Raw genomic sequence first — 53678 nt, forward strand, 5'->3', positions numbered from 1 at the left:
CACTCGTTAAAACGCAGATAGTGCAGGAACTCGGCCCGACACATGCGACGGAACGCCGCACCCGATAGATCCCTCTGCTGGACTGTCAAGTAGCGCCATAAATTCAAGTAGGTGACGAAGTCAGACTTCGGATTCGCCAAGCGAGCATGAGCAGCATCGGCAGCCGCCTGATGTTCAGCGGGGCGTTCGCGGACATCCTGAATTGAAAGTGCTGCCACGATGACAAGGACTTCGGAAGCACAGCCGTTTGCGTCGGCTTCCAGAAGGATTCGTCCCAGCCTGGGGTCAATCGGCAACCGCGCCAAATCCCGACCAATTGCGGTCAAGCGGTGTCCAAAGGAACGCCTTGAACCTGCCCCACCAGCACTGTTTGAATCCGCGTCCTTTGCGCTCGAGGGCGAAGACATGTGCGTGGCCTCGTCATCTTCTACGAGAGCGCCAATCTCCACCAGAGTCGCGATGCCATCGCGAACCGCGCGATGCTCGGGCGGGTCGAGGAAGGGGAAATCGGCAATTGAACCGAGGCCCAACGCCGCCATCTGTAGGATGACCGACGCGAGCGAGGTGCGCAGGATTTCCGGTTCGGTGAAGCGAGGACGATTCTCGTAGTCGCGTTGCGAAAAGAGGCGGATTGCGATGCCGTCAGCGACGCGACCACAGCGTCCAGCCCTCTGATTAGCGCTGGCCTGCGACACCGCTTCGATCGGCAGTCGCTGCACCTTCGTCCGGTTGGAATAGCGAGAAATACGCGCAAAACCAGGGTCGATGACATAGCGAATGCCCGGGACAGTCAGCGAAGTTTCCGCAACATTGGTTGCCAGAACAACGCGACGCAGTCGGTGATCCTCGAACACGCGATGCTGCTCGGCTGCACTCAGGCGCGCGAACAGCGGAACGATTTCAATATCCGTCGGGCGAGCCTTCGCAGTCTCCCCCGCTTTTACCCCGCGCGGACCTAGATGGTCGAGTAATGCCTGTTCGGTATCGCGGATGTCGCGTTCGCCCGGCAGGAAAACAAGGATGTCCCCCTCGCCCTCACCAGCAAGTTCGTCAACGGCGTGACAGATCGCGGTCTCAACATCAGTGTCCTCGCCGAGCCCGTACCCAAGCGACGGCAGATCATCGTCAGGGTCTTCCAAGACCAGCTGTTCTGCGCCCAGGTGCAGATTATCGTCTTCGATCGACAAGGCGTCGCCCGGTTCCTGCTCAGTGCCCGGAGTGGACGACGAGTAGTGCGTTATCACGTCAGCGGTGAGGGGGCGATAGCGGACTTCGACGGGGAAGGTGCGACCCGAGACTTCAATAACAGGTGCCGGCTGCTTCAACGTCCCACGACCGGGCAGACCATCCCACACACCGAAGTGCTCAGCGAAACGCTTCGAGTCGATCGTCGCTGAGGTGATGATGACTTTCAGATCCGGGCGCGCCGGAAGCAGACGAGCCAGATAGCCCAAGATGAAGTCAATGTTCAGGCTACGTTCGTGGGCCTCGTCAATAATCAGTGTGTCGTAGCGACGAAGCAACGGATCGGACTGGATTTCCGCCAGCAGAATGCCGTCGGTCATCAGCTTGACTAGGGTGGTGGGCCCGACCTTGTCCGTGAAACGCACCTGATAGCCGACAACCTGGCCAGGTTCGCGTCCAACTTTTTGCCCGAGTTCTTCAGCGATGCGGTCAGCGACCGAACGCGCTGCGATACGCCTGGGTTGAGTGTGTCCGATCATTCCGGAGACGCCACGACCCAGTTGCATACAGATCTTCGGGAGCTGCGTGGTCTTACCCGAACCCGTTTCACCAGAAACGATAACAACCTGGTGGTCACGTATCGCCTGAGCGATTTCGTCGCGGCGAGCACTGACCGGCAGGTCAGGGAAAGTCACGACGGGGATTGCGGCTGCGCGCGCGGCCAGCTGTTCGGGAGTGAACGGCTTAAACGTGTGTGCGTGTTCGTATTGAGGACTGCGCCTACGACGAGGCTTGTGGTGTGGCTGGGTGGCAGAGTGCCCGTTGCGCTCGCGGGAACCTATGGGAGTACGAGGCTCCTGCCCGACGCGGCTTTTACGCTGCTGCCCCTTGCGCGGAGTGTCCTTTTTGGACGTGCCAGAATTTTGCGGGCGCGCTCCACCGCCACGGCGGCCGTGTTGAGACGACCCCGATTCATTGGAACGCACTGGTTTTTCTGGCACCCGCCTAGTCTAACGAGGCACGTTCACACGTGCGGAGCGAGAACAGTGCGCGTGTGGATAAGTGCCACGACCATAGCTACGTGTGGATAAGTAGCCTCGTATTCGCGCCCTACAGCAAGGACTGTCATGCCGTTCGGATCCATCCGTAGCGAAATGAGAGATCCGTCAATGGTGCTGATCATTGAACAGCCGGCGAGTTTTGCTCCCTTGCGGCACAGGTTTGTTCGAACCGTGTTCTGTTCGATTTGTTCTGCGATCTGAGCCGGCATGCCACACACGTTGAAGCAACCGTTGTGGAGCCCGTACATCAGCCTGTCGGAAATATAGGGGGGGGCAGTGAACGCATCATTCTTAGTCGATGCGCCATCGAAGACCCTGTCATTCTTCCCGCAAAGATGCGAGTGTGAAGCGTTGTGGGCAAGATTGAGTTATGCACGCACTTTTCGCTGGCCTGACGACGCTTGACGTTATCCATGCCCTCGACCACGAGCCAAATATTGCCACCAAAACAACCTCCACGGATCATGTGATGGCAGCGGGAGGCCCGGCAACGAATGCTGCGGTTACCCTTTCCGCCCTTGAGAAAGCCGCGGGGTGCGCGAGGGAGGCAGCCTCGTCGATCAGTCTGCTGAGCGCCATCGGTGAGGGGATGATTGCCAGCGTGATCAGCGCGGACCTCGCCAGCGCCGACGTGCATCTGCTGGACGCGACCAGCGTGGATTCCGCGCAGAAGACGCCCGCGATTTCCTCCATAGTTGAGCACCCGGGTGGCAGGATGGTCGCTTCCACCAATGCGCGGATCGACATCGACGTGCACGAGGTCACCCACCTGCTCGACTCTGTACTGGTCCAGGATGGAGCTCCGGACGTTGTCCTTATTGACGGCCACAATCCTGCGATTGCCGACTGCGTGTTGCGGGTGGGGACGCTGGGGGAGCCCGATCCTGATGAGGATCCTTTCGCGCACCTAGAAGCCAAGCCGTTGCACCAACGGATCCTTGATGGTGGGTCGTGGAAGCCGTGGCTCGCCCCGTTGCTGGGGTTCGTTGATATTGCGGTGGTGTCTGCTGACTTCTGTCCGCCGTTGCTGAATGAGCCGACCGGACCCGAGGTTGCCAGCTTCCTCGCCGGTTTCGGAATTACGCGGACGATCCGCACGCGAGGATGTGAATCGGTGCAGTGGTATTGGGATGGGCGAGAAGGTGAAACCGAGGTTGATCAGGTGGATGCCATCTCAACCCTGGGTGCGGGCGACGTTTTCCACGGTGCGTTCGCGTGGGCGGTGGGCAGATTGCACGTAGCTGATGTGCCAATGCCCAAGGACCCGAGTGACTTGATTCGTTTTGCGTCGCGTATCGCCGGGTTCTCGACGACGAAATTTGGTACACGTTCGTGGTGCGAGGCACCGGAAGTGGTGACCGCGGTCGAGGAGTTCCTCGGCTCGTTTGCCTCAGGTGTGGTCAAATCCTCGCGTTAGGTGTGGCTAAATCCTCGCGCTCTGATACATATTTCCATATGGAAACCGCAGTAGTTCGCCATTTGAGGCCGGTGTTGTTTGGGTGGGGCGATAAACTGTCGATGCCGGATTTTTCGGTGTTAACTCAACGGGGTCCAGACACGCCGACCTTGCTCCGTGCAGTCACGCTAGCGACGAACTACGGGCACCCACCGGGCCGCCCATTCGAGCGATGGAGCATCTAGGGCCTCGACCTTTTCACCCATGCCAAATGATGCATCAGAGACGATTTCGACGCGCGAGCCGTCGGGGAGCAGGTGGAACACATCCTGCGTGGCGGCAAGCAGACCGAACTCGGCGTCGACGCTGTCATGGATCACCAAGGTCGGCTGTTCCAAGCCGGCCAGAAGCTTGTCCGAATCGGTCAGCGACAAGTCGATCAGCGTCTGCTTCGAGATCGTGAACTGTCGGCGAATCGAGGGTGAGTCGTCAGCGATCGTGGTAGCGCCGATCTCTTCCAAGTCACGCAACTGGTCATCAGAGAAAATCTGTGTCCAATCGACCGACATGGGACCAAGCGATGGTGAGGACAAAACGTAGGCGAGCACATTGACCGGCCGAGCTGCTAGCGCCACCGTCGCGCCGAATGAATGCGCATGAATGAGTTGGCGAGCAAACCCCTGGTCGGCAAGCCAACCGGACGCTGCACGCAGGTCCTCAACCTCAGCGTCCAGGGTAATAATTTCGTCGCCGGACTCACCGTGACCCGAATAATCGAACTCGAGCGTGGCGTAGCCTGCCGCGCGGTAGAGACGAGCAAGACGATCGAAATGCTCAGCCGAGTGACGATCAGCAAGGAACGAATGCGAGAAGAGAACCGCTGCGTCACCAGTGTCAACGGGGTTAATGAACGTCCCCGCCAGCGAAACGCCACGAGGGGTCATGATTCGGATCTCACTCACGCACTCCAACGTAGTGGGAATGGAGCAATCAAGCGACCCCAATCCCGCTAGGTGTACGTTTGTGAACTTCTCAATTGTGATCGTTGATTGGATTGTTCTGCCTGTAGGGTTGAAGTAATCAGATCGCGTCGGTTTTTCGCCGAGCGTCACGACAAACAGGAGTTTTCATGGGAACCAGGTTTGGATTGCTTCTTGGTCTTGGAGCCGGCTACGTGCTGGGCACGAAAGCTGGTCGCGAACAGTACGAGAAGATCCGCAGTGGCGCATCGAAACTCCGCCGATTCCCGGTCGTCGCAAAGCCCCTCGATGCAGCGGGCGAAAAGGTGTCGGACATTGTCCGCGAGCAGGGGGAGCGCGTCACCGACACGGTTGCTGACGTTGTGAAAGAGCGACTCTTCGGTGCTCCGGCAACTCAAACTCAGCCGGCTCCTGTCGTCGACGATGACATCGAAATTCACGTCGTCGGTCGCGAAAATGGCTGATTCTTATTCGTTCTCCCCTTCTTGAACGAATAGTGAAAGAACGTTACGGAGTCATTGAATGACTAACGCGTATCCCACCCCGCAGCCTCCGAAGAACGTTTCGAAAGCACAGATCAAGCGCTGGCGTCGCCACCTTGCTGACGAACGCATGGAAGCGCGCACCTATCGCTCCCTTGCAGAACGCCGTACCGGCTCTGAACGCGAGGTTCTTCTCAAGCTTGCCGAAGCTGAACGCAGACACGAGGAATACTGGCTGTCCCTGCTAGGAGATAAAGCGCTTCCAGCGCCTCGTCCGCGCCTTCGCACTCGCCTTGGCGCGTGGCTTGCGCACATGTTCGGCACCATTTTTATTCTGGCTATGGCCCAGCGTGCCGAACAACGCACCACTTACGACGCCGACGATGATGCGACGGCTCAAATGGCCGCTGACGAGCACATTCACGGCGAAGTGATCCGTGGGCTCACTGCTCGCTCCCGTGAAACTCTGGCCGGAACTTTCCGCGCCGCAGTCTTCGGAGCAAACGACGGCTTGGTTTCGAACCTTGCCCTGGTGTTGGGTGTGGCCGCAACCGGAATGGAACCGCACCTCGTCCTCGCGACCGGCCTTGCTGGTCTGCTGGCCGGCGCGCTCTCCATGGCAGCCGGTGAATGGGTCTCCGTCACCAGCCAACGTGAACTGCTCGATGCATCGATCCCCGATCCCGAAGCACACCAAGCTGTCCCGGACCTCGACGTTGACGCGAACGAACTGGAACTCGTGTTCCGTGCTCGTGGCGAAAGTCCCGAAGAAGCGCGTGCTCACGCCATAAAGGTATTCACCCAGGTCGCCCGCCCCGCCGGCTCAGAGTCCGGTGTCATCGCGGTGCGTGCCGCACTCGAAGGCGGGCTACCAGCTCACGCTGGCGCCACCGAACAGGTTGGTACGCCGTGGCAGGCAGCGGCCTCGTCCTTCTTCTTCTTCGCGATCGGCGCTTTCTTCCCCCTGATTCCCTACCTCTTCGCTCTCTCCGGTCTGACAGCAATCGCCATTGCCGCCGCGATCGTCGGTGTCACCCTGCTCTGCACCGGCGGAGTCGTCGGTATCCTCTCTGGTCAATCGCCCGCCCCTCGCGCGATTCGCCAGCTGGCAATCGGCTACGGTGCTGCGATTATCACCTACCTGCTGGGCCTAGCATTCGGCACCGCGGTCGCCTAGTACGCGCAATAGACGATGCCCCGCAGGAAACCAGACACCTTCCACAGCGGACCCCCAACCAACAGATCCGTATCCGTCCGCGTCTCACAATGCGCCTCAGCATGCGTCGTCTGGTGAACACGCGCGCCACGGAAAGCCAAGATAGTCCACAATGTCCGTGTGCTTGAAACCCTCAACCATGCGTTACCGGACCTGTTTCGCGCCATCGACCTGATTGGCGTGTTGCTGAATGGCATCATCGGTGGTCGACTGGCACGCATGAAGCGCTTTGATGCCGTCGGTTTTGCGGTCCTCGCGATCATGTCGGCGCTCGCGGGTGGCATGCTCCGCGACGTTCTGCTCCAGGTGGGGCCTCCGGTTGCTTTAACTGACCCCTTTTATTTGGGGACGGCACTGCTGGGTGCAGCGATCGCGATGCTCTGGAAGCTGGACTCGCGTCCGTGGCGTGCTGCCCTGCTGGTCGCCGATGGAACTGTGCTTGGATGTTGGGCAGCAACCGGCGCGTTGAAGACTCTCGACGCGGGGTTTGACGTTCTTCCCGCGATCATGCTGGGCATCATCACCGCAGTTGGTGGCGGTGCAATCCGTGATATTTCAGCCGGAAACGTCCCCCAAGTTTTTGGCGGGAACAACCTGTACGCGACGCCGGCGTTCGCGTCCGCTGTGATTACGGTGATTTTCTGGAAGTACGATCTGCCGATCATCGGAATGCTCGCCGCAACGATTGTCGGCATGGGCTTCACTGTTTTATCCCACTGGCGTCAGTGGCAGCTTCCCCAAGCGGGGGACTGGACGCTGACGGTCACGTCGTCACAGTTGCGACGCCTGATGTCACCGGCAGCAAAGAAAGCTCTAGCAACGGCAGTTCTTGAGGAACAGGCTCAAAAGGCGAATAAAACTCACGAACAGTCGACGGGATCTTCAGATTCTTCAGGGAGCACTCCCAGCTCTGATTCAACGAAAGGCGCATGAAAACCATGAGCTTACCGGCAACGACCGCCCCTAACGCGGGTGGCGAAGCAACGATGCCCGTATCGGGGCCTCGTAAGACATTCAAAACGCGCCACCTGTCGATGATGGCGTTGGGCAGCGCGATCGGCGCCGGTTTTTTCCTCGGCACCGGCGTCGCGGTCTCGGAAGCGGGCCCGGCCGTCCTGGTGTCTTACGTTCTTGCGGCATTGATTGCCGTGTCGGTGATGTTCGCGCTGTCGGAGTTGGCAAGCTCCCTGCCGTCGACCGGTTCCTTCTCCACCTATGCCGAGGTCGGTATCGGCCGCTGGGCAGGTTTCACGTCCGGCTGGTTGTACTGGGCGATGCTGGTGATGGTGCTGGGTCTCGAAATTACGGGTGCGGCAGCGATTTTCGTCAGCTGGTTCCCATCGGTTCCGCAGTGGGTTGTGGCTCTGGCAATCGTTGTTGTGCTGGGTGGCGTGAATCTGATGGCCGCGCGCGACTTCGGTGAAGTTGAAGCGTGGCTTGCCGGCATCAAAGTCCTGGCAATCATTGTCTTCCTGCTGATCGGTATCGGTTTGGTGACGGGAATCGTTCCCGGTCGCACCGAGCCAATCGGTCAGACGATTCTGGGACATGGCGGTTTTGCGCCGACGGGTCTGGCGGGTATCGCGGTCGCGCTTCTTGCGATTATCACGTCGTTCGGCGGTATTGAGATCGTGACGATCGCTGCCGGCGAAGCCGAGAACGCGAAGGCCGCAATCTCCGCCGCAATTCGTTCGGTGATCAGCCGAATCCTGATCTTCTACGTCGGTTCGGTTATCCTGTTGATCTGCTTGTTGCGCTGGGATTCGAAAGAAATGTCGACCAGCCCGTTTGCCGCGGTGTTGAACATGGCAGGTATTCCCGCGGTCGGTGTGATCATGGAAGCGGTCGTTTTCGTCGCCCTCGTGTCCGCCTTCTCCGCGAATCTCTACGCCTCGAGCCGCATCGCCTACTCGCTGTCCGCGCGTGGCATGGGCATGAAGTGGCTGCTTGGCCGCGGTGTGTCTTCGTCGAAGATGAACGAGGCCGGCCACGCTTCATCGACCACCTCGGCTACCCTTGTGGCCGATGAGGAAGCGGAGTCGCTTCAGGACCGCGTAGCCACCGAAGGGGCGAGCGGTGACATCGCTGAAGGACGCACTCCTCGTCGAGCTGTCTCGGTCTCTATCTTCTTCGCCCTGGTGTCGGTGGCGTTGAACTGGTTGCTCCCCGCATCGCTCCTTGGAATTCTGCTGAACTCTGTCGGCATGGTTCTGCTACTGATCTGGGTTTTCATCTTGGTCGCTCAAATTCGCCTACACCCCAAGCTTGAAGCTGAAGGATCAATTGCCCTGCGTTCACCGGGCTGGCCCTGGCTACCTCGCCTCGTTATCGCGTCGCTGGTGTTGGTTGCCGGCCTGATGGCATGGAACCCCGAGGCCCGCCAGCAGCTGATCGCAATGAGCGTCCTGACGTTGATCATCATCGCGATCTACTTCATTCGTGAAGCTATGGCACAGCGTTCTGCGAAGTAGTCGATACACGCTGGTCATAGAGATTGAGGCTCCTCCACTGAAAAGTGGTGGAGCCTCAATATGCCGAGGGGGCCTCGTACCTCGCAACAATCCGATTACTCGATGGTGGACGTGGCACCCAGATATTCGACCCAACGCTCGAAATGGTCGAGCACGTCGTGAGCCACCTGATCTGCCGTCCAGTCCATGATGTCGTAGCCTTGACCGCCACCGTGCGGGCGAACTTCAAGACGGACAGTCGTGTCATTCTCATCCGAGAGTGTGGCACCAAACGTAGGAACCGGCATGACAACCATGCGCACCACGTATCTAAAGGACTCAGCGTCGATCGTTGCTCCCGAAATCGGGACATCAAGCAGGCGCGCAATCAGCTGTTCCATGACCTCAGGCGTCGCACTCACAACAAGAGAAGCTCGACCGAGGAAGCGACGATCGTCGTCGGGATCGTGAGCTTCGGAGCCTTCGATCACGATTTCAGAAACAAGCCCTTCTTCCTGCAGGCGCGTGCCAACCGCTTCAAGGGCAGGCACAACACGGTTGTCGAGTGCTCGCTTGGCGCGCGTCGGGCTGACGGCATCGAACGTGCGACTCAAGCGGTCCTGCCATGACAGTCGGACGCGACCGGCTGCCGTGCCACTCATCGAAATCAGGCCGGATGTGATGGTGCGGGTGCGCGCAGTTGCCTTCGAGGCCTCCGAACGCAACGCCTTCCAGAGGGCGGCTGCGATCAGGATAAGAACGAAGGAGAATGGCAAAGCCATGACGATCGTTGCTTGCTGAAGGATTGAAATACCACCCGCCAAAAGCATGGTGATCGTCAGAGCGCCGGTCAACGTCGCCCAGAAGACTCGAAGCCAGGCGACGCCATCCTGACGGTCAGGCAGGTTCCGCATCGACAGGTTCGCCATGACCAGTGCGCCGGAGTCGGAGCTGGTCACATAGAAAAGAACGCCGACGAACAGAGCAATCGCAATCAGGATTTTGCCAAGCGGGAGCGCGTCCAACAGGGCGTAGAGACCACCTTCGGGGGTGGCGTACGCGATCTTCGTGAACGCTACGTTACCCGAACGAATCAGGTCGATGGCGCTGTTGCCGAAGATGGACACCCACACCAGAACGTAGGTGAAGGGCAGGGTCAGCGTGCCGATAACGAACTGACGGATCGTGCGACCGCGCGAAATGCGGGCCAAGAACATGCCAACGAATGCGGCCCACGTGATCCACCATGCCCAGAAGAACAGGGTCCACGCGTTCATCCACTCATCGGGGCGCTGGTAGGGGAATGTCTCCAAAGTGAGGACGGGGAACTGCGTGACAAAGTCACCCACATTCGCGACCAGCGCATCCAGAAGGAGCGTCGTGTTTCCGGTGATCAACACCCAGAGGGCAAGGAACATCGCCAGGAAGACATTGATCGACGAGAGCATTCGAACGCCCCTGTCGACTCCGCTGACAGCGGAGACTGTCGCCATGATGACAGAAAGGGAAACGAGGCCGATCTGTGCAACAAGGCCCTGCGGGATCCCGAAGATGATCGTCAGGCCAACGTTCAGCTGGACAACACCAATACCAAGGCTGGCTGCGATGCCGAACACGCCACCAACAAGGGCGAACATGTCGATGATGTCACCGAAAATACCGTCGACCTTATCTCCTAGAAGCGGGCGGAGAGTGGATCGAACGGTCAGACGATCGTGCTTGCGGTACGCGAAGTAGCCAAGGGCAATGCCAACAAGACCATAGAGAGCCCAGCCGGAAATGCCGTAGTGGAACAGTGTCCACGTCACGGCCTGTCGAGCAGCTTCAATCGTTTCACCTTCGCCTGTTGGGGGAGCAATGTACTGTCCAACCGGTTCGGCGATCGCGTAGAACATGATTGACGTGCCGATACCCGCGGCGAACAGCATCGCTGCCCACGAGAACGTTGAAAAGTCTGGCGTCGAGTTATCCGGGCCCAACTTGATGTTGCCGAAACGGGTGAGGGCAAGAACGATGACAAAAACGATCGCCGCAGTGATCAAGAGAATGTAGAACCAGCCGAACCACTCACTGGTCCACGTCACCGTCGCGTCAAAAAGAGACTGCACCGTGTCGGGGGCAAAAATCGACGCCAAAGAAACAGCAAGAATGACCACGGCCGAAATGCCGAATACCGTGACATTCAGCGAAGGCTCCACTCCCTGAACGTCTCCGGTCAGATCCGAGGTTTCAAGCGGCACAATTGGCGCTGCGTCACATGAGGATGATTCTGTTTTCGCTGATATGTCAGGCGAACTCATAGAGTGCTTTCGGTCGACAATGGGACACGCGCGCCCGTAAAATGCACGTAAAAAAGGCGCGCGCTTTTGTTCAGCGTTCCAACGATTCCCTATGCCTGCAACTTTTTTGGCTGAAATCCCTCATTTATATGCGCAGTTCTCCCGCTAGATCATGGGCGTCAGAACCTGTTCATGTTAAATGACCCACACTTTTAGTTGTGATGGGGTGATACGGGGCAAACCTTGGCCATTCATCATTCCTGAGCGAGAATATCCGCGATTCCCTTTGCCAACTCGAAACCAGAATCGTCACGAAGATCCGTGTCAGGTTCTGCGGGGTCAGGTCGCTGAGCGGTTTCTTCTTCAAGCGTGACGTCGTCAAAGTCCATGAATGCAAGATCGTATCCGTCTGGCACATCGCAGGACTCGGTCCACTTCTTCAAACCATCCAACGTCGGTGCATCCGCGAAGGACCCCATTGTTTCCGTTGATCGAGCAGATGCAAGCAGAGCCATCGACACGGCCCCCTCGGGGGAAAGTCCCTGCATTCGCGCCCACACAAGAGCCGCGGAGAACGCGTGTCCCGCCGACGTCGTATCAATCGTCTTCGCCGGGGCTGCTGGAAGCGAGAACTCTTCGCCTTCAATAATGGCTGTTGCGCCCTGCGCTCCCTGCGTCACGATGACACCCGGAACATGCCATGCCAATTGGCGAGCCGCCTGACGCGCATTTTCTTTATGCGTGTAATTCATTGCTTCGCGCTCGTTCAGCGTGAAGACATCAACGTTATCCAAAGCATCAAGGTCGGAGCTCTTCCACTGACCAGTTGAATCCCAACGGCACTCCGAGAGAACCCACGTTGGAGGAATCGGTGCTGCGGGCGGAGCTTCAAGCATGGTGATTGGGGGAACCGGATTCGAGCGCCACTTTTCCACGGTCTCACTGTTAGCTCCAAGCACATGGAGCTCTGCCACAAGCGCGTGAGGAGCTTGGCGAAGGGTCGAAAGCGATGGAACCGTCAGATCTCCAGATGTTGTGAGCGCACGATCCCCGTCAAAACCAAGAGAAACCGTGATCGCCTGATGAGGCACACGAAGCGCATGACTCAAATCAACCCGGCTTGTTGTGAGCATCGAACGAACAATGGCCCCGGCCTCGTCGATACCGATTGAGCACAAGAACTGAGTGTTCAGACCAAGGCGAGCAAGGGCAACAGCGCGATTCGCTGAGCCGCCGGGGGAGAAGGAAGATGCCGGCGCGATCTGTTCTTCACCAAGGCGAGGTTCGTGCTCCAAAGGGCCCATGACCAGCGCTAAAACAAGAGGACCGGCAACGCAGACGCGTGGCGCAGTATTTAAAGGTGACGTCATAATGAGTGGTCCTTGCATGCGTGTAGAGACGATGGTCAATGCGATGTAATCCTAGTCCGAAGCGGTATTTTCGGCCCTGAATAGAGCCTTAAGTAATGTCTATATAGATAAGTCTTTACCAAAACGTGACCATTTGTGACCAAATAGCAATGTCCACTTTATGGTCTGGGAAAGACTTTCAAGGCGTGGCGGGTTAGGCTCGCAACCGTAACCCGCGACTGGACGTTACGGGTCTAACCCATCAATTTGGAGGAGTCTTTCATGAACCTCAAGAGGACATGGCTGGCAGTTCCGGCCGTTTTTGCCCTCGGTCTCGCAGCCTGCTCTGGCGGTGGCGACGCTAATTCAAGCGCTTCCGGCTCAAATGCTTCCGGCGTAGCTGCGGGCTCGTCGACCGGCATCATTTCGACCAACGGCTCCGAGCCGCAGAACCCGCTGATCCCGGCAAACACCAACGAAACCGGTGGCGGCAAGATCCTCGATGCCATCTTCGCAGGCCTCGTTTACTACGATGCATCCGGCGCAACCCATATGGACATGGCCGAATCCATCGAGCCGAACGAAGATTCGACCGTGTGGACCGTCAAGCTGAAGGAAGGACAGAAGTTCTCCGACGGCTCCGAGGTCAAAGCGCACAACTTCGTTGACGCATGGAAGAAGGGTGCATCCGAAGCGATGCTCTCCTCCTACTTCTACGAGCCGATCGCTGGCTCCGATGATGAAGGTGCCGGCGACCTGACCGGCCTCGAAGTCGTTGACGACTACACCTTCACCATCACCCTTAAGGCCCCGGCAGCTGACTTCTCGCAGCGCCTCGGCTACACCGCATACTTCCCGCTTCCGGACTCGACCCTGGAAGACATGGAAACCGGTGGCGAGCAGCCCATTGGTAACGGCCCCTACATGGTCGCCGAAGGCGGCTGGGAGCACAACGCTCAGATCCACCTGATCCCGAATCCTGAGTACAAGGGTGACAACGTTGCCAAGAACGGTGGCGTGGACGTTATCTTCTACTCCTCGCTCGACGCCGCATACCAGGATCTGCTCTCCGGCAACCTTGACGTCCTCGACGCACTTCCGGACTCGGCATTCGCCACCTACGAAGCAGACCTCTCCGGTCGCGCCGTGAATCAGCCGGCAGCAATCTTCCAGTCCTTCGCAATTCCGTTCGCCCTGGAACACTTCTCCGGTGAAGAAGGCAACCTGCGTCGCCAGGCAATCTCCTACGCGATCGACCGCGACACCATCACCGACACCATCTTCTCGGGTACCCGTACCCCGACCAAGGACTTCACCTCCCCGGTCGTCGATGGCTACAACGACTCGGTCCCCGGCTCTGAGGTCCTGACCTACAACGCTGACAAGGCCAAGGAACTCTGGGCAAAGGCAGACGCCATTTCCCCGTGGTCCGGCACCTTCTCGATCGCTTACAACTCTGATGGTGGCCACCAGGCATGGGTTGACGCAGTCACCAACTCCATCAAGAACACGCTCGGAATCGACGCCGTTGGCGCCCCGTACCCGGACTTCAAGTCCCTGCGTACTGAGGTCACCAACCACACCATCACCTCCGCCTTCCGTACCGGCTGGCAGGCTGACTACCCGGGCAAGTACAACTTCCTTGCACCGCTCTACGGCACCGGCGCCGGCTCGAACGACACCGAGTACTCCTCGGCCGACTTCGACGCCCTCCTGAAGAAGGCCTCCTCCGCGACCTCCACCGAGGAATCCAACAAGATCCTCGACCAGGCGCAGGAGATCCTCTTCAAGGACCTCCCGGTCATCCCGCTGTGGTACGCCAACGTCGTGGGTGGCTGGTCCGAGAACGTCGACAAGGTCGTGTTCAACTGGAAGTCCGTGCCGATCTACAACGAGATCACCAAGGCTGAGTGAGTCTGGCCAGGCGCTAGTCATCACTGACTACGCCTAGAGGACGTGCCAATGGTGGCGGGTGGGAGCTTTCCTACCTGCCACCATTGCGTTTGCAAGGCCTCGTCACCGCGCTCTCTTACCGTGAGTTTGGGCGGGGCCTGGTGAATCATTGATAATAATTCTGTTCTTTTTCTTACTGTCCATTTAGTGGGTGACGAGTTAATCAAACTCCCGTTTGCCGAGTTTTTACCCTATGATGGCGTAAGTGCGTCTTTGCCACAGGTGGGCTGTGCCCGCTTGCTTGCTAGTTTTCATAAGCAAGGCGGCGAAGACTCTAGTTCCTAACCACATCTCAAAGGACTGTCCATGTTGCGTTACATCGGACGTCGACTCCTTCAGACCATCCCGGTTTTCTTCGGAGCCACGTTCCTGATCTTCGCGATGGTGTACCTCATGCCTGGTGACCCCGTCGCAGCCCTTGGCGGCGACCGAGGGCTTTCTGAAGCTGCGTACGCTGAAATTGCTGCGAAGTACAACCTCGATAAGCCGTTCTGGATGCAGTACCTGCTTTACCTCAAGGGCGTGTTCACGCTTGATTTCGGTACGACATTCTCCGGACAGCCGGTAACTGCAGTGATGGCGCGTGCCTTCCCGATTACGGTGAAGCTTGCACTGTACGCCATGGCGATTGAAGCAATCCTCGGTATTCTTGCCGGCGTCGTTGCCGGTGTTCGCCGCGGTGGCATCTTCGACTCCACCATTCTTGTCTTCTCGCTTCTGCTGATTTCCGTCCCGACCTTCGTCCTCGGCTTCGTCCTGCAGTTCGTCCTCGGTGTGAAACTAGGAGTATTCCCGACTACAGTCGGCGCGCACGTCAGCCTTCAGTCGTTGACCATGCCGGCAATCGTGCTTGGTGGCGTCTCGCTGGCATACGTGATTCGCCTGACTCGCCAGTCTGTTTCTGAGAACGTGTCTGCTGACTACGTCCGCACCGCTCGCGCGAAGGGCCTGAAGGGTGGCACGGTTATGACCCGCCACATCCTGCGCAACTCGCTGATCCCGGTTGCAACGTTCCTTGGTGGCGACCTTGGCGCCCTCATGGGGGGCGCGATCATCACGGAAGGCATCTTCAATATCTCCGGTGTTGGTGGCACGCTCTGGCAGGCCATCGTCAAGGGCGAACCCGCCACCGTCGTTTCCGTGACTACCGTTCTGGTGCTCGTGTACATCTTCGCCAACCTTGTTGTTGACTTGCTGTACGCCGTGCTCGACCCGAGGATCCGCTATGAGTGATTACATTCCCTCCGCAAACATCGAACGCACCCGAACCGGTCAACGCCACTTCGTTTCCGATATCGACGAAACCGGTCTTGGTGCAGTTGACGCCGTTGCCGACGATCGCGCGCCTTCATCGCTCTGGGGCGAGGCATGGAAGTCCCTACGCAAGCGCCCGCTCTTCTGGGTGGCTCTGACCATCATCGTGATCGCGATCGCGATCGCAGCATTCCCGAACGTGTTCACCAGCCAGGACCCGCGTTTCTGCGAGCTTTCGAACTCGCTGAAGGGTCCGTCGGACGGCCACCCCTTCGGTTTCAACCGTCAGGGTTGTGACATCTACGCTCGCATCGTCTTCGGTGCCCGCGCATCCGTTTCCGTTGGTGTTCTGACGACCATCTTCGTCGTCATCATCGGTGGGGTGATCGGCGCGATTGCCGGCTACTTCGGTGGCTGGTTCGATGCTCTGCTCTCGCGTATTACCGATATCTTTTTCGCAATCCCGTTGCTCCTGGCAGCAATCGTCTTCATGCAGATGTTCAAGGAAAACCGAAACATCTGGATGGTTATCTTGGTTCTGTCCCTTTTCGGCTGGACTCAGATCGCGCGTATTACTCGTGGTGCCGTGATGTCGGCGAAGAACGAAGAGTTTGTCACCGCTGCCCGCGCCACCGGCGCATCAAAGGCTCGCATTCTCATGAGCCACATCATCCCGAACTCGATGGCTCCGATCATTGTGTACGCGACGGTTGCTCTGGGTACGTTCATCGTTTCCGAAGCGTCCCTGTCCTTCATGGGTATCGGTCTTCCGTCAACGGTCGTTTCGTGGGGCGCCGATATTTCGGCCGCACAGGCGTCGTTGCGTACGAACCCAATGGTTCTTTTCTACCCGGCTTTGGCTCTCGCGATGACCGTCCTCAGCTTCATCATGATGGGTGATGCGGTCCGTGACGCCCTCGACCCGAAGGCACGCAAGTGAGCGAAGAGAATATGACTACTCCGAACGAGGACGCCATCGAAGAGGCTATCAACACGATGGTGCTCGGCGAAGGCAAGGCTGATGCTTCTCAGACCGTTAGCGAATCGGCTGCTCCCGAAGAGGTTCACCCTGAGGACGCCAACCCGCTTCTGAAGATCACTGACCTTGAGGTCACCTTCACCACGTCGACCGGTATCGTTCCGGCTGTTCGTGGCGCAAACCTGACCATCTACCCCGGCCAGACGGTCGCTATCGTGGGCGAGTCCGGTTCCGGTAAGTCGACGACTGCTGCTGCGGTCATCGGCCTGCTCCCGGGCACCGGTAAGGTCACCGGCGGTTCCATCGAATTCGACGGTGAAGAGATCACGAACCTCACCACGAAGGAATGGGTTCGTTTGCGAGGCTCCGGTATCGGCCTGGTTCCCCAGGATCCGATGTCGAACCTGAACCCTGTTCTGCGCGTTGGTACGCAGGTCAAGGAAGCTCTTGTCGCCAATAACGTTGTTCCGAAGTCCCAGACTGGTGAGCGCGTGGCTCAGCTTCTTGAAGAGGCCGGCTTGCCGGACGCAGAGCGTCGCGCCAAGCAGTACCCGCACGAGTTCTCCGGCGGTATGCGTCAGCGCGTGCTGATCGCTATTGGAATGGCGGCTCGTCCGAAGTTGCTGATCGCTGACGAACCGACGTCCGCTCTGGACGTGACCGTTCAGCGTCGCATCCTCGATCACCTTGGTTCGCTGACCCGCGAACTGGGCACCGCTGTTCTGTTCATTACGCACGACCTTGGCCTTGCTGCTGAGCGTGCCGAACAGCTGGTGGTTATGCACCGTGGTCGCATCGTTGAATCCGGCCCCGCGTTGGAGATCCTGCAACACCCGCAGCACCCGTACACGAAGCGTCTTGTTTCGGCTGCTCCGTCGCTGGCGTCGGCTCGTATTGAGTCCGCTCACGCTCACGGTATTTCTGTGACGGAGGAAGAGCTGACGGGCGCAGGTAAGGGCGCAACGTCGACCGAGGAAATCGTTCGCGTTGAGCACCTGACCCGTGAGTTCGATATCCGTGGATCGAAGGGTGAGGCTAAGAAGCTGATCGCCGTTGATGACGTGACCTTCGGTTTGCGTCGCGGTACGACCCTGGCGGTTGTGGGCGAGTCCGGTTCCGGTAAGTCGACCGCAGCGAACATGGTGCTGCACCTGCTGTCGCCGACGTCCGGCAAGGTTTTCTTCGACGGCAAGGACACGTCCGAGATGAGCGACAAGGAGCTCTTTGCTCTGCGTCGTCGCCTGCAGGCAGTATTCCAGAACCCGTACGGTTCGCTGGATCCGATGTTCTCGATCTTCCGTATCATCGAAGAACCGCTCCGCGTCCACGGCTACGGCACGATGGCGTACGCCGAGCAGGAGTTTGCTCGTGCGATGGCGACCGGTCGTGAGCCTGAAAAGTGGATCTCGGCTCTGATGGAAGCAAAGAACGCTGGACGTTCTTTGACTGCCGCGGAGAAGAAGGAATTCAATCCGAAGCATCTGCGTATCGAGCGCGTGTCTGAGCTTCTGGACATGGTTGCTCTGCCACGTTCCGCGATGCGCCGTTACCCGAACGAGCTGTCCGGTGGTCAGCGTCAGCGTGTGGCCGTGGCTCGCGCGCTTGCCCTGAACCCCGAGGTCATCGTTCTTGACGAGGCAGTTTCGGCTCTGGACGTTCTGGTTCAGAACCAGATCCTGTACTTGCTGAATGATCTTCAGGCTCAGCTAGGTCTGTCCTACCTGTTCATCACCCACGACTTGGCGGTTGTTCGTCAGATCGCTGACGACGTGGTCGTTATGGAAAAGGGCAAGCTGGTGGAGCAGAATTCGACGGACGCGCTGTTCAATAATCCGGTGCAGGATTACACGCGCGAGCTGATCGAGGCGGTTCCTGGACGTCAGATTCAGTTGAACCTCTGAGGCTCGCCGATCGTGCGCCTGGGTGCGCACGAACCCAGTGAATAGTTGACGAGGCCGGGCGGGGCGACAAGGGTTGCTCCGCCCGCCTTGTTATATCGACGACCCTGATCGCGGTAGCTATGAGGCCTTACAGCCTGCTAGAACGCTTGCCATCTTTGATTGCTCAGCAGAGGTAATGGTGAGCCCCCACGTGTATTTCACGTTGATCTGCTTCGTGACGTAGGCACACCGGAAGTCAGCGTTTGGGGGTAGCCACTTGTCGGCGGATGCTGCACCCTTGTCTTTATTCGTTTGACCGTCGACGGCTAACAAATTGTTCTGGTCATTCCCGAAGCGTTGACGCTGGGTGTCGTCCCACTGCCACGCGCCCGACCTCCATGCGTTTCCTAACGCGACAACGTGGTCAATCTGTACGAGAGCGGATGTCTCTTGTCCGCGCTGGAAGTTGATCGTGGAACCTGTATACGGGTCGTCCAAGGTTCCCGTCAGGACAATGCAGTCACGTGTCTTCGGCTTATACGTCACGTTCGTGAGATCGCGCGCGAGCACGTCGTTCCGAGTATCGCACCCGTTATGGTCCTCGTCCGCCCAGGCGTGCCCGAACTGGTCGCGATCGTAGTCGGGTGCGTCATCATGATCGAGAACGGTGAGTGCTTTCAGTTGCCTCGCAGCTTCGCTGGGAGGCAGATCGTCGACGGAAACTGAGTGGGGGACGAGGAAGCCAACATCGTTCCACAGGCGGCCGAGCATAAAACGGAACGAGGGAAAAACACAATACGACCCGATACAGATGATGATCAACGCGACCGCGATGTCACCGATGCGGAGGGCTCTTCCATGAACCCTGCCACGACCGCGTGACGAAGTACGTCGTTTTCCCACGTGCTGCGCTCCTTTCTGCGGGCTGATCTCAGTCGCATTGGCGAGGCGAGGTGCAAGTCCAGCAAGCATCGTCGGCGACTAAAGAAGAGTATGTGGTCCTTACTAGTGTGACGCACGCTGAGGACAAAGGGAGGTTATCCACAAGCAGGCGTCTACGGTGAAGACGACTTGAAGATTTCTTCGAGCCGGCAATTCCGGTGTCATCCATAAGGAGGTACGTGCAACCGTTGATCAGCGCACGATCATGCGTTAATAAGTGTGATCCCTACCATGTAGAAACCAAATTGCACAACGCGCTCAAGGCCGAAATTTTGCTTTAAATCAGCCCTTTGCGCTCCAACCATGAGCGAGCAATGGTAGCCGCCGGCGCGCCATCTTCGGTCGATTGACGGTTCATCTCCACCAGATCCGCGCTCTCAAGGGTCGCGGACACGCGATTGATCACGGTAGTCGCGGCCTCGTCGATTCGCGGGGAGACGATCGGCACCACGTGGGAGGCCAGGAATAACCCCTTCGGGTCCTCCAAGACTGTCAGATCTGAACCCGCCAGCGACGGGTCAGCCGAATAGATGTCGACCAGTTGCACGTCGCCGTCACGCAGAGCCTTCAGCGTGAGCGCGCCACCCGAGTCCTCGATCGGCGTGAACGTCGCGGTCACGCCGTACATGGACTTCAGTCCAGCCGGACCGTAGGGGCGCGTTGCCAACTCCGAATTGCCGCCGATCTTTACCGATCCCACGGATGCGAGGTCGCCGATCGTCGTCAGCGAGTGTTCGTTCGCGAACTCGGTCGTCACCACGTACGAATCCTGGTCGGCAGCAGGCGTGGCGTTCAGCACGCGCAGTCCGTCCGGCAGAGTGGCGCTCAGAGCCTCGTACACCTCGTCTGCGCTGGTCTGCGTCGCATCGGCATCCAAGTACTGCAACAGTGAACCCGTGTATTCGGGGAACACGTCGATCGCGCCCGCCTGAATTTCTGGCATGTAGACCTCACGCTGGCCGATGCGCAGTTCACGAGTGACCGCGAATCCGGCCTCCTCGAGGGCGATGGCGTAGGTTTCGGCGATGATTTCGTTCGAGTAATAGTCCTGCGATCCGACGATGATCGTCTCGCGCCCGTTCGATTGTGAGCTCGGGTCGAAGGTTGCTGCGGTCGCACACGCGCTGGTCGTCAGAGCAGTGGCGCCGAGCATTGCGGTGACAGCTTTGCGCTTGCGTTTTACCGCCGAGCGAGTCGCGGCGCGCGCATTGCTTTCGTTCTTCGTTGTGCGTCGTCCAAAGAATCGACGAGGCCGCTCAGCGTTCCCAGTGCCTTCGCCATTCAGGCGCGGGTTGCGTGATGCTCGCACCCACAGGGCGTCCAGAATCAATGCGAGGGCGACAACCAGGATCGCGCCACCAATCATCTGCCCGTAATCGCGGGTTTTCAGACCTGTGTAGAGGAAACGACCCAGCCCAGCGTCCGCGGTGTACGCCGCGAGCGTTGCGGTGGCGACAACCTGCAGGGTCGTCGAGCGCAAGCCACCAATAATCAAGGGAAGCGCGGCGGGCAGTTCAACTTCGCGTACGACTTGCATTTCGGTCAGGCCGATAGCTCGAGCAGCGTCCACCGTTGTCGGAGAGGCTGACCTGATACCGGAATACGTTGCTGACAGCATCGGAGGAACCGCCAAAATCAGAAGCGCTAAGAATGGTGCTGACAAGCCAATACCCAGCCACAAGCCGATTAAAGTCAGAACACCCAGCGTCGGGATCGCTCGCGCCACCCCGAACGTCGCGCTCATTAGCGTGACAAAACGGCCGGTGTGCCCGATGTAAATACCAATTGGCAGCGCAATCAGGCCGGCAATGGTGACAACGCCGACAGTCACGCCAAGATGTTGAACAATACGAATGAGGATCCCCGTGGACCCCGTCCAATGGCCACCAGCAAACAGCCATGTCAATGCATCCATGAGCAAGCTCATGCGGCCACCTCCGCCTTCAAACATGGGTTAGAAACAGGGGAGCGATGAGGCGCGGATCCCGGCCTCGTCCATGGGGTGAGCAGGGCGCCCACGGCGATGGTCAGCGCATCCAAAACAAGCGCGACCAGAACGGTTGCAACCAAGCCGGCGCATACCTCGGACACCAGACCTCGCTGGAATCCGTCGGTGAACAGCGTGCCCAGCGAGCGAATCCCGATGAACGCACCTACGGTCACCAGCGACACCGTCGACACAACGACCACGCGTACGCCCGCGATGATGACGGGCAAGGCTAGTGGGAGTTCGACTCCGATGAACTTACGCCATGAGCTCATGCCAGCGGCGTCCGCAGACTCGAGAACCGAAGCTGGCAGAGAGGTAAACGCATTCGCGACCTGACGGATCAGCACCGCGATCCCGTAGAGCGCAAGAACGATGATGATGTTCAGCTTGCTCCGGAGCGCAATTCCTACGATCACGGGGATCACAACAAGCATTGGCAGTGAGGGAATCGCATACAGCAACGACAGTGCGGTCAATAGTGGGCTACCCCAGCGCTTCGAACGCGTCGAAGCCCAACCGACCGGGATTGAAATGATGACCGCGGCCAGAATTGCTGGTATCGCGATGCGTAGGTGCGCGACAGTAAGCTCCCAGAGTAGTAAGTAGTTTTGCGACAGCCAACTCATCGGAGTTCGCCTTCCGGCAACAGGCCGAGCGGACGGCCATCCGGGTCAGAAACGAGTGTGCCTGCGGGCGTGGACTTCATACTCAGACGGCGCTGGCCGGACGACCCGACGAAGGACGCGACAAAGTCGTTCGCGGGGTTCGTCACGAGGTTCTCGGACGTGCCCACCTGCGCTAGGACGCCACCGGTCTGCAGAACAGCGATCTGGTCGCCGAGCATGAACGCCTCATCTAAGTCGTGCGTAACGAACAGGATGGTCGTGCCCACGCGGTCACGCAGGTCGCGGAGCTCCCGTTGCAGGTCGGCGCGAACCAGCGGGTCCAGTGCGCCGAAAGGTTCGTCCATCAGCAGAATGTCCGCTTCGTTTGCGAGCGCGCGAGCAACACCCACGCGCTGACGCTGGCCACCTGACAGCTGCGCCGGATAGCGTTTCGCGAGGCCTCGATCCAAACCAACCAGGTCCATCAGCTCTAGCGCGCGTTTCGCCGATTCTCTACGCGAGGCACCCTCAAGACGCGGAACCGTCGCAATGTTGTCAACAATGCTGCGATGTGGGAAAAGTCCAGCATCCTGGAGCACGTATCCGATCGAGCGACGCAACTTCACCGGGTCAACATCCGCAACATCCTGCCCGCGCACAACCACGCGCCCAGATGTGGGGGAGAGCATCCGATTCACCATCCGCATCAGCGTCGTCTTGCCCGACCCAGACGTGCCCAGCAGGACCGTCGTCGTATGAGGCTCAACGTGCAGAGAAACGTCATCCAACGCCGTCGTCCCGTTCGGGAACACGTGCGAGATGTGGTCGAAAGTAATCACCGAGATGTCTCCTTTCGACGAAGACATGGAAGAGGAGGTGCGCAGGACATTACTGACCCTGGACACCATTCAAGGGTCTACCGGTATGAACGCCAAGGCTTCCTAAGATATTCAACCAATGTCAGCGAGTTTTAGTGACCTTGCGCATCTTCACTGTGGGAATTGCATGAAAATAGCCGGTGAGTGCCCCGCAGGGGGCAGTCACCGGCTATTCGCTCTGTAACTGGCCTCGTCAATTGGTGCTTACTGGACGTGCACCGAGGCCGTAGTCGGACTGAGCCGACTTCGCGTCAATCACGCTTCAGTTGAAGGTGCCTTCCGACGCTTCGCGTAGGGTTCGGACTCGAGTTCCGTGCCAGCGGGAACCGATGCGGGCGAAACCTGTTCGAGGTTCGTACCACGGGCCTTCGAGATCCAGCGCATGAGGTGGTAGATGACAATCGCTGCAACGGAGCCGAGCGCAATACCGGAGAAGGTCATCTTGCCAGCAATCAGCGTGTAGTCGGCGATGGCGACAACCATGGCGACCGCAGCGGTGTTCAGGTTAACCGGATCGGAGAAATCAACGCGGTTCTGAACCCAGATACGAACACCGAGCATGCCGATCATGCCGTAGAGGATCGTTGCCGCTCCACCGAGGACACCGGCTGGGATCGTTGCGATGATCTGGCCGAACTTCGGCAGCATCGACAGGGCGAGAGCGGTGAAAGCTGCGACCACGTAAGCGGCGGTCGAGTAGACGCGGGTTGCGGCCATAACGCCAATGTTCTCGGCGTAAGTCGTCGTACCGGAGCCACCACCGAAGCCTGCGATCATCGTGGACAGGCCGTCGGCGAAGAGTGCGCGACCGGTGACATCATCCAGGTTCTCGCCGGTCATTGCGGACACGGACTTCACGTGACCGATGTTCTCAGCCATGAGGACCAGGACAACCGGGACGAACAGGCCTATCAGCGACAGGTCGAAGGCCGGGGCGCGGAACGCCGGGGCGCCAACCCAGTCGGCGTTTGCGATGGCGGAGAAGTCGACCTCGTCACGGATGCAGGCGGTTGCGTAGCCAATCAGAACACCGATGAGGATCGCGAGGCGACCGATGATGCCCTTGAATAGGACCGTGATCAGCAGGATCGAAACGATCGTGACGGTTGCGGTCAGCGGGGCGGTCTTCACGTTGTTCCATGCGCTAGGCGCAAGGTTGAAGCCGATCAGGGAGACGATTGCGCCGGTCACCACCGGGGGCATCAGCTTGTCGATCCAAGCAGCACCCGCGAAATGAACGATCAGGCCGATGATGAAGAGCGAGCCACCGGCCATGATGATGCCACCCTGTGCCAGGGAAGCAAGATGGTCGTCGATGGTCTGGCCACCGCCGGCAACGTAGCCGGTCACCGCGCCGATCGGTGCGATCAGCGCGAAGGACGAGCCGAGGTATGAGGGAAGGCGTCCGGCTGTGATGAGCAGGAACAGCAGGGTTCCGAAGCCGGTGAAGAAGAGAGTTGTTGACGGGTCGAAGCCGGTCAGCAGTGGAACGAGGAAGGTTGCGCCGAACATTGCAACAACATGCTGAATGCCGATGCCGATTGTTCGAGGCCACGTGAGTCGCTCGCTGGGGGAGACAACCTCGCCGGGGGCAATGGAAGTGCCGTCACCGTGCAGGGTCCAGCGGAAGAAGCCACGGGAATTATCGCTCATGGAAGAGCTCTCCGATCTGATCAGTTGATGGGCAGGGCCGTTTCACCGGTCAGAACACCAGATTAGCCCGCAGTGATATTGCGCCGGTAGTTTGGCGTCCGTTCTGTGACCGGATAGGCGCGAAAATACAATTTGGTGCACAGTTAGGACTGCGTATTTTCATCTGCGGTGTGGTGACGAGGCTCCTTGCGGATCGGCAGTCTTCATTCTGAGAATTGTTAGACCATTTCCAAGTCTTTACCTATCCTTGACGTATGAAACCTCTCTTGCTGGTGTCGACACGTCCCGAAGACGTTGAAGTTGAAGCGGAATACCGTTCGTTTCAGCGAACGACCGGCCTAGCAGAAACCGAGCTTGAACAGGTCAGACTCGACATGCTCGGTCTTCCTGACATTGATGTTGAGGCCTATTCCGGCATCATCGTTGGCGGATCTCCCTATGGGACGACAACGTCCGACGTCCACAAGTCGGCGACGCAGAAGCGCGCTGAAGCTGAACTGTTCCACCTTCTTCACGATGTGACGACCGCTCACGTTCCCTGTTTTACAACCGGGTATGGAACGGAAGTTGCGGCTGTTCTGATGGGTGGCCAGGTGACGACCAGGTGGGCTGAGCCCGCGCAGATCACCGAGATTTATATGGTTGCCGAGCATGCGGATGATCCGATCTTGGAAGGGGTTTCCCGCACGTTCTACACCTATGTGAACCACACAGAAGCCGTTGAAGAGCTCCCCGAAGATGCGGTCTTGTTGGCGAAATCGCTGACCTGTCCCGCTGAAGTCATGCGGTTTTCAGACAACTTCTACGCGACGCAGTTCAACCCGGAAATCGATTCTGATGCGATTCGTGCTGCCCTTGAACGCTATGAAGATGCGGGTTATCCGGGCACCGATGATGTGGAATCGCTGATGCTTGCCGGGCGCCTAGGGGCGTGTGACCATCAGGCGGGCAAGCTGGTCCGCAATTTCGTTCGCCTTTTTGGTGCGTGACCTATCCCATGAGGGTGTTCGATGTGCTGAGTTAGCATTTTTAGACCGTTTCAGCCTAAGATAAGCAAGCGCACTGATGTGCGTGCTGGAGGATTCGCCTAGTGGCCTATGGCGCACGCTTGGAAAGCGTGTTGGGTGCAAGCCCTCGGGGGTTCGAATCCCCCATCCTCCGCGGTTGTCCCGTCATCCTTTGGGTGGCGGGACTTTTGTTTTTCCGAATCGCCTTTGTGTGGTGGCATGTGTAAACTGGGGAGCGATCCTCCGTGTGACGGTATCATCTGAACCTCCCCAGGGCCGGAAGGCAGCAAGGATAAGGGTGCGCTGCCGGGTGCGCGGAGGGTCCTTTTATTTTCCGCTTATATTCCGCACAGGCGCGGAATGGGAACGAAAATATGACGAACACTCCTTCGCGGCCTCGCTCGTGTGATCCTGTTCGGCACATCTGACTCAGATCGCGCCGATTTCATGTTGAGAGGGTGCCTCGTGCCCCGTTTTCCGTACGCGAAAAGCGTGCGACGGTGGTACGAGGCTCCTTCTTTATGTGGTTTCGGTCATTTACGGGGAGACTAAAATAGGAATAAATGGCTTGAATGAGCCCGCAATGGACTATTGATGTGATGCAAGCCCCATCTGCGAGTTTGTCATTGCGGGGTCTCGCGCGTAAAGTTGTTTTCAGCCAAACGGCGATGCGCTCGTAGCTCAATGGATAGAGCATCTGACTACGGATCAGAAGGTTGGGGGTTCGAGTCCCTTCGAGCGCGCAGCGGCCCCCCTCGGTGCGATCCACCGGCGGGGGTTCTGCATTTCTAGTGACAATCCGCTCAGTTCCAACGATTTTACGTTGAGCTGATCGGATTTTCTATTTCTACTGAATGCGCTTTTTGTGGCTAATGCCCAAATGTCGGGCTCATGCCCAAGTGTGTCTTTTTGGGCGTGTCGGGGTGGTTTTAGTGGCCTGCTCAGTCTTTGCGGATGTGTAGGGATCCGTCTTGGTATTTGCTCCGATGAGTGTGCCGTGTCAGATATTGACGGTGACAATCCAGCGGTCAGCGTCGAGGAAAGCGGTTGTTTTGACCGCTGTCATTCGCAGGCCGTTGTCAGCGCGCATGCGTTCCATAGTGTCTGCGACCTGTTCGTGATTGAAAGTGGCGATCGGCTTACCCAGGCAGTTCACTTCCAAGTAGCCATCGGAGAACCCGCCGTGCAGGATGAGCATGCAGTGGAACTCTGCAGGAGCATCCGCGCTGGTTGGAGCCCACTTTTCTTTGCGCGCACGACGTGCAATCGTGACGTCAAGGTCGTGCGACGGCTCTAACTGCGTCCAGTTGTCCGACTTAGCAACGATGAGCGTCGGTTCTTTGTATCCGAAAAGCTTCTGGAAGAAATCCATGGGTTAAGTGTGACACGAGGCCACCTACTTCTGCTGGTCATGCTCCTGTTCAGAAAGTGGAGGATGGAGGTGAAACCCGGTTGGCTCAGAATGCGGGGAGCCCGGTGGGCGGGGTGACAATCCACGGGTCAAGGGGGAGTGCTCGCAGGGAGTCGATGGGGAGAGCGTCTGCAATGTCGATGGCGGTTTGCGCTCCGTCGACCCCCAGGGAACGACCAATCCATTCGACGGCATCCTCCGTGGTCCACCCAAGTTCATGCAGGTCAGCGAGGGTGACGGCTCCGTCGCGCTTCGCGAGGCGAGAGCCCGTCTTGTTCAGTGCCAGTGGCACGTGCACGTAAGTCGGGACCGCGATTCCGAGCAGTGTTGCCAACGCCGCTTGAGCGGGCGCTTGAGACAACAGATCGTCGCCTCGTACAACTTGGTCGACATGCTGGAAGCCATCATCGACCACCGCGGCCAAGTTGTACGCGGGCACGCCGTCAGCACGGCGCAGCACGAAGTGATCGACGGGGCCGGTGAAAGAACCGTGGAGTTCGTCGAATACGGTCCACTCGCTTGCTGGAGCGCGAAGGCGAAGCGCGGGAGTACGCCCGATTTCGGTGAGCTGTCGGCGTCGAACCTCGCGCTCAGTGTCAGTCAGGTTGAGGCATGTGCCGGGGTAGTGTCCCGGCGGAACATGGGGAGCGGACGCGGCTTCTTTAATGTCCTTGCGGGAGCAGTAGCACTCGAACGCATATCCCTGCTCGAGCAGGTAATCGAGCGCCTGCGTGTGGGCGGCTGAACGCGTCGTCTGCACCAGTATTGTGCCATCCCAGTTCAGTCCGATCGCTTTCAGGTCGCCGATCTGGCGGTCGGCGCTGCCCGAACGCACGCGGTCTATATCTTCCATGCGCAGGACAAACGAGCGCCCGCTATTACGCGCCCAGGCCCAAGCGAGGATCGCGGTCCGCAGATTCCCGACGTGAAAATCCCCGGTAGGAGAGGGCGCAAAACGTCCCACGCCTTGCTGAATGAGGGAACCGCTGGTCATGGGTTTAGTGTACAAACTGCGCCGACAGGGCAGGCTGATCGTTCCTGCCCGAGTCTCGTGAACTTGTGTAGGCTGGACGCGATGAATGATCCTGCAAAGCCCGTCCAGCGCATCTGGCCGTACGTTGCCGTTGGTGGCGCGTTGGGCGCGCTTGTTCGCGCTGGCGTGGACTATCTGACAGTGTTCTTCCCCGATTCTGCGGTCATTTCGCACGCGATTCCCATCATGTGGTCGACGGTTTTTGTGAATCTTCTCGGTGCGTTTGTGCTTGGTGTGGTCGTGTCGCTTTTTACTGATCCCTCACGCGAGCGTGTGCGCCTGCTGGTTGCCACCGGCTTCCTGGGAGCGTTCACAACCTACGGCACATTGATCGCTACAACTGCGAATGGGATGATCGCGTCCGGATCTATTGTTGGGGCGATTGTTCCGGCGCTCGCGTCGCTGACGTTGCTTTTCCTTGGCGTCGTGTGCGCGGGGTGCGGTTGTGCGTTGGGCCACTTCGTAAAGTTCGGCATGTTCGAGGTCGTTGAGGTGAGTGACGAGGCCGGGTCCAGCGTTTCATCTCCGTCTTCTGATGCGGCCGGGATGGTCGACCGTGACACCTTCGCTGAGGAGGAACAATGATCGTTCTCTTCAGCGTGCTCGGCACAGCCCTCGGCGGAGCACTCGGTGCCCTCTCGCGCTGGAAACTCGATCTGGCTGTAAAAACCAGGTGGGTTGGCAAGCGCGCGTTGGCTGGAAAGCCCCTCCGCCCTTACGTCGGCATCGTGGTCGTCAATACGGTCGGTTGTTTCCTGCTTGGCTTCCTGACCGGGATCCTCCCGCTACTCGCGGTCCTTGTCGCCGGTGGGTCTACGGTCGACTATCCGGGCGTCACCGGAACCATGCGTTTTGTCCTATCAACGGGTTTCCTTGGTGGCTTCACCACGTTCTCAACCGCGGTCCTGGATGCGTGGACCGAGGTGTGGGCTCGTCGGGTCCGCGCCGGAATGAGTCTGATTGTTGTCGGCTGGGTGAGTGGCCTCGTCTCCTATCTGCTGGGACTTGGATTAACGGCACTCGTCTCCTATCTGCTGGGGATTGGATGAGCTGTATCTGTCGACTAAGGCGCAATTCGCGATCTGGATCACTGTTCGCGCGCTGACGGTTACCGAAACGTGATCGCGTAAAACTGCAGGTCAGGCTCACTTTCATTTCACATCGTGGCGTTATGTAACAGAAAATTTGGGTGGCGCGGACTTGCCTCCTATGCTGACAACATCAACGCAGCGCGAAAACGCGCCGAAAACCCGGCGCGCACGATCTGAATCGAAGGAGGGCGCCATGATTGACCTTGCCGGAGTGCGAAAGGTTTACTCCGTCAAAGGTGGCAACGAGGTTGTCGCGCTCGACAATGTCACCCTCCACGTTGAACGTGGATCCATCCACGGAATCGTTGGTCAGTCTGGTGCGGGCAAGTCAACGCTCATCCGATGCCTGACCGCGCTTGAACACCCCAGCGACGGCAATATCGTCGTCGACGGGCTCGACTTGGCGCAGTTGCGTGGAAAAGCCCTGCGAGAAGCTCGTCGCAAGATCGGCATGGTCTTCCAGGCCGCGAACCTGCTGGACTCGCGCACAGCGGCGCAGAACATCGGCTACCCCCTGAAACTTGCGGGCGTACCGAAGGATCAGATCAAAGCGCGCGTTGAAGAACTACTTGCCCTTGTCGGTCTTTCGGGACGAGGCGACTCATATCCGTCTCAGCTTTCCGGTGGTCAGCGTCAGCGCGTCGGCGTTGCTCGAGCGCTCGCGGACAATCCCAGTGTTTTGCTGTGTGACGAGCCCACCTCCGCGCTCGACACCGAATCGACGCGCCAGATTCTGGAACTCATCCGCAAGGTTCGCGACTTAGAAGGCGTGACCGTTCTGGTCATCACCCACGAAATGGCTGTCGTCCGCGAAATCTGCGACTCCGTTACTTTGCTCGGTCACGGTCGCGTCATCCAGACGGGCACTGTCGAAGAGGTCGTTGCCGACCCGTCCAGCCCACTCTCGCGTGAACTCGTTCCCGCACCGTCCGTTGACGATGCTGACCTGCGCGAAGGCACCACGCTTCTCGACGTTATCTTCACATCGCACCCCGGCGTACCCACCGGTGCGACCGTTCTGAACCTCGCCGCCTCAATGGGCGCCGACGTGACAGCCGGAACCTTCGAATCTATTGGAATGACTCAGGTTGGTCGCCTGGCACTCTCCGTGCCCAGCTACCACTCGAAGCAAATTCTTTCTGAACTGCGTGAACATGACATCTACGCCGAGGTGAGGTCCGCATGACACCCGTTCTTCCCTCCCTCTACACGTCGCTTGCAGGCCTGTTGCCCGCAGGGTTGCTACCTGCTGGGCTCCTGTCCGCTGGTGTGAACGACCCGAAGTGGCTGGATAACCCGGCGCTGACGAAGCAGTTCCTGCCGGCAATCGGTGAAACCCTGGCGATGATGGGCTTTTCCACGCTGTTCACGGTCCTGCTCGGTATCCCGCTTGGTCTGTTGCTTGTTCAGACTGCCAAGAATGGCCTGACTCCGAATAAGACCATCTACCAGACCGCGTCGACGATCGTGAACGTCATCCGCTCGCTGCCGTTCATCATCGGCATCGTCGTCCTACTGCCCGTTACCCGCATCATTGTGGGAACAACGCTCGGCTGGCAGGCAACCGTCGTCCCACTCGTGCTCCTATCGGTGCCGTACTTCGCGCGCCTCGTCGAATCGAACATTCTTGCGATCGACTCCGGCAAAATCGAAGCTGCTCAGATGATGGGCGCAACGAACCGCCAGATCCGCTGGGGTGTTCAGGTTCGCGAAGCTGCACCCGCGCTGGTGCAGTCCACGACCACGCTTGCTATTACCCTGATCGGCTACTCCGCAATGGCGGGCGCCGTCGGCGGTGGTGGTCTTGGACAGATGGCCATTAACTACGGCTACAACCGTTGGCAGGACGACGTCATGATCGCCACGGTTATTGCGATCATCGTGATCGTCCAGCTGGTTCAGATGATTGGTGACATGATCAGCCGACTGGTGGATCACCGCTGAGTCGACCACCAGTCGGGCAACCGGCAGGCCAGCACTGTTCAATCAATCGTTTCACATCGACTGACCATTCAGTGGTCTATTTCGTTACACAGTCTTCATACCCGGACGTCTGTGCTCCCCTTGAGGTTGAGCGAGTACGTTTCTGGGTAACAACACAGAAAGAGGAATTCTCATGCGTTCCATCCGTAATCTTGCCGCTACTGGTGTAGCAACCGTCCTTGCCCTTGGCCTCGCAGCTTGTGGCTCCACCGGTTCCGATTCGTCCGCTTCCGGCTCTGAAGCGTCCGGTTCTGGCGACACCGTCACCCTGAAGGTTGGTGCCACCCCGGCCCCGCACGCAAAGATCCTGCAGTACATCCAGGACAACCTGGCAGCTGACGCGGGCCTGAACCTCGACATCGTCGAGTACACCGACTACGTCCTGCCGAACTCCGCCCTGAATGACGGCGAGCTCGACGCGAACTTCTACCAGACCGTCCCCTACCTGGAGATCGCTGAAAAAGAAAACGGCTACGACTTCACCGCCGGTGAAGGTATTCACCTTGAGCCTCTCGCAATCTACTCGTCGAAGATCAAGTCGCTGGATGAACTTCCGGCAGGCGCAAAGATCGGCATCATCGATGACGTCACCAACCAGTCTCGTGCGCTGACGTTGCTCTCCCAGCAGGGCCTCGTCGAACTGCCGACCGACGGTTCTGAAGCCAACGTGAACAACGTGAAGATCCTCGGCGACTTCACCTTCCAGGAGGTTCAAGGCGCCCAGCTGGTTCGCTCCCTGCAGGACGTTGACATCGCCGTTATCAACGGCAACTACGCCCAGGAAGGTGGCCTGTCGCAGGCTAACGACGCCCTGGTCGTCGAGTCCCCCAAGAACAACCCGGCAGTGAACGTCCTCGTTTGGAAGAGTGACACTAACAAGGCCGAAGCGATCGCGAAGCTCGAAGAGTTGCTCCACTCCGATGGGGTCAAGTCCTACATTGAACAGACTTGGGCCGACGGCTCCGTCATCCCCGCGTTCTGATCGGTACTGCTGACCAGCTCTGCTGACCGGCTGCCGGTGTTGATTGGCGAGCTTGGCAGCTGACCAGCCAACTTACTTTAAGAGAGGGCCACCCCGAAAGTCGGGGTGGCCCTCAGCTCAAGTGTTGGTCGCTACTGAAGCTAGCCTCGCTTGTCTGCGTGAATGCTTGTTCAAGTCGCGGTCAGCGTAATCAGTGCGATCAGTGAGTTTCCAGCGCGAACTCGGCGTCCGGTTCCTTGGTGAAGCGGTTGCGCAGGTCGCGACGGAAGACTTCAATGACCCACATCCAGACGATGTGGCCGAAGATCTCGGAGAAGTGCTCCTGCCACGGCTGATCCCACGGTGCCGGGACGATGCCCATGAGTGGCATGAGGATGACGTGGAAGCCGATCCACACGAGGATGCCGAAGACGGCACCCTGCCAGAGCTTGACCTGCGGGAAGCGCTCAGCGAGCACGCAGTAAACGATGGCGACGACGATCGAGAAGGAGAAGTGGATGATGAAGGACATCCACGGCAGGCCTTCATTGCCGTTGAAGGTGTAGGTGGCGTGCGTGAGGTCGGGGTTCATGCCGAACAATTCAAGCAGGGACTGCGGCGGGTTGGTGGCGTTGCGTTCCGGCGTACGCGGGGGCAGTGGTACCTCCCAACCGAATTTGATGATGGCGGAGATGATGCCACCAATGAGGCCAACGAGTGCTGCAACGCCGTACTTGCGACGCTTCGGATTAGTCTGTGTGATATTCATGCTGTCAGCATATGTCAATCCGTTGACAGCGTGACATTATGTAAGCGATTAAACGCCTCACATCACATGTCAATCTCTGGCGCTGAGTGAACAACCAGGGGAATTCGTCCTCGTTGCTGATGTGCTGGAGCCAGAGAGACGAAGAAACAAAAGTAGGGAGCCACCCCGATTGGAATAGCTCCCTACTTCAGATATGCACGGCGTTCACCATGTCAGTGAACGTGCATGCAACAATGTCAGTCAGCGATGCCGTAGAGACGGTCGCCAGCATCACCGAGACCCGGGACGATGTAGGACTTCTCGTTGAGGTGGTCGTCAACAGCCGCGACAACAACCTTGACGTCTGCGCGGTCACCCACTGCCTTTTCAAGTTCGGCGATGCCTTCCGGAGCTGCGAGAATGCAGACGCAGGTGACATCCTTGGCGCCACGTTCAAACAGGTAGTTTGTTGCTGCGACCATGGTGTGACCGGTGGCGAGCATCGGGTCGAGGATGAAGCACTGGCGACCGGACAGGTCGTCGGGCAAGCGGTTGGCGTAAGTTTCGATTTCGAGGGTGTCGTCGTCGCGACGCATGCCGAGGAAGCCGACCTCTGCGGTCGGGACCAGGCGGGTCATGCCTTCGAGCATGCCCAGGCCTGCGCGCAGGACAGGGACGACGAGCGGGCGCGGTTCGGAGATCTGCAGGCCAACGGTCGGGGCGACGGGCGTGTTGATCGCGGTTTCGGAAACGGCGACGTTGCGCGTGGCCTCGTAGGCGAGCAGTGTGACGAGCTCGTCGACGAGCTGGCGGAAGGTTGCGGACGGCGTTTCGCGGTCGCGCAGAACGGTGAGTTTATGGCTAACAAGCGGGTGGTCCGCGACATGAAGATGCATAGTTTAAGGCTACCGCGCGCGGGCGGGCAGTGGGTAGCGCGCCGGCGTTTTCGTGATTATTCCGCCTCGGTGCCACTGGTGTTTGATGGGGGACGAGGCCCGGATCCGTAATGTGAGGGTGATTCCTTGATTGTGTCGGACACTATTGGGGCGATGTCTCAGGTGGAGAGATAGGTGGATTATTGAGTGAAAGGCGCGTGAAAAAGCCGTTTTTCCTGAGAGTTTCCTGCACGGTTGGATAGTGCGATTCAATTTGTATATGCCTGCCGGTAGGCTGTAGGCGTGACACCAATGGATCGTTATCGTGACGCGATGAGTCGCGCTTTGTTCTACGCCAACCAGGCCCGTGAATCGGGCGATGTGCCGGTTGGTGCCGTTGTCATTGATTCGCTGGGGCGGATTGTTGGTAAGGGTTGGAATACTCGCGAGGCCGCGCATGATCCGTGCGGTCACGCAGAGATCAATGCGCTTCGCGAGGCTGGCCAGACCTTGAAGCGTTGGAATCTTGTGGGCTGCACGCTGGTTGTCACGCTTGAGCCGTGCACGATGTGCGCGGGGGCGGCGTTGGCGTCACGCGTTGATCGCGTGGTGTTTGGCGCGTGGGATCCGAAGGCTGGCGCGGCGGGTTCGTTGCGTGATGTGTTGCGTGATTCTCGAATGAATCACAGCCTTGAGGTCATTCCGGGTGTTTTAGGGGTCGAAGCCACGATCCAGCTGAAGGCGTTCTTCCAAGACAAGCGCGAAACTACGGCTGAGCCGACGGGACGCGGTGCTCTAGCAAATGAGCCAGTTGCTGTCCCTCCCTTAGAGGCAATTGCGTCGTGGAATCACCCGGGTTCGCTCGAGTCTTCGGACTCCGTTTCAGACAGTGACAGGGAAGCGAAGAAGTCTGAAGAGCCTACACAAGAGTCTGCTACGACGTTGCTTCCGCAGATGGAGCGAGCTTCGCAACCAGTGTCTAATCGGGCGAAACCCGAAAATTTGGGCCTCGTTGCTTCGAAGGCGGATGCGGTGCCAGCTGGGGAAATGACGCCCTTTGTATCTGCGCCCACTCGCGCAAAACATGCGGGCACCCCGGCAGATGTGCGCATAGTGGCGGGTATTCCGTTGCGTAGTCACGCGTATAAGCGGGCGAAGCACTGATCGGTGCGCGGTTGGCAGAATGCCTGCGTAACGACGCGGGGACAACGTGTGGAACGTATCGCATGGGCGGACCTCGTGTGGAGTTTGCCGGCGACTTCTGTTTATACTTATGCGCATTGGTAGCGTGTCCGAGCGGCCGAAGGTGCAGCACTCGAAATGCTGTGTGGTGTAACAGCCACCCAGGGTTCAAATCCCTGCGCTACCGCCAGAGTGTCCCGCAGTCGTTGACTGCGGGACACATTTTTATGCCGAGCGTCGGTGCCTCGTGGGGTATTCGGCAGTGACTGAGAAGCCTGCACCTTGTGGCGTATTCGGCAATGACTCAGAAGCCGGCGCCTCGTACCGCATTCATCACGGAGCGGACGTGTTCGCGCGTGTCGATGATGGGTGCAATGAAAGCGTTCCATGCGCGGATTGACGTGAGGGTGACAGCCGTCGAAATAATCGACGTGATGATCGCGGATGCGAGCGTCGCAATGCCGGTCAAGACCGCAGTGATGATCACGATCAGGCTGACGGCGCTGGCGACCCATTCCCACCAGCGGGTGATACCTCGTGTCGTGCTGTTGTTCATGTGGTGCACCGTTGTCGTGAATGAGACGCAGAATGCGACCGCTGAGACGACGAAGGGGATGGAGCCGGTGGATGCGGAAGCGAAGATTCCGCTGAGCAACCATGAGAGCCAAGTGATGAACACGAATGCGGTTGCTCGCCCGTTTTCTGCGCGTTTACGCAGGTAACTCCAGGTGGCATATGTGATTGCGATGGCGACGAGCGTTGAAACAAGTCCCGTCGCAATGAGTGCTGACCTGGTTGTCAGCATCGTGTTCAACGGTGCTGTAATTCCTGCGATTCCTGGGATCAAGGAAGTGAACGCCAGCATCATGTTCAGGATGAGTGCGACGAGGAGAGTGATCCCCAGAACCTGCAGGCTGGGCAGTTGTGTTTCGCTCAGGCGTGCGGTGGGGATTGAGTCGCCAGAGTATTCTTGACCAGCGTTTCCTGAGGTGTACGAGGCCGTGCCCGCTTGGGTGGTCGTCGGCTGGGGTGCGGTCTGCTCGTTGGTTCCCGGCGTTGAACGCTGGGTGAAGTGAACGCGGTCGCGCGAATCCGGCGTGGAGTTGGAGGCCGAAGATGCTGATCCTGCGGAGGGGCGCCCAGTGGGGGTGGGGTTCTCGAAGATGAGTTCGACTTCGCGAGGTTCGGGGCTACCGGTGGTGCTCATGAGTCTATTCCATCGCACTCGTCTGAATGTTTCCTGAATCGTGGCTGAGCAAGAGCTCGTGTGCGCTGTAGGCGAACAAACGGCGCAAGCTGGCCGAGTAGGGCTGTTATTCGATTGCGGTATCGTCCACAAGACCGACGAGGAAACCGTCTTCGTCAATCACGGATCCGCCGACGGCGGTGACGATGATTTCTGCGACCTTCTCAATGTCACGCGATGAGCGCATGCGCTCCAAACGCGCTGCTCGTGACACTCCAGTCGGTGTCTCGAGCATTCCTGCCGGCAACCACTTCAGGTGATATTCGATGATGACGCCCGTTGTCCACGACTCCCAACGCAGAACCTGGGGAGGACGAGGAACCGGTTCTACTTCGATCATGAGATCCGACCGGTTCGCGATCGGGGTGACAAGCGCGTACCCGGCAACAACTTCGGGGGTGGCACCGACTTCTTTCGCTGCCCTTTCGGCCAGTTCGCGTGCTTTCGCGATCTTTGTCGCGATATCTGTGCGGATCGTTCCAGGTTCCGCAGCGATCGCAGCATTTTTTTGAACCACCTGTTGCGCGGACTGCGATGCGGGAGTGGCAATCTGACGTGAATCTGTGAGCTGTGGGAAATGAGGCTTGAGCAGGTTCAACAGGTCCTCAGGATCCAGCCAGCGTGGAGTGTATACGGTCAACGAAACCGCTGAATCAGGATCCGGGGCGATCATCTTCCCCGAATCGGCGACGCGAACAGCGCCACCCAGGCGTCGAGCCATCCGCTTCAGTGCGGTCAAGATCCGGTACTCTAGGCCGACGGGAACTCCATCGGGGAAAACGCTTGCCCACTCGTCGAGGACGGCAAGCTGAGGATCCACGGGATTTCTGCGCGACTTTGGGCATTCCAACACCCACACGTTTGTGAGTGAAGCGGGGGTCTTGAGCGTCTTACGTAGAGTTGCGTCAATGCTCCATGGTCCCACCAGTCGTGCCTCGCCAACAAGGTGTAGCTGACCGGCTCCTTCCCAGCGAGCTTCATCCCAAATTGACAGGGCGAGTGCCTCAATTTCTAAGGGATCTACTTCATCCGCCAATAACAGTAGATGGTGTTCAGAGGCTGCGGCCTCGTCGATTGAACGCGCGGGAGCGGAAGTCGAAATTGTTGCCGAAATAGGAGCAACCTGCGACGTCTGCGAAACGCCTTCGGTGCCAACGGAGAAGGTCTGCGAAAACTCGGACAGAGAGGTGATGGCATTCAACGACGTTGAGGTGAGCGACGTTGAATCACCAACATAATCTTCGGTCAACGAGGAGCGTGAACGCGAAGACGCCTCTGCCATGCGATCGCGCAAAGAGCGACGCGCCAGCGCACCGGGAACACTATTCGTCCCAGTGCCCTCGTTGTTATCCGAAACCTCGTCTGACACGTTCGTTCAACGCTCGATCCGAGTGCGGTTGAAACGCAGGTGCGTGCGCGACGGAGTCGGGCCACGCTGACCCTGGTAGTGCGAACCCAAACCGGACGAACCGTAGGGGTGCTCCGCCGGAGATGACAGATTGAAGAAGCACAGCTGGCCGATCTTCATGCCCGGGTAGAGCAGGATCGGCATGGTCGCCGTGTTCGAAAGCTCCAGCGTGACGTGGCCGGAAAACCCGGGGTCAATGAAGCCAGCGGTCGAGTGCGTCAGCAGACCCAAGCGACCAAGCGACGACTTACCTTCAAGACGCGCTGCAATGTCATCACCCAAAGTGACCAGCTCGTAGGTTGCGCCCAGTACGAACTCGCCCGGGTGCAGAACGAACGGTCGATCCGGTCCCACATCAACCTGATGCGTCAGATCCGTCTGATCAGCGGACGGATCAATCACGGCGTAACGGTGGTTGTCGAAAAGACGGAACAACCTATCCAAACGCACGTCAATACTTGCTGGCTGAATCAGATCCCGATCAAGCGGGTCCAGCTGAATACGCCCAGAATCAAGGCCGGCATTAATATCGCGATCGCTCAATAGCATGGCTCAATTGTTTCACATTCACGGCGACCGTTTAGGCTGATGGTCATGTCCTCTTCCTCTTCTGGCGCTGTTCGTGGCGAAACTACGCCCGCAAGCTCGGCTACTCGGCAGGCCAAACGCAACGAGGTGCTCACCGGTCTCGTGAATTGGATGAAGGAAAACAAGCGCGAACTCCCTATGCGCGCCGAGGATGTGACGCCGTGGGGAACTCTGGTTGGCGAAGTGATGAGCCAGCAAACACCCATGCCTCGTGTCCAACCGATTTGGAGCCGGTGGATGCAGCTGTGGCCGACGCCCGCTGCGCTCGCGGTTGCTCCTGCGTCGCGGGTTCTGGTCGAGTGGGGGAGGCTCGGCTATCCGTCGCGCGCACTGCGCCTTCGCGAGTGCGCGATCGCCATTAGTGAGCGTCCAGGTGGCCAGGTTCCCGCAGACTTTGAGTCGTTGTGTAGCTTGCCGGGCATCGGCCCGTACACGGCATCTGCGTTGATGTCGTTCCAGTTTCATGAGCGTCGCGCGGTGCTCGATACGAATATTCGACGCGTGATTGCGCGGATTTTCAGCGGAATCGAGCGACCTGCATCTTCGTCCCCGACTCGCGTCGAGAGGGACCTCGCCGATTCCCTGCTACCGTCGTCGGGCGTTGAGTGTGCGACGTGGAACCTTGCGCTGATGGAGTTCGGGGCGATTGCGTGCACATCGAAGAATCCTGGGTGTGATACGTGTCCGCTTGCCAGTGAATGCGCATGGTTCGTTGCCGGGCGTCCAATGGTCGAGGTCAAGAGAAAGTCTCAGGCCTGGGCGGGCACGGACCGGCAGGCGCGCGGGCGAGTGGTGCAACTGTTGCGCGACCTGCACGTTTCCGGGGACTCATCAGCTTCTTCCGCCAGTTCCGATTCTCCCGTTGCTTCCGGTGATTCGTCAGCTACCGGCAATGTACCTTCCCCAATCGACGAGGCCGCCCCGACAGTTTCGTACTCTGCGGCGTTAGAAGTGGCGACGTTGCCGGGTAGCGACCCTGACCAGGCTCCCCGTGTGATTGAAGGCTTGCTTGCCGATGGCCTGCTGGTGCGCGTCGGCGAGGATCGCCTGGCTCTTCCGCGCTGATTGTCCCCGCTTGCACACTGCCACGGAGGCAGGTTGTCCCCAGGGGCGAGTTGTGCTCGCTACTGACGGCCCACCGGCTTCGTCGGTGGGCTGGACTAAGAGCAATTGTCTGAGCTTCCGGGGATTATCTGCGCAGTGGTAGCAACTGGTCGGAGGCTAGCCAAGCAGGTTGTCAGTACCGGATCGCGTCGATTGGTTTGACTCTGACGGCAGCGAGCGCAGGGATAATTCCGCAGAGAGCGCCGATTCCCGTGGAGATGGCAATGCCGTCGATGGCTGCGCTCATCGGGAATGGTGGGCGTTCCTGCAGGTAGATGCCCAATAACGTGTCAAGTGGCAGTAGTCGGATCACGATGATGGCAATTCCGACACCGATGACGCCGGCGACGAAGGTAGCGACAACCGACTCCATGAAGACCGCGAAGAAGACTCGTTTAGCGGATGCTCCCATAGCTCGCCGGATGCCGATTTCTCGGATGCGTTGGCGTACGGTGACGATCGCGACGTTCAGTAGCCCGAGTGCACCTAGCAGGATGACGATGCCACCGATGACCATGATGACGGTGCGGATCGTATTCATGCTGGATTGTCCGCCGTCGTAGTATTCACCGCCGTAGACGTCGCCTTTCCAGCCTTTGCCGAGTACGGATGCGAGTGCTTTGGGGAGCAGGTCTCGTGCTTGTTCCGCCTGGTCAGCTCCGGTCCAGACCAGCATTTCAACACCGTTTGATGTGGGGGATTGTCCGCTGAGCGCGGCTGACTGCGATTTGGTGAACTGCCAGGCGGTGTAGTCGATGTAGGCGGTTGGGCTGTCCCATTGCGAGTTGGATTTGATGACTCCGACGACGCGGTATTGGGTGGCGGAAGCATCGTTGGCGTGCAGGACGATAGGGTCTGCAATATTCGCGTGAGCTAGGTATTCCCAGAGCGTGGAGTTGATGACGATGGGGACGACTCGCTGGTTGGCGTCGCCCGCATCGATCCACCTGCCGACGATTGGGGTCAATCGGAATAGCGTGGAGTACGCGGGGTCGATGGCTTTCACGGATGTGGACGTTTCCATCGTTGTGAGGTCCTGCGTCGTGGGGACTCCTCGGTATGAACCGGTTTTTGAGATCTGTTCTATCTCAGTGAAGGTGATATTCCCTGTTTCGAGCCTGGACCAGTAGGGGATGTGCAGGCGTTGAGCGACGGTTGTCATGGCGTCACCCATGGGGTCGTGAATGACGCCGGTGAGCGCGGCGAGCGCGTTGCTTCCGTCGCTGCTCGTTGTGCCTTGGGTTGCTGAGTCGCTGTCGATAGTTGGCATTCCTTCGGCGTTTGTTGTGGTGCCAGTTTCGCTTTCGGTCGACGAGGCCGCGCCTGTCTCACCGGTGTCTGAACTGGTTTCTGATGCGCTGACGTGCAGAGTAATGGATCGGCCTGAGTAGGCTTCCTCCATTTCTTTATTGACCTGAACCAACATGTCGCCAATGGCGATAACTGAGGACATGGCTGCGACGGCCGCTACGACGCCGACGAGGGAGAGGATGACTCGGGTTTTTTGTACTTTGACTTCGCCCCATGCTTCTACGAGGGCGCCGATGATCTGGTTGAGGGTATTCATTCCTGAGTCTCCTCCTCTTCGTTTCGACCACCGGTTGAGGGGGAGGTGACCAGTTGGGTGGGGTCGGCCTCGTCGATTGAAGGACGGGTGGCGGAAAGATCGTGGGAGTCGATTGCGTGCAGGGTACCGTCGGCGAGCTGGAAGATTCTCTTTGCGCGCGAGGCGACCGCGAAATCGTGGGTGATGACGATGAGGGCGGCGTTGTTTTCTCTGGCGACGGTTTCAAGGAGTTCCATGACCAGCGCGCCGGTTTCGGGGTCGAGTGCGCCGGTGGGCTCGTCGGCGAGGATGACTCTTGGCTGGTGGACCAGGGCACGTGCGATGGCGATGCGCTGCTGTTCACCACCGGACATTTGGGAGGGGTAGGAGTCGAGGCGATCGCCGAGCCCCACGCGGTCGAGCATGGAAGCGGCAAGTGTGCGACGCCTCCAAAATGCTTGTCCAGTTGCGTAGAGCAATGGGACTTCAACGTTTTCACGTGCCGTGCGCGCGTTGAAAATGTTGAACTGCTGGAACACGAAGCCGAAGGTTGAACCGCGCAGGGCAGAGCGCTTCCCTTCGCCCAGGCGCGTCACGTCAATGTCGTTGATCGTGTACGTTCCGTCAGTCGGCAGGTCCAGAAGACCAATGATGTTGAGCATCGTCGATTTGCCGGTGCCGGAGCGACCCACGATGGAAATGTGGTCGCCGGGATCGACGTTCAGGTCGATGCCACGCAGGATTCTCAGGTCGGACCCGTCGGGTAGTTGAACCGTCCGGGTGACCTGGGCGAGTTCGATCAGGCTCATGTCAGCCCGCCGAGCTTTCAGTGGTGGCCGTCAGGGGAGTGGCTCCATCTACACCGGATTCACTGCCCCGTGTTGTGTCTGAGCTGGCGGTGGGAATGAATTCGAGCACCGAGTCGGATTCCGTCAGACCTTCTTTGATCTCGACGATTTCACCGTTAGTCAGACCCAAGGTGACAGGCTTCTTTTCGGGCTTGCCGGCTCCATCACTGGCGGGGATGTAGACAAATCCGCTTTGGAAACGGCCTTCAACAGCGCTGATGGGGAGTGTGAGGACGTCGGTTGCGGAGCCCGCGACAATGTCCATTTTCAAGCCGAGGCCGGGGAAGACCTTCTGATCTGCTGGGATTGCGCAACGTGCTTGGATACCGCTGTTCTGCTGGGTCTCTCCCTGTTGATTCGTGTTCTTCTGCGTCGTGTCAGGCGTGACGATCTTGAGTCCCGAGCAGGTGAAAGGTGCGGGCCCATTAGTGATGGTCACGGTTGCTTCGGAGGGTGTTTCTTGAATGCGGTACAGCTGGTCGGCGTTCAGAGTTGCCACAGCGGAATAGGTGGAGGGGGCGATGGTTCCCAGTTGGTCGCCGATGTCGAACCGCTGGCCGAGTAGGGCGCTGAGATGCAGGGTGCCACTGGCGGGGGCAGTGATGTCCGTGTACGTGTAGGTCGGCGTCTGTTGATCGTCTGTATCGTCGGTATTCGGGTTGCTTTCGTTTTGACCACGTATCTGCAGGATCATGGCTCCTGCTTCGACGTATGTGCCGTCACTGACGGCGATGTAGTTGACCTCGCCAGCCCCGGTTGCTTTAACAACGGTGGAGGGATCGTTTTCGATGGTGCCGTTGACCGAGACGGTGTTCGTGATGTCCGCTTTCGTCGGGGTGACCGTCATCTGCCCGTAATTCGCGCTTGGATCAAGGGGCTGATCGCTTTGGTCCGCCCCAGTGGAAGGAAAGAATGCGAATTTCACGAGGCTGATCGCGATGATGATCCATACGCCTGTCTTAATCAGGGCGATGATCTTTTGAAAACGCGGGGACGTGGAAGAGGACACGAATACTCCTAGACGCTCATCAACGTTGATGGTTCCCAACGGTATCAGTGCCCCGTGTCGTGGGGGAATGAGGACACTGACAAATCAGGGGTGACTCAGGGTTAGTCAGGGTTGTGTGAATTCTGGTTTGAGACTGTCGAAAAATTGCGAGTTTGGGCGCAAAGAAAGGTGAAAATACCCAGTCAAATACAGTCTTGGCTCGGCAGAACGGAAGAGAATAACGACCCTACTGACCGCGCTTCACGGCTTCGAGCAACATGACCGCCACGTCTTTCACCTCGGGCAGGGAAGTGGCTTCCGTCAACGTGGCGCCGTCAGCAGGTGCGCCCTGGCCAGAGGCGGACAAGAAGCCCGCCGAGGAACCGGACGCAGACCCCAGCATCTGCGAACAGAACGGGCACGCAGTGGCGACCACGTCAGCGCCTGTTGATGCTGCCTCGACAATGCGAGCATCACTAATGCGGGTGCCTCGTGATTCTTCGAACCAGGCGTGCGCGCCACCGGCACCGCAGCACATGGCGCGGTCGCGGTTACGAGGCATCTCAACAACCTCAACACCTGGGATGGAAGCGACCAGTTCGCGCGGTGGCTCGTAAACGCGGTTATGGCGACCCAGGTAGCAGGCATCGTGATAGGTGACGTGCAGGGGGCGACCCGCTTGGTCGGTATCAGACGGAGAGCCTGGAGCAACCGGCTTCAGCAGACCTTCGCGCACTAGGCGGTTCAGCAACTGGGTGTGGTGGATGACATCGAAGTGACCACCGAGCTCGGGGTACTCGCCAGCAATCGTGTTGAAGCAGTGAGCGCACGAGACAACGATCTTCTGAGCCTTCGCCTCATTCAGAGTCTCAATCGCCTGTGCGGCGAGCATCTGGAAGAGAACCTCATTGCCGGCACGGCGCGCAGCATCACCCGTGCACGACTCACCCGAACCGAGGACAGCGAAGGAAACGCCGGCAGTGTGCAATAGCTCTGCCACGGCAGCACTGGTCTGCTTTGCCTTATCGTCGAAAGCGCCCGCGCAACCCACCCAGAACAGGTAGTCAACCTCTTCAGCGCTCTTGATATCTTCGCCGATCACGGGCACGTCGAACTCCAGGTTCTTCGCCCAATCCAAACGCTTTCGTGCCGGCTGGTTGTAAGGGTTGGCCTTTGATTCCATGCCACGGAATGCGCGTCCCAGTTCGCGTGGGAATGCGGCTTCCATCAGCACTTGGTGGCGACGCAGGTCAAGAATGTGGTCGATGTGCTCAATGTCGACGGGGCATTGTTCGACGCAGGCGCCACACATCGTGCAATCCCAGAGGACTTCCTCGCTGACAACGCCGGGAACCAGTGGTCCGGCGACGTCAGTGACACCCTCAGGACCAGTTGCCCCGGACGCGGAAAGCATCTGCAGGACATCGAAGGAATGCGGGGAAGGCTCAACGCCCTTATCCAGCATCAGATCGCCGTGCTCAATCACGTCGGCAACAGTGCGGTCACCGGGGACGTTACCGTCAACAAGTTCCTGAGAGACGATCTCTTTATTTGACGCTGACTCCATGTGGTCGCGCATCGACATGATCAAAAGCTTGGGGGAGAGGGGCTTGCCCGTATTCCACGCGGGGCAGAGTTCCTGGCAACGACCACATTCCGTGCAGGCATACAGGTCAAGGCGTGCCTTCCACGACAGGTCGGTGGCACTGCCCGTACCCAGAACCGTGTCCTCGGGAAGATCTTCGAACTGTTCTTCACTGGTCACCGGCACGCCGTTGATCAGCATGTGATCGGCGGGACCAAGCGACTTTGTGCCGTCAACGTTGCGACGCGCATACAGGTTGACGATCGCAATGAAACGGTGCCATGCAACGCCCATCGACGTCTGTACGCCGATGACCATCATCCAGAGCATTGACGTCATGATCTTGACGGTCGCAACTACGGCGATCGCGTTTGCAAGACCGGTTGAGCCAAGTCCAGCCCTCACAGCAAGCGCGCCGATCCACCCGGTTAGCGGGAAGTGAACAATCAGAGGCAACGGCCATTCCTGACCCACATTGTGTTCGAACATCAGGCCGTATTCGAGGCCTCGTAAACCGATGATGCACACGCACACAATCAGAACGACCCACTCGACGAACAGCGCCTGCCATTTCGTCGACCCGAGGAAACGCGACGCCAACCCTTGCGGTGAACCGTCGCGCGGGTGCGGGCGGGACAGTGGCGCGTCGTCACCCGTCAGGGAAGCCTGATCATCATTCGACACGGCTGCCTCAGCGACACTGCCGTGGCCAGCGCGCTTGCGCACGGTCATCAGGTAGATGATGCCCAGCAGACCACCCCAGGCGAGGACCTCTGTCAGCCACTCCCACGGCGCAAAATGCCCCAGCAGCGGCAGGGCATACATCTGATCGCGCAACTGCCCATAGCCGGCAACAAGCGTGAGGAACAGCAGAGGGAAGGAGATCATCACCAGCCAGTGAGCGACCTTCACCCACGGGCGATGCTTGAACTCACGGTGAGTCAAAATCGTAGAAATCATCGACCATAGGCGCTTGCCCACCGGGCGCAGACGCCCCGGATCAGGCTGGCCCTGGTTGATCTGGCGCCAGATATGTGCGATACCGCGACCGAACGCCAGCAGGGCGAGCAGAGTCACCAGCAGGGAAAACACCCAGCACACAACACTCAGAGCAGAAGATGCCATCGAAATGATCTCCGAACGGATAGGAATCAACTGCTTTCATTGTCGCACCCACTGTCTGCACATGGCGTTGTGGGGTGCAAACGCGCGGTTTCGACTCAATATGCTCCGCTCCTCATTCGCATTTTTCGCGCGCTCACTGTTGCGAAAGATCCGGAGAGGAATGGGATGAGTTCCTCACCTCACCCGGACGCTCGTGGCACGCGCACGTCAATCTGTGAGAAGGTGAAGCCGTGATCACAGACTCGGTGAACATGGACAAGCCCCTATCCGACCAAGAGATCTTCGAAGACGACCGACCGCACGACCACTGTGGTGTCTTCGGCGTGTGGGCGCCCGGTGAGGACGTTTCGCGACTCACCTACTTCTCGCTATATGCTCTGCAACACCGAGGACAGCAGTCCGCCGGTATCGCAACCTCGAACGGCTCTCAGATTCTGGTCTACAAAGACCAAGGCTTGGTGAACCAGGTGTTCACGGAACAAACCCTTCAAGGCCTGACCGGCCACGTCGCCATCGGACATGTCCGCTACGCGACTACGGGGGCGGATACGTGGCGTAACGCCCAGCCCACGCTCGGTCCCACGCCAAACGGAACGGTCGCTCTCTGCCACAACGGCAACCTGACGAACACGACCGAACTGCGTGAGCTGGCGAAGAAAATCGCCGACGAAGGTGACGACATTGAACATGGTGCAACCACGGACACATCCATCGTCACGGCCCTTCTTGGACTGGCAGATCGTATCCCTGGACCTGTGCCGTTTATTCCTCCAGCGCTCGCCCTTGCGTCCTCCATGGACCAGGGCGATTCTGCTTCTTTTGCGCAGTCGTCGACCTTAGAGGCCGGTTCTGCTTCCTCGTCTAGCGAGGTGCCGGCACAGGGGACAACAGAAGGCTATTCGTCTCTCATCCCGGCGGCCCTGAAGGTCCTTCCACGCTTGAAGGGTGCGTTCTCGCTGGTCTTCATGGACGAGAACACGCTCTACGCTGCGCGCGACCCCCACGGATATCGACCGCTAGTACTGGGTCGCCTGTACTCCGGCTGGGTCTTGGCTTCCGAAACCTCCGCCCTTGACCTGTGCGGTGCCACGTTCGTCCGCGAAATTGAACCCGGCGAGCTCATCGCAATCGACCAAAGCGGTGTTCACTCACGCCACTTCGCGGTTAAACGCTCCAACACCTGCGTCTTTGAATACGTGTACCTTGCCCGCCCTGACACCGTCATCGGTGATCGTCAGATTGTGGCGGCGCGCCGTGAGATGGGCGCGATCCTCGCCGAAGAGTCAGGTGTCGAAGCCGATCTGGTGATCCCCACGCCTGAATCGGGCACTCCGGCCGCCATCGGCTATGCAGAGGCGTCATGTATTCCCTTCGCGCAGGGCCTCGTGAAGAACGCCTACGTTGGCCGAACCTTCATTCAACCGACTCAGTCACTACGCCAGTTGGGTATTCGCCTGAAACTCAACCCGTTGCGCGAGGTTATCGGGGGGAAGCGGCTGATCGTCATCGACGACTCCATCGTCCGCGGAAATACTCAGCGGGCCCTGGTTCGCATGTTGCGCGAGGCTGGCGCATCCGAAGTACACGTCAGAATTTCATCACCGCCGGTCCAGTGGCCATGTTTCTTCGGTATCGACTTCCCGACCCGCGCGGAACTGATCGCCTCGGCGATGAACGTTGACGAGGTTTGTGCTTCTATTGGCGCCGATTCGCTGGCATACCTGTCGATGCCGGGCATGGTTCGCGCGACTCGCCAGGGAACCGGCCTCTGTCTTGGCTGCTTCACCGGCGACTACCCCGAAACAATCCCTGCAGGCACACCTATCCCCGGCACTCCAGGGGCTATCAGTTGCTAACCGGATACGGCCTCGTGACCACGCGATGCCGGATATGCACCATGATCCTCAACCGGCCACCCCACCACCGCACCTCACCAAGGGAGCTTCGATGAGCGAGAACACCCCCCTCGACTACGCGTCAGCTGGCGTCGACACCGTGGCAGGAGACCGCGCTGTCGAACTCATGAAGGAAGCCGTGTCACGTACGCACGACGCGACCGTCCTCGGCGCAACCGGTGGATTCGCGGGCATGGTTGATGCTTCGGCGTTGCTTGGCATGAAGAAGCCGTTGCTCGCCACCTCCACGGACGGCGTTGGTACGAAGATTGCTATCGCGCAGGCCATGGACATCCACGACACCATCGGCCAGGACCTGGTTGGCATGGTCGTTGACGATATCGTCGTGATCGGCGCACGCCCCGTGCTGATGACCGACTACATCGCGTGCGGACACGTTGTCCCCGAACGTATCGCAGCGATCGTCACCGGCATCGCTCGCGCCTGCGAAGCAACCGGAACCCCGCTGATCGGTGGCGAAACCGCGGAACACCCCGGTGTCATGGAACCCGACGACTACGATATCGCTGGCGCAGCAACCGGCGTTGTTGACGCTGACATGTTGCTTGGGCCAGAACGCGTTGCTGACGGCGACGTGTTGATCGCTATGGCATCATCCGGCCTGCACTCCAACGGATACTCGCTGGTGCGTTCCGTTGTCGCGCGAACCGGGCTCGCGCTGGATGCCCACGTTGAAGAATTCGGTCGCACGCTCGGTGAAGAACTCCTAGAGCCCACGCGCCTGTACACCACGTTGTGTCTTGATCTGATTGGTCAGTTCGGCGTTGGAATGCTGGGTGAAGCTGGCGCTTCTTCGGCGGAGTCTGTGGCGGGTGCTGGCCTGACCGGCATTCACGCCCTGTCCCACGTGACCGGTGGCGGACTGGGAGCAAACCTCTCCCGTGTCCTCCCCAAGGGATCACTTGCGGACGTCGATCGCGGATCCTGGGTTGTCCCGCCGGTCTTCGACTGGGTGCGCCGTGGCGGATCCGTCAGCTGGGAAGGCATGGAAGACTCGCTCAACCTAGGCGTTGGCATGGTTGGTGTTGTTGGCGCTGAAAGTGCAGACGCTGTCATGGCTGCGACTAAGGCTACTGGCATTGATGCATGGGTTCTCGGCACCGTTCGTTCCGAAAAGAACGCTGATGACGAATCTGGCTTGACTGACGCTCGCATCATCTCTGGAACGAAGGGCGTGAACGCGGGAGCTGTTCGCCTGCACGGCCAGTACCGAATCGCTTGAGAAACTTCGTCGGAAGGTGATCGGAAGGCCAGAAGGTCCCGCTTCATCGAAAGTCGGAAGCCCTTTATTGGAAAGCTTCGCATCACCCCATACACCCTCCCATCACCTCATACAAAGAGTGCCGAAGCCCCACCCGGGGTTTCGGCACTCTTCTATTCACACGTGAAATGGGTACACGAAGACCAGCGTATGAGCTAGTCATCAACAAACCTCTTCAGTCAGCGTCGGCAATGCACCGTAGTGGCACTACGTGACACCGTGAGTTCAACGGAACGCATACGGGTGCGTCACTTGGACGGGTTGATCCAGAAGTCCTCGTCGAGCTCGGGAGATTCCTCCGCATCATCGGCGTCGGCAAAATCCGCGTATTTGGAGTAGAGGTCGTCTTCTTCGTCCTGCTTGTCCTCTGCGTCCTCGTAGTCGTACTCGTCGTAATGAGAGTGCTCAGAGGAAGCGAGCTCGCGCTGCAAAGCGTCGAGATCGGTATCAGGACTGAAATACTTCAGCTTGCGTGCGACTTTCGTCTGCTTGGCCTTTTGACGGCCGCGCCCCATGGCGTCGACCCCCTCCGCGTTGTTCGGGTCCGCGCGAGGCGGTGCCCTGGTTAATGAAAATGTGTCGTGGGAACATCATAGCGTTATTCGGGCGCAATGCTCACATGCGTCCATACCCACGGGCGCGCTTGGTTCCCCGGCGCTGCCGGCAAAAAGCCGGTTTTTCAACGAAATGATCGAATAAGAATCTGAAAATCAGTGCTTCTTACGAATGATGTTGAGAACGATCAGACCGACAACTGTGGCCGCTCCGGCCACCGCGATACCGACCTTCTTCAGGGCCTCGGGTTCGCCATCCTTGGCATCCTGAACGGTGATCTGAGCCTGAGTCTGGAAGTTGGCGAACTTTGCCTTCGCGGTTTCCTTCGTCTGATCCATGATGTACGACGGCTGAACACGACCGAAGAGCTCATCGACGGTGGCCGTCATTTCGGCGCGCGTAGTCGCCAAGTCGGCGAGAATCTGAGCTTCGGTGCGCTCGCTGGTTTCCTTGATGTCGCTCACTTGCCCAAGCCTTTCTTCAGCGCGTTGATGTCACGGGTGATGTGTTCCTTCGGATCCGGCTTGTCTGCCTGCGACTTCTTCAAGAACGAGGCACCAACAAGCGCCAAAATCAGCACGATCAGGAGCAGAATGCCGGTGGTGATGAGCGAGGCGGCCCACGCGGGAAGAGCGATTGCGATAGCGATCTCGACGGTGTGGAACACCCATCCGAGCAGGTAGAGCGCAAAAACGGCTGCAACCGCAAGCAGGACGCCACCGATGCCGATCCTCTTCACAAAGTTCTTAGCTTTGAGCTTGTTCAGCTCGATTTCGCCGTTGACCAGCGTCGTAATCTGCGAGGACAGGGTCGCAAACAGTTCCCCCATCGATGCGGGGCGAGCTTTTGCTGCCTTGGGTTCCTCGATCGGTTCGAGCGGAGTTGTCATCGGTGACGCTCGCTTCCTGAGTTCGTTTCTTGCGGTAGGTTCCGCGCTTTACTCCAGTTTCTCACGTTCTGCGCGCCCCTGCAGTCGTATGTGGTGACCGCGCAGATCGGAGCCTATTCCGGGATCACCGAACCGGGGAGCTCGTCCAAGATCTTGCGCGCTTTGTCGATGACTTCTGCCTGTTGGGGCGTGGGTGCGTTATGTCCCGTTCCGTTCGATGGATACGAGGCTTGGCCAGCATGTGAATGTGCGGCTTCGGCAAGGGCTTCTCGGCCGTTCGGCGATGCGAGCAAACGAATCGCTTGAGTGATCGGATCGGGTTCTTCATCCCGGCGGGGCAGATCGACCGGATGCGTTGAGTCGGCATCTTCGTCTGCTATCGGAGTGTCGTCTTCCTCCGGCGCATCCTCGCTTTCGTTGAGGGGTACAGACACATCGGCATCCGTTGAATCATCTTCGGGAGTAATCTCCAGATCGCCGGCTTCTTCAGCGTGCGAAGGAGTCCGAACAACCTCGCTGGTGAAAGGTGTCAGCCTCGTGAAACCGGAGTATCGCGGTTCCGCAACGGGCTCTTCAGAATCAGTGGCGTCTGCGTCATCTGTTTCCTCCTCGAGCTTCAGTTCTTCCGAATCGGGAAGTTCATCAGAAACAGTATTCGAATCCTCAGACTCAACGTCTTCGCTAAGCTCCGCAGAATCATCGCTCGTGTCCGTCTGAGCCTCTTCGGTGGCGTGATCCGTCAAAGGCCTCCACTGAATCGCAATCTGTACATCATGCTCACCATCAGCTAGCGGTTCGCTGTCCTGGGTCTGCGATGAAGAATCCTGATCCAGAGTGGAAGCCCCGGCCTCGTCCCCAGAAAGTGACATGGGCAGAGAAAACGAAACTGACGGAGAAGCCGACGTTGCCGAAACTGAAGTCGCAGGTAGAGCCGAAGGAATCGGACCTAAGTAGGTTGCGGGGTTATCAACATCCTCGCTCTGAGCCTGCTTAATCGCCTGAAGCGTCGGGTGAATAAGGTCCGCGCTCAACACCGAGTTGGCCAGCAGTACAGCACGTTTGCACGAGGCCGCGACCTGCGCATCAGCCGTCGCACAGATGACGGTCGCATCGAACTGCGTGAGACGGCTCAACAAGTCGATCGCCTCAAGCCTGAGCGGATCCGGAAGGAACGTCGGGTCATCCGCCAGAATAATGTCGCCACCAGCGATAACAGCCTGCGCCAGAAGAAGGGCGTACAGGTCAATTTTCTTCAACGAAGACGTCGGCGTATCCAACAGATCCTTCAACCCCAGAATCTGAGTAATCGAACGGAACGTCGACGCCCGCGCGCTCACCCCGGTCAGAGCAAGAGGAGCCACAAGGTTCTGGCGGACAGTCAACGACAGGTTCAACGGCGAAGACGCGGTAATCAGAGCAACCGAGGCGCTACGACCAGGCCGATTCGCGTGTCGGCTACGCACAAAAACGGCCCCAGAATCAGGCTGGGAAAACGACGCAATCACATCAAAAAGAGCCCGCGCACGCTTACCCGTCGGATCATAAATCGCGGTCAGTGAAGCCGAACGGAACCCCAAAGAAACACCGTTGAGCAGGCGAATCCCCTGATCAGACTTCGCCGTCACGTCACGCAAGAAGACGGTCACAGTTTCGCCTGGCCCTGGCGCATGATGAGACTTAGCGCTCTTGAACCAAGGTTTGCGACCGTGTACGTCGATGTCCTTTGTCATATCAGCATTGTCTCAGATTGAGGCACGTTGCCGTGCGTTTGTTGGATCAGCATGACCCCTATAGTGGGAGGCGCATACGAGCCCGAAGACGCGAATAGCCCTCGTTTCCTGCGATGCGTGAAGGAAACGCAACCAGTGACCTCGTGAATATGAAAACGGGAGCACCCAAACCCGATGAGCGCTCCCGCCTTCGCCAAACGTGGCTTAGCGAATACCTCCCCGAGCTGCCCTGCACGGTCCTCGACCCGGTCATGGTCGCGACCTCTGCCCCGTCGCGGAGCTCATCACCCCGAACCTCGCCGAGGCCACCGTCCTCCTCGAGTGCGAACGTGCGACCACCCTCGACGAGATGGCCGACCAGGCGAGGGCCCTGCGCGACCTCGGCGTGCGCCACGCCCTCGTCAAGGGCGGGCACCTCACGAAGGAGGCCACCGACGTGTTCGTCGACGAGTCGGGGACGCACCTCCTTCCGGGCCGGAATTAGGAAAGGTCCATCTTGTCATTCGGGACTTCGGTGCCTGTTCCCTCGAAAACCTCCGCTACTATCCTGGATGGCGAGCGCGTCGGCGCTCCTAGAAAGGACCAGTTCAAGGAGGAACAGATGAGCCACAGGATGATCCTCAACCAGACCGGATACTTCGGTCGAGGAGCCATCTCGAACATTCCCGCGGAGATCACCGCACGAGGCCTGAGCAAGGCCTTCATCGTGACGGATCCCGTCCTCGCCGACAACGGTACGGCCGCGCGGATCACCGATCTGCTCGACGGCGCAGGCATCGCCTGGCAGATCTTCTCCGACGTCGTTCCGAACCCTCCCATCGAGAAGGTCCAGGCGGGACTGAAGGTCTTCCGCGCGTCCGGTGCCGACATCCTCATCGGTCTGGGCGGAGGCTCCCCGCAGGACACCTGCAAGGCGATCTCCGTCATCGCGACGAATCCGGAATTCGAGGACGTTCTCTCCCTCGAGGGCCTCTCGCCGACGAAGAACCCCGGAGTCCCGATTATCGGCGTCCCGACGACCGCGGGCACCGCTTCCGAGACGACGATCAATTACGTCATCACCGATACGGCGAACAAGCGCAAGTTCGTCTGCGTCGATCCCCACGACATTCCGGTGATCGCGGTCGTCGACCCCGACCTCATGGACGGCATGCCGCGCTCCCTCAAAGTCGCGACGGGTCTCGATGCCCTTACTCACGCCATCGAGGGCTACATCACCCCCGGCGCGTGGGAACTCTCCGACGCGCTGTGCCTCAAGTCCATTCAGATGATCGCGAAGAACCTTCCGGCTGCGGCCGATGGCGACGAGGACGCGGTCGAGCAGATGGGATTGGCCGCCTACATCAATGGCATGGCCTACTCGAACGTCGGCCTAGGCCTCGTGCACGGCATGGCGCACCCGCTCGGCGGGCGCTACAATGCGCCCCACGGTCTCGCCAATGGGATCCTCCTCGCGCCGATCATGGCCTACAACGCCGAGTACACCGGTGAGAAGTACCGCGACATCGCCGAGGCATTCGGCGTCGCGAACGCCCAGACCATGCCCTTGGAGGAGGCGCGCGCGGCCGCCGTCGACGCGGTCTCCGCGCTCGTCGTCGGCCTGGGGAATCCGACGAGGATCTCCGAGATCGGCGTCGACGAGTCCGGCATCCAAGGACTCGCCGACGACGCCTTCTCGGACGTGTGCACTCCCGGCAACCCGCGTCCCGCGACTCGAGAGGACATCGAGGCCCTCTACCGTTCTCTGCTGTGAGCGCGAATCCTTCATTCGTCGTTCGATGAGCGGGCATCGGGCTCTGCGGGCCCGAAGAAGGGCGCATGGCGCGGGCGATTCCCCACGGGGAACCGCCCGCGCCATCGTGTTCGGACCTCGTTCTCGTCGACGAGGCGCCGGGGCGGGAGAGGACGCTCAGTCGCCCTTGCGCGCGCCCACGAGACCCGCGACGAGGGAGGAGACGAGCGCCGTGATGATCGCGCCCGCGACTGCCGTCCTCGAGGTCGCGAGGGCGTTCGTCGGTGCGTGATAAGCCAGCGGGGCCGTCGATGCAGTGATGCTCCAACGGCCC

Annotated in this window: 46 protein-coding genes, 3 tRNA genes, 1 other RNA gene and 1 pseudogene (1 of these 51 running past the window's edge); 25 read left to right on the top strand and 26 right to left on the bottom strand. The window is 59.0% G+C overall.

The genetic code is table 11. The features are described from left to right. Positions 1-2171, bottom strand: partial view of a DUF3418 domain-containing protein gene (locus QP381_RS02650; protein WP_442953395.1) — the 5' portion only. The gene continues 3064 nt to the left of window position 1, outside the view; 2171 of the gene's 5235 nt are visible here — the first part of the coding sequence; it begins with the start codon at positions 2169-2171; its stop codon lies off the left edge, out of view. A 38-nt stretch (positions 2172-2209) separates the two neighbouring features. Further along, on the bottom strand, positions 2210-2494 hold the full coding sequence (locus tag QP381_RS02655; RefSeq protein WP_141089635.1) for a hypothetical protein: 285 nt from the start codon (positions 2492-2494) through the stop codon (positions 2210-2212). Between the two features lie 122 nt (positions 2495-2616). On the opposite strand from QP381_RS02655, the gene QP381_RS02660 reads away from it, so the two are divergent. Then, the gene (locus QP381_RS02660; protein WP_219585589.1) at positions 2617-3663 is read left to right on the top strand and encodes a PfkB family carbohydrate kinase; all 1047 of its coding nucleotides are present in this window, start codon (positions 2617-2619) and stop codon (positions 3661-3663) included. A gap of 167 nt (positions 3664-3830) precedes the next feature. Here the strand turns inward: QP381_RS02660 and QP381_RS02665 are convergent, their stop codons facing one another. Continuing rightward, entirely contained in the window at positions 3831-4604 is a 774-nt protein-coding gene (locus tag QP381_RS02665; protein ID WP_257878464.1) for an alpha/beta hydrolase, read from the bottom strand. Positions 4605-4771: 167 nt separating this feature from the next. Between QP381_RS02665 and QP381_RS02670 the strand changes: the two genes are divergently transcribed. The 4 genes from QP381_RS02670 to QP381_RS02685 all read left to right on the top strand — a co-directional run bounded on the left by QP381_RS02670 (position 4772) and on the right by QP381_RS02685 (position 8791). Further along, positions 4772-5086, top strand: coding sequence for a hypothetical protein (locus QP381_RS02670; protein ID WP_006680675.1), 315 nt, complete (start codon positions 4772-4774; stop codon positions 5084-5086). Between the two features lie 58 nt (positions 5087-5144). After that, on the top strand, positions 5145-6281 hold the full coding sequence (locus QP381_RS02675; RefSeq protein ID WP_285067735.1) for a VIT1/CCC1 transporter family protein: 1137 nt from the start codon (positions 5145-5147) through the stop codon (positions 6279-6281). 159 nt (positions 6282-6440) lie between these two features. After that, positions 6441-7253, top strand: a complete 813-nt coding sequence (locus tag QP381_RS02680; protein WP_179370104.1) for a trimeric intracellular cation channel family protein — start codon at positions 6441-6443, stop codon at positions 7251-7253. Continuing rightward, positions 7250-8791 carry an amino acid permease gene (locus tag QP381_RS02685; RefSeq protein WP_442953391.1) on the top strand — a complete coding sequence of 514 codons (1542 nt, stop codon included), beginning with the start codon at positions 7250-7252 and terminating at the stop codon, positions 8789-8791. Before QP381_RS02680 ends, QP381_RS02685 begins: the two co-directional genes overlap by 4 nt. A gap of 95 nt (positions 8792-8886) precedes the next feature. Here the strand turns inward: QP381_RS02685 and betT are convergent, their stop codons facing one another. Both betT and QP381_RS02695 read right to left on the bottom strand, forming a co-directional pair. Beyond that, a complete protein-coding gene (betT, locus tag QP381_RS02690; protein ID WP_218840349.1) occupies positions 8887-11070 on the bottom strand; it encodes a choline BCCT transporter BetT in 2184 nt (727 codons plus the stop codon). Between the two features lie 233 nt (positions 11071-11303). Beyond that, the gene (locus QP381_RS02695; RefSeq protein ID WP_179370106.1) at positions 11304-12419 is read right to left on the bottom strand and encodes a carbohydrate kinase family protein; all 1116 of its coding nucleotides are present in this window, start codon (positions 12417-12419) and stop codon (positions 11304-11306) included. A 261-nt stretch (positions 12420-12680) separates the two neighbouring features. Between QP381_RS02695 and QP381_RS02700 the strand changes: the two genes are divergently transcribed. The 4 genes from QP381_RS02700 to QP381_RS02715 all read left to right on the top strand — a co-directional run bounded on the left by QP381_RS02700 (position 12681) and on the right by QP381_RS02715 (position 18485). Further along, entirely contained in the window at positions 12681-14312 is a 1632-nt protein-coding gene (locus QP381_RS02700) for a peptide ABC transporter substrate-binding protein (RefSeq protein WP_103632818.1), read from the top strand. 345 nt (positions 14313-14657) lie between these two features. Continuing rightward, positions 14658-15584, top strand: a complete 927-nt coding sequence (locus tag QP381_RS02705; RefSeq protein ID WP_006680682.1) for an ABC transporter permease — start codon at positions 14658-14660, stop codon at positions 15582-15584. Then, entirely contained in the window at positions 15577-16545 is a 969-nt protein-coding gene (locus QP381_RS02710) for an ABC transporter permease (protein ID WP_006680683.1), read from the top strand. The genes QP381_RS02705 and QP381_RS02710 overlap by 8 nt, the downstream gene beginning before the upstream one ends. After that, entirely contained in the window at positions 16542-18485 is a 1944-nt protein-coding gene (locus QP381_RS02715; protein ID WP_219810956.1) for a dipeptide ABC transporter ATP-binding protein, read from the top strand. The genes QP381_RS02710 and QP381_RS02715 overlap by 4 nt, the downstream gene beginning before the upstream one ends. A 117-nt stretch (positions 18486-18602) precedes the next feature. Here QP381_RS02715 and QP381_RS02720 read toward each other — a convergent pair whose 3' ends face one another. The 6 genes and pseudogenes from QP381_RS02720 to QP381_RS02745 all read right to left on the bottom strand — a co-directional run bounded on the left by QP381_RS02720 (position 18603) and on the right by QP381_RS02745 (position 24532). Then, complete coding sequence (locus tag QP381_RS02720) at positions 18603-19367, bottom strand: HNH endonuclease family protein (protein WP_103632995.1); 765 nt, start codon at positions 19365-19367, stop codon at positions 18603-18605. Between the two features lie 316 nt (positions 19368-19683). Continuing rightward, positions 19684-20559 carry an ABC transporter substrate-binding protein gene (locus QP381_RS02725; protein ID WP_179370317.1) on the bottom strand — a complete coding sequence of 292 codons (876 nt, stop codon included), beginning with the start codon at positions 20557-20559 and terminating at the stop codon, positions 19684-19686. 171 nt (positions 20560-20730) lie between these two features. Further along, positions 20731-21357 (bottom strand): annotated as a pseudogene (locus QP381_RS02730) (ABC transporter permease); the annotation flags it as partial. Then, entirely contained in the window at positions 21330-22022 is a 693-nt protein-coding gene (locus QP381_RS02735) for an ABC transporter permease (RefSeq protein ID WP_006680687.1), read from the bottom strand. The pseudogene QP381_RS02730 and the gene QP381_RS02735, both read right to left, overlap by 28 nt. Then, positions 22019-22840, bottom strand: coding sequence for an ABC transporter ATP-binding protein (locus tag QP381_RS02740; RefSeq protein WP_006680688.1), 822 nt, complete (start codon positions 22838-22840; stop codon positions 22019-22021). The genes QP381_RS02735 and QP381_RS02740 overlap by 4 nt, the downstream gene beginning before the upstream one ends. A gap of 294 nt (positions 22841-23134) precedes the next feature. After that, a complete protein-coding gene (locus QP381_RS02745; protein ID WP_006680689.1) occupies positions 23135-24532 on the bottom strand; it encodes a uracil-xanthine permease family protein in 1398 nt (465 codons plus the stop codon). Positions 24533-24786: 254 nt separating this feature from the next. On the opposite strand from QP381_RS02745, the gene QP381_RS02750 reads away from it, so the two are divergent. The 4 genes from QP381_RS02750 (at position 24787) to QP381_RS02765 (ending at position 26282) form a co-directional block, all read left to right on the top strand. Further along, positions 24787-25521, top strand: a complete 735-nt coding sequence (locus QP381_RS02750; protein WP_006680690.1) for a glutamine amidotransferase-related protein — start codon at positions 24787-24789, stop codon at positions 25519-25521. 87 nt (positions 25522-25608) lie between these two features. Then, a tRNA-Ser gene (locus tag QP381_RS02755) sits at positions 25609-25693 on the top strand. Positions 25694-25773: 80 nt separating this feature from the next. Continuing rightward, positions 25774-25869: signal recognition particle sRNA small type (gene ffs, locus QP381_RS02760), an RNA gene on the top strand. Between the two features lie 340 nt (positions 25870-26209). Continuing rightward, positions 26210-26282, top strand: a tRNA-Arg gene (locus QP381_RS02765). Positions 26283-26539: 257 nt separating this feature from the next. On the opposite strand, the gene QP381_RS02770 is transcribed toward QP381_RS02765, so the two are convergent. Both QP381_RS02770 and gluQRS read right to left on the bottom strand, forming a co-directional pair. Then, a complete protein-coding gene (locus QP381_RS02770) occupies positions 26540-26911 on the bottom strand; it encodes a hypothetical protein (protein ID WP_285067738.1) in 372 nt (123 codons plus the stop codon). An 85-nt stretch (positions 26912-26996) separates the two neighbouring features. After that, positions 26997-27944, bottom strand: coding sequence for a tRNA glutamyl-Q(34) synthetase GluQRS (gluQRS, locus tag QP381_RS02775; RefSeq protein ID WP_285067739.1), 948 nt, complete (start codon positions 27942-27944; stop codon positions 26997-26999). An 81-nt stretch (positions 27945-28025) separates the two neighbouring features. On the opposite strand from gluQRS, the gene QP381_RS02780 reads away from it, so the two are divergent. The 5 genes from QP381_RS02780 to QP381_RS02800 all read left to right on the top strand — a co-directional run bounded on the left by QP381_RS02780 (position 28026) and on the right by QP381_RS02800 (position 32039). Next, a complete protein-coding gene (locus tag QP381_RS02780; RefSeq protein ID WP_285067740.1) occupies positions 28026-28568 on the top strand; it encodes a fluoride efflux transporter FluC in 543 nt (180 codons plus the stop codon). Next, positions 28565-29032, top strand: coding sequence for a fluoride efflux transporter FluC (locus QP381_RS02785; RefSeq protein WP_103633170.1), 468 nt, complete (start codon positions 28565-28567; stop codon positions 29030-29032). Before QP381_RS02780 ends, QP381_RS02785 begins: the two co-directional genes overlap by 4 nt. 235 nt (positions 29033-29267) lie before the next feature. Beyond that, complete coding sequence (locus QP381_RS02790) at positions 29268-30260, top strand: methionine ABC transporter ATP-binding protein (protein WP_006680697.1); 993 nt, start codon at positions 29268-29270, stop codon at positions 30258-30260. After that, positions 30257-31018, top strand: a complete 762-nt coding sequence (locus QP381_RS02795; protein WP_219811019.1) for a methionine ABC transporter permease — start codon at positions 30257-30259, stop codon at positions 31016-31018. Before QP381_RS02790 ends, QP381_RS02795 begins: the two co-directional genes overlap by 4 nt. Positions 31019-31190: 172 nt before the next feature. Further along, on the top strand, positions 31191-32039 hold the full coding sequence (locus QP381_RS02800) for a MetQ/NlpA family ABC transporter substrate-binding protein (protein WP_006680699.1): 849 nt from the start codon (positions 31191-31193) through the stop codon (positions 32037-32039). Positions 32040-32238: 199 nt separating this feature from the next. On the opposite strand, the gene QP381_RS02805 is transcribed toward QP381_RS02800, so the two are convergent. Beyond that, complete coding sequence (locus tag QP381_RS02805; RefSeq protein ID WP_006680700.1) at positions 32239-32787, bottom strand: YagU family protein; 549 nt, start codon at positions 32785-32787, stop codon at positions 32239-32241. Positions 32788-33023: 236 nt separating this feature from the next. Further along, positions 33024-33662 (bottom strand): uracil phosphoribosyltransferase, encoded by a 639-nt coding sequence (upp, locus tag QP381_RS02810; protein WP_103633169.1) that lies wholly within the window; start codon positions 33660-33662, stop codon positions 33024-33026. A 312-nt stretch (positions 33663-33974) separates the two neighbouring features. On the opposite strand from upp, the gene tadA reads away from it, so the two are divergent. After that, a complete protein-coding gene (tadA, locus tag QP381_RS02815) occupies positions 33975-34805 on the top strand; it encodes a tRNA adenosine(34) deaminase TadA (protein WP_243440754.1) in 831 nt (276 codons plus the stop codon). 118 nt (positions 34806-34923) lie between these two features. After that, positions 34924-35013, top strand: a tRNA-Ser gene (locus QP381_RS02820). A gap of 114 nt (positions 35014-35127) precedes the next feature. Here QP381_RS02820 and QP381_RS02825 read toward each other — a convergent pair. From QP381_RS02825 to dcd, 3 genes are all read right to left on the bottom strand, one after another. After that, positions 35128-36030, bottom strand: a complete 903-nt coding sequence (locus tag QP381_RS02825) for a hypothetical protein (protein WP_006680703.1) — start codon at positions 36028-36030, stop codon at positions 35128-35130. A gap of 106 nt (positions 36031-36136) precedes the next feature. Further along, complete coding sequence (locus QP381_RS02830) at positions 36137-37438, bottom strand: hypothetical protein (protein ID WP_006680704.1); 1302 nt, start codon at positions 37436-37438, stop codon at positions 36137-36139. Between the two features lie 6 nt (positions 37439-37444). Beyond that, a complete protein-coding gene (gene dcd, locus QP381_RS02835; protein ID WP_006680705.1) occupies positions 37445-38026 on the bottom strand; it encodes a dCTP deaminase in 582 nt (193 codons plus the stop codon). Positions 38027-38071: 45 nt separating this feature from the next. Between dcd and QP381_RS02840 the strand changes: the two genes are divergently transcribed. Beyond that, the gene (locus QP381_RS02840) at positions 38072-39130 is read left to right on the top strand and encodes an A/G-specific adenine glycosylase (RefSeq protein ID WP_179370116.1); all 1059 of its coding nucleotides are present in this window, start codon (positions 38072-38074) and stop codon (positions 39128-39130) included. 172 nt (positions 39131-39302) lie between these two features. On the opposite strand, the gene QP381_RS02845 is transcribed toward QP381_RS02840, so the two are convergent. The 4 genes from QP381_RS02845 to QP381_RS02860 form a co-directional block, all read right to left on the bottom strand. Beyond that, a complete protein-coding gene (locus tag QP381_RS02845; protein WP_006680707.1) occupies positions 39303-40736 on the bottom strand; it encodes an ABC transporter permease in 1434 nt (477 codons plus the stop codon). Next, complete coding sequence (locus QP381_RS02850; protein WP_006680708.1) at positions 40733-41524, bottom strand: ABC transporter ATP-binding protein; 792 nt, start codon at positions 41522-41524, stop codon at positions 40733-40735. Before QP381_RS02850 ends, QP381_RS02845 begins: the two co-directional genes overlap by 4 nt. A gap of 1 nt (position 41525) precedes the next feature. Then, the gene (locus QP381_RS02855) at positions 41526-42572 is read right to left on the bottom strand and encodes an efflux RND transporter periplasmic adaptor subunit (protein WP_006680709.1); all 1047 of its coding nucleotides are present in this window, start codon (positions 42570-42572) and stop codon (positions 41526-41528) included. Positions 42573-42798: 226 nt separating this feature from the next. After that, a complete protein-coding gene (locus tag QP381_RS02860) occupies positions 42799-45261 on the bottom strand; it encodes a (Fe-S)-binding protein (protein ID WP_179370118.1) in 2463 nt (820 codons plus the stop codon). Between the two features lie 251 nt (positions 45262-45512). Between QP381_RS02860 and purF the strand changes: the two genes are divergently transcribed. Beyond that, positions 45513-47117 (top strand): amidophosphoribosyltransferase, encoded by a 1605-nt coding sequence (purF, locus tag QP381_RS02865; RefSeq protein ID WP_179370320.1) that lies wholly within the window; start codon positions 45513-45515, stop codon positions 47115-47117. Positions 47118-47208: 91 nt separating this feature from the next. Further along, complete coding sequence (gene purM, locus QP381_RS02870; protein ID WP_179370119.1) at positions 47209-48399, top strand: phosphoribosylformylglycinamidine cyclo-ligase; 1191 nt, start codon at positions 47209-47211, stop codon at positions 48397-48399. Between the two features lie 287 nt (positions 48400-48686). On the opposite strand, the gene QP381_RS02875 is transcribed toward purM, so the two are convergent. The 4 genes from QP381_RS02875 to QP381_RS02890 all read right to left on the bottom strand — a co-directional run bounded on the left by QP381_RS02875 (position 48687) and on the right by QP381_RS02890 (position 51612). Further along, a complete protein-coding gene (locus QP381_RS02875; RefSeq protein WP_006680713.1) occupies positions 48687-48953 on the bottom strand; it encodes a DUF3073 domain-containing protein in 267 nt (88 codons plus the stop codon). A 195-nt stretch (positions 48954-49148) separates the two neighbouring features. Beyond that, positions 49149-49457, bottom strand: a complete 309-nt coding sequence (locus tag QP381_RS02880; RefSeq protein ID WP_179370120.1) for a DUF3618 domain-containing protein — start codon at positions 49455-49457, stop codon at positions 49149-49151. Beyond that, on the bottom strand, positions 49454-49882 hold the full coding sequence (locus QP381_RS02885) for a phage holin family protein (protein ID WP_006680715.1): 429 nt from the start codon (positions 49880-49882) through the stop codon (positions 49454-49456). The genes QP381_RS02880 and QP381_RS02885 overlap by 4 nt, the downstream gene beginning before the upstream one ends. Before the next feature lie 113 nt (positions 49883-49995). Continuing rightward, entirely contained in the window at positions 49996-51612 is a 1617-nt protein-coding gene (locus QP381_RS02890; RefSeq protein WP_006680716.1) for a hypothetical protein, read from the bottom strand. 283 nt (positions 51613-51895) lie between these two features. Here QP381_RS02890 and QP381_RS02895 point away from each other — a divergent pair, with 283 nt between their 5' ends. Further along, positions 51896-52096: a bifunctional hydroxymethylpyrimidine kinase/phosphomethylpyrimidine kinase gene (locus QP381_RS02895; protein WP_243440769.1), complete on the top strand. Its 201-nt coding sequence runs from the start codon at positions 51896-51898 to the stop codon at positions 52094-52096. A 117-nt stretch (positions 52097-52213) separates the two neighbouring features. Then, on the top strand, positions 52214-53365 hold the full coding sequence (fucO, locus tag QP381_RS02900; protein ID WP_040318482.1) for a lactaldehyde reductase: 1152 nt from the start codon (positions 52214-52216) through the stop codon (positions 53363-53365). Positions 53366-53678: the final 313 nt, after the last annotated feature.

The sequence above is a fragment of the Pauljensenia sp. UMB6358 genome, assembly GCF_030216865.1.
GTDB classification, from domain to species: domain Bacteria; phylum Actinomycetota; class Actinomycetes; order Actinomycetales; family Actinomycetaceae; genus Pauljensenia; species Pauljensenia turicensis_A.

Coding starts and splice junctions, on each gene's coding strand:
- QP381_RS02655 (WP_141089635.1), bottom strand. CDS start 2,494: ATGTACGGGCTCCACAACGGTTGCTTCAACGTGTGTGGCATGCCGGCT.
- QP381_RS02660 (WP_219585589.1), top strand. CDS start 2,617: ATGCACGCACTTTTCGCTGGCCTGACGACGCTTGACGTTATCCATGCC.
- QP381_RS02670 (WP_006680675.1), top strand. CDS start 4,772: ATGGGAACCAGGTTTGGATTGCTTCTTGGTCTTGGAGCCGGCTACGTG.
- QP381_RS02675 (WP_285067735.1), top strand. CDS start 5,145: ATGACTAACGCGTATCCCACCCCGCAGCCTCCGAAGAACGTTTCGAAA.
- QP381_RS02685 (WP_442953391.1), top strand. CDS start 7,250: ATGAAAACCATGAGCTTACCGGCAACGACCGCCCCTAACGCGGGTGGC.
- betT (WP_218840349.1), bottom strand. CDS start 11,070: ATGAGTTCGCCTGACATATCAGCGAAAACAGAATCATCCTCATGTGAC.
- QP381_RS02695 (WP_179370106.1), bottom strand. CDS start 12,419: ATGACGTCACCTTTAAATACTGCGCCACGCGTCTGCGTTGCCGGTCCT.
- QP381_RS02700 (WP_103632818.1), top strand. CDS start 12,681: ATGAACCTCAAGAGGACATGGCTGGCAGTTCCGGCCGTTTTTGCCCTC.
- QP381_RS02705 (WP_006680682.1), top strand. CDS start 14,658: ATGTTGCGTTACATCGGACGTCGACTCCTTCAGACCATCCCGGTTTTC.
- QP381_RS02710 (WP_006680683.1), top strand. CDS start 15,577: ATGAGTGATTACATTCCCTCCGCAAACATCGAACGCACCCGAACCGGT.
- QP381_RS02725 (WP_179370317.1), bottom strand. CDS start 20,559: ATGCTCGGCGCCACTGCTCTGACGACCAGCGCGTGTGCGACCGCAGCA.
- QP381_RS02735 (WP_006680687.1), bottom strand. CDS start 22,022: ATGAGTTGGCTGTCGCAAAACTACTTACTACTCTGGGAGCTTACTGTC.
- QP381_RS02745 (WP_006680689.1), bottom strand. CDS start 24,532: ATGAGCGATAATTCCCGTGGCTTCTTCCGCTGGACCCTGCACGGTGAC.
- QP381_RS02750 (WP_006680690.1), top strand. CDS start 24,787: ATGAAACCTCTCTTGCTGGTGTCGACACGTCCCGAAGACGTTGAAGTT.
- QP381_RS02770 (WP_285067738.1), bottom strand. CDS start 26,911: ATGGATTTCTTCCAGAAGCTTTTCGGATACAAAGAACCGACGCTCATC.
- gluQRS (WP_285067739.1), bottom strand. CDS start 27,944: ATGACCAGCGGTTCCCTCATTCAGCAAGGCGTGGGACGTTTTGCGCCC.
- QP381_RS02780 (WP_285067740.1), top strand. CDS start 28,026: ATGAATGATCCTGCAAAGCCCGTCCAGCGCATCTGGCCGTACGTTGCC.
- QP381_RS02785 (WP_103633170.1), top strand. CDS start 28,565: ATGATCGTTCTCTTCAGCGTGCTCGGCACAGCCCTCGGCGGAGCACTC.
- QP381_RS02790 (WP_006680697.1), top strand. CDS start 29,268: ATGATTGACCTTGCCGGAGTGCGAAAGGTTTACTCCGTCAAAGGTGGC.
- QP381_RS02795 (WP_219811019.1), top strand. CDS start 30,257: ATGACACCCGTTCTTCCCTCCCTCTACACGTCGCTTGCAGGCCTGTTG.
- QP381_RS02800 (WP_006680699.1), top strand. CDS start 31,191: ATGCGTTCCATCCGTAATCTTGCCGCTACTGGTGTAGCAACCGTCCTT.
- QP381_RS02805 (WP_006680700.1), bottom strand. CDS start 32,787: ATGAATATCACACAGACTAATCCGAAGCGTCGCAAGTACGGCGTTGCA.
- upp (WP_103633169.1), bottom strand. CDS start 33,662: ATGCATCTTCATGTCGCGGACCACCCGCTTGTTAGCCATAAACTCACC.
- tadA (WP_243440754.1), top strand. CDS start 33,975: ATGAGTCGCGCTTTGTTCTACGCCAACCAGGCCCGTGAATCGGGCGAT.
- QP381_RS02825 (WP_006680703.1), bottom strand. CDS start 36,030: ATGAGCACCACCGGTAGCCCCGAACCTCGCGAAGTCGAACTCATCTTC.
- dcd (WP_006680705.1), bottom strand. CDS start 38,026: ATGCTATTGAGCGATCGCGATATTAATGCCGGCCTTGATTCTGGGCGT.
- QP381_RS02840 (WP_179370116.1), top strand. CDS start 38,072: ATGTCCTCTTCCTCTTCTGGCGCTGTTCGTGGCGAAACTACGCCCGCA.
- QP381_RS02845 (WP_006680707.1), bottom strand. CDS start 40,736: ATGAATACCCTCAACCAGATCATCGGCGCCCTCGTAGAAGCATGGGGC.
- QP381_RS02850 (WP_006680708.1), bottom strand. CDS start 41,524: ATGAGCCTGATCGAACTCGCCCAGGTCACCCGGACGGTTCAACTACCC.
- QP381_RS02860 (WP_179370118.1), bottom strand. CDS start 45,261: ATGGCATCTTCTGCTCTGAGTGTTGTGTGCTGGGTGTTTTCCCTGCTG.
- purF (WP_179370320.1), top strand. CDS start 45,513: ATGGACAAGCCCCTATCCGACCAAGAGATCTTCGAAGACGACCGACCG.
- purM (WP_179370119.1), top strand. CDS start 47,209: ATGAGCGAGAACACCCCCCTCGACTACGCGTCAGCTGGCGTCGACACC.
- QP381_RS02875 (WP_006680713.1), bottom strand. CDS start 48,953: ATGGGGCGCGGCCGTCAAAAGGCCAAGCAGACGAAAGTCGCACGCAAG.
- QP381_RS02885 (WP_006680715.1), bottom strand. CDS start 49,882: ATGACAACTCCGCTCGAACCGATCGAGGAACCCAAGGCAGCAAAAGCT.
- QP381_RS02890 (WP_006680716.1), bottom strand. CDS start 51,612: ATGACAAAGGACATCGACGTACACGGTCGCAAACCTTGGTTCAAGAGC.
- fucO (WP_040318482.1), top strand. CDS start 52,214: ATGAGCCACAGGATGATCCTCAACCAGACCGGATACTTCGGTCGAGGA.